This window comes from Limnohabitans sp. TEGF004 (genome assembly GCF_027924965.1).
Classification (GTDB): Bacteria; Pseudomonadota; Gammaproteobacteria; order Burkholderiales; family Burkholderiaceae_C; genus Limnohabitans.
In genome coordinates this window covers 57,672-115,342 of sequence record NZ_AP027057.1, presented here as the reverse complement: position 1 = coordinate 115,342, position 57,671 = coordinate 57,672, and the positions used below count along the sequence as shown (strand labels likewise).

Annotated in this window: 53 protein-coding genes and 7 pseudogenes (2 of these 60 cut by a window edge); 14 read left to right on the top strand and 46 right to left on the bottom strand. The window is 49.9% G+C overall.

The window, feature by feature from the left end:
- The 29 genes from LINBF2_RS13430 to LINBF2_RS13290 form a co-directional block, all read right to left on the bottom strand.
- A protein-coding gene (locus tag LINBF2_RS13430) for a hypothetical protein (protein ID WP_281891382.1) crosses the window boundary here: on the bottom strand, positions 1–886 show its 5' portion. 26 nt of this gene lie to the left of the window's left edge; 886 of the gene's 912 nt are visible here — the first part of the coding sequence; the start codon lies at positions 884–886; its stop codon lies off the left edge, out of view.
- Between the two features lie 20 nt (positions 887–906).
- Positions 907–1,587: a prepilin-type N-terminal cleavage/methylation domain-containing protein gene (locus LINBF2_RS13425; protein WP_281891381.1), complete on the bottom strand. Its 681-nt coding sequence runs from the start codon at positions 1,585–1,587 to the stop codon at positions 907–909.
- A 34-nt stretch (positions 1,588–1,621) separates the two neighbouring features.
- Positions 1,622–2,827 carry a type II secretion system F family protein gene (locus LINBF2_RS13420; RefSeq protein WP_281891380.1) on the bottom strand — a complete coding sequence of 402 codons (1,206 nt, stop codon included), beginning with the start codon at positions 2,825–2,827 and terminating at the stop codon, positions 1,622–1,624.
- A gap of 2 nt (positions 2,828–2,829) precedes the next feature.
- On the bottom strand, positions 2,830–4,839 hold the full coding sequence (locus LINBF2_RS13415) for an ATPase, T2SS/T4P/T4SS family (RefSeq protein WP_281891379.1): 2,010 nt from the start codon (positions 4,837–4,839) through the stop codon (positions 2,830–2,832).
- Complete coding sequence (locus LINBF2_RS13410) at positions 4,839–5,369, bottom strand: hypothetical protein (RefSeq protein ID WP_281891378.1); 531 nt, start codon at positions 5,367–5,369, stop codon at positions 4,839–4,841. Before LINBF2_RS13410 ends, LINBF2_RS13415 begins: the two co-directional genes overlap by 1 nt.
- Entirely contained in the window at positions 5,314–6,744 is a 1,431-nt protein-coding gene (locus LINBF2_RS13405; protein WP_281891377.1) for a hypothetical protein, read from the bottom strand. The genes LINBF2_RS13410 and LINBF2_RS13405 overlap by 56 nt, the downstream gene beginning before the upstream one ends.
- Entirely contained in the window at positions 6,744–8,285 is a 1,542-nt protein-coding gene (locus LINBF2_RS13400) for a hypothetical protein (protein WP_281891376.1), read from the bottom strand. Before LINBF2_RS13400 ends, LINBF2_RS13405 begins: the two co-directional genes overlap by 1 nt.
- A 13-nt stretch (positions 8,286–8,298) precedes the next feature.
- Entirely contained in the window at positions 8,299–8,856 is a 558-nt protein-coding gene (locus tag LINBF2_RS13395; protein ID WP_281891375.1) for a hypothetical protein, read from the bottom strand.
- Between the two features lie 7 nt (positions 8,857–8,863).
- Positions 8,864–9,271, bottom strand: coding sequence for a TcpQ domain-containing protein (locus tag LINBF2_RS13390; RefSeq protein ID WP_281891374.1), 408 nt, complete (start codon positions 9,269–9,271; stop codon positions 8,864–8,866).
- Between the two features lie 8 nt (positions 9,272–9,279).
- A complete protein-coding gene (locus LINBF2_RS13385; RefSeq protein ID WP_281891373.1) occupies positions 9,280–12,666 on the bottom strand; it encodes a zincin-like metallopeptidase domain-containing protein in 3,387 nt (1,128 codons plus the stop codon).
- 2 nt (positions 12,667–12,668) lie between these two features.
- Complete coding sequence (locus LINBF2_RS13380; RefSeq protein WP_281891372.1) at positions 12,669–12,854, bottom strand: hypothetical protein; 186 nt, start codon at positions 12,852–12,854, stop codon at positions 12,669–12,671.
- On the bottom strand, positions 12,841–14,802 hold the full coding sequence (locus LINBF2_RS13375; protein ID WP_281891371.1) for a type IV secretory system conjugative DNA transfer family protein: 1,962 nt from the start codon (positions 14,800–14,802) through the stop codon (positions 12,841–12,843). Before LINBF2_RS13375 ends, LINBF2_RS13380 begins: the two co-directional genes overlap by 14 nt.
- The gene (gene virB11, locus LINBF2_RS13370) at positions 14,795–15,919 is read right to left on the bottom strand and encodes a P-type DNA transfer ATPase VirB11 (protein ID WP_281891370.1); all 1,125 of its coding nucleotides are present in this window, start codon (positions 15,917–15,919) and stop codon (positions 14,795–14,797) included. The genes LINBF2_RS13375 and virB11 overlap by 8 nt, the downstream gene beginning before the upstream one ends.
- Positions 15,888–17,261, bottom strand: a complete 1,374-nt coding sequence (gene virB10, locus LINBF2_RS13365) for a type IV secretion system protein VirB10 (protein ID WP_281891369.1) — start codon at positions 17,259–17,261, stop codon at positions 15,888–15,890. The genes virB11 and virB10 overlap by 32 nt, the downstream gene beginning before the upstream one ends.
- Positions 17,258–18,163, bottom strand: coding sequence for a TrbG/VirB9 family P-type conjugative transfer protein (locus tag LINBF2_RS13360; protein WP_281891368.1), 906 nt, complete (start codon positions 18,161–18,163; stop codon positions 17,258–17,260). The genes virB10 and LINBF2_RS13360 overlap by 4 nt, the downstream gene beginning before the upstream one ends.
- On the bottom strand, positions 18,160–18,840 hold the full coding sequence (locus tag LINBF2_RS13355; RefSeq protein ID WP_281891367.1) for a VirB8/TrbF family protein: 681 nt from the start codon (positions 18,838–18,840) through the stop codon (positions 18,160–18,162). Before LINBF2_RS13355 ends, LINBF2_RS13360 begins: the two co-directional genes overlap by 4 nt.
- A 43-nt stretch (positions 18,841–18,883) precedes the next feature.
- Positions 18,884–19,477 (bottom strand): type IV secretion system protein, encoded by a 594-nt coding sequence (locus LINBF2_RS13350; RefSeq protein WP_281891366.1) that lies wholly within the window; start codon positions 19,475–19,477, stop codon positions 18,884–18,886.
- Between the two features lie 2 nt (positions 19,478–19,479).
- Positions 19,480–20,577, bottom strand: a complete 1,098-nt coding sequence (locus LINBF2_RS13345; RefSeq protein WP_281891365.1) for a type IV secretion system protein — start codon at positions 20,575–20,577, stop codon at positions 19,480–19,482.
- A complete protein-coding gene (locus tag LINBF2_RS13340; protein WP_281891364.1) occupies positions 20,574–23,012 on the bottom strand; it encodes a VirB4 family type IV secretion/conjugal transfer ATPase in 2,439 nt (812 codons plus the stop codon). The genes LINBF2_RS13345 and LINBF2_RS13340 overlap by 4 nt, the downstream gene beginning before the upstream one ends.
- Before the next feature lie 2 nt (positions 23,013–23,014).
- Positions 23,015–23,335 carry a VirB3 family type IV secretion system protein gene (locus LINBF2_RS13335; protein WP_281891363.1) on the bottom strand — a complete coding sequence of 107 codons (321 nt, stop codon included), beginning with the start codon at positions 23,333–23,335 and terminating at the stop codon, positions 23,015–23,017.
- Positions 23,336–23,347: 12 nt separating this feature from the next.
- A complete protein-coding gene (locus LINBF2_RS13330; protein ID WP_281891362.1) occupies positions 23,348–23,668 on the bottom strand; it encodes a TrbC/VirB2 family protein in 321 nt (106 codons plus the stop codon).
- Positions 23,669–23,685: 17 nt separating this feature from the next.
- Positions 23,686–24,048 carry a hypothetical protein gene (locus LINBF2_RS13325; RefSeq protein WP_281891361.1) on the bottom strand — a complete coding sequence of 121 codons (363 nt, stop codon included), beginning with the start codon at positions 24,046–24,048 and terminating at the stop codon, positions 23,686–23,688.
- A 686-nt stretch (positions 24,049–24,734) separates the two neighbouring features.
- Positions 24,735–25,043, bottom strand: coding sequence for a HigA family addiction module antitoxin (locus tag LINBF2_RS13320; protein WP_281891478.1), 309 nt, complete (start codon positions 25,041–25,043; stop codon positions 24,735–24,737).
- Between the two features lie 168 nt (positions 25,044–25,211).
- Positions 25,212–25,520, bottom strand: a complete 309-nt coding sequence (locus tag LINBF2_RS13315; RefSeq protein WP_281891360.1) for an addiction module antidote protein — start codon at positions 25,518–25,520, stop codon at positions 25,212–25,214.
- Between the two features lie 116 nt (positions 25,521–25,636).
- Positions 25,637–25,963 (bottom strand): type II toxin-antitoxin system PemK/MazF family toxin, encoded by a 327-nt coding sequence (locus tag LINBF2_RS13310; protein WP_281891359.1) that lies wholly within the window; start codon positions 25,961–25,963, stop codon positions 25,637–25,639.
- The gene (locus LINBF2_RS13305; protein WP_281891358.1) at positions 25,960–26,217 is read right to left on the bottom strand and encodes an antitoxin; all 258 of its coding nucleotides are present in this window, start codon (positions 26,215–26,217) and stop codon (positions 25,960–25,962) included. The genes LINBF2_RS13310 and LINBF2_RS13305 overlap by 4 nt, the downstream gene beginning before the upstream one ends.
- 114 nt (positions 26,218–26,331) lie before the next feature.
- Entirely contained in the window at positions 26,332–26,730 is a 399-nt protein-coding gene (locus LINBF2_RS13300) for an H-NS histone family protein (protein ID WP_281891357.1), read from the bottom strand.
- 18 nt (positions 26,731–26,748) lie between these two features.
- Complete coding sequence (locus tag LINBF2_RS13295; RefSeq protein ID WP_281891356.1) at positions 26,749–27,867, bottom strand: ATP-binding protein; 1,119 nt, start codon at positions 27,865–27,867, stop codon at positions 26,749–26,751.
- Positions 27,868–28,712: 845 nt separating this feature from the next.
- Positions 28,713–30,032: a homoserine dehydrogenase gene (locus LINBF2_RS13290; protein WP_281891477.1), complete on the bottom strand. Its 1,320-nt coding sequence runs from the start codon at positions 30,030–30,032 to the stop codon at positions 28,713–28,715.
- Positions 30,033–30,964: 932 nt separating this feature from the next.
- Between LINBF2_RS13290 and LINBF2_RS13285 the strand changes: the two genes are divergently transcribed.
- Positions 30,965–32,527 (top strand): DUF5666 domain-containing protein, encoded by a 1,563-nt coding sequence (locus LINBF2_RS13285; protein WP_281891355.1) that lies wholly within the window; start codon positions 30,965–30,967, stop codon positions 32,525–32,527.
- Between the two features lie 176 nt (positions 32,528–32,703).
- Positions 32,704–33,224 (top strand): annotated as a pseudogene (locus LINBF2_RS13280) (MarR family transcriptional regulator).
- Between the two features lie 281 nt (positions 33,225–33,505).
- Here the strand turns inward: LINBF2_RS13280 and LINBF2_RS13275 are convergent.
- The 3 genes and pseudogenes from LINBF2_RS13275 to LINBF2_RS13265 form a co-directional block, all read right to left on the bottom strand.
- Positions 33,506–34,041, bottom strand: a pseudogene (locus LINBF2_RS13275) (transposase).
- Between the two features lie 5 nt (positions 34,042–34,046).
- Entirely contained in the window at positions 34,047–34,337 is a 291-nt protein-coding gene (locus tag LINBF2_RS13270; RefSeq protein ID WP_281891354.1) for a type II toxin-antitoxin system RelE/ParE family toxin, read from the bottom strand.
- Positions 34,325–34,615: a ribbon-helix-helix protein, CopG family gene (locus LINBF2_RS13265; protein ID WP_281891353.1), complete on the bottom strand. Its 291-nt coding sequence runs from the start codon at positions 34,613–34,615 to the stop codon at positions 34,325–34,327. Before LINBF2_RS13265 ends, LINBF2_RS13270 begins: the two co-directional genes overlap by 13 nt.
- A 157-nt stretch (positions 34,616–34,772) precedes the next feature.
- Between LINBF2_RS13265 and LINBF2_RS13260 the strand changes: the two are divergent.
- Positions 34,773–35,255 (top strand): annotated as a pseudogene (locus tag LINBF2_RS13260) (recombinase family protein).
- Between the two features lie 85 nt (positions 35,256–35,340).
- Positions 35,341–36,106, top strand: a pseudogene (locus tag LINBF2_RS13255) (DUF4158 domain-containing protein); the annotation flags it as partial.
- 54 nt (positions 36,107–36,160) lie between these two features.
- On the opposite strand, the gene LINBF2_RS13250 reads toward LINBF2_RS13255, so the two are convergent.
- Positions 36,161–36,538: a hypothetical protein gene (locus tag LINBF2_RS13250; protein ID WP_281891352.1), complete on the bottom strand. Its 378-nt coding sequence runs from the start codon at positions 36,536–36,538 to the stop codon at positions 36,161–36,163.
- Between the two features lie 3 nt (positions 36,539–36,541).
- Here LINBF2_RS13250 and LINBF2_RS13245 point away from each other — a divergent pair.
- A pseudogene (locus LINBF2_RS13245) lies at positions 36,542–37,009 on the top strand (hypothetical protein); the annotation flags it as partial.
- Positions 37,010–37,839: 830 nt separating this feature from the next.
- Here LINBF2_RS13245 and LINBF2_RS13240 read toward each other — a convergent pair.
- Positions 37,840–38,055, bottom strand: a complete 216-nt coding sequence (locus LINBF2_RS13240) for a hypothetical protein (RefSeq protein ID WP_281891351.1) — start codon at positions 38,053–38,055, stop codon at positions 37,840–37,842.
- Positions 38,056–38,427: 372 nt separating this feature from the next.
- Between LINBF2_RS13240 and LINBF2_RS13235 the strand changes: the two genes are divergently transcribed.
- Positions 38,428–38,973 (top strand): porin family protein, encoded by a 546-nt coding sequence (locus tag LINBF2_RS13235; RefSeq protein ID WP_281891350.1) that lies wholly within the window; start codon positions 38,428–38,430, stop codon positions 38,971–38,973.
- Positions 38,974–39,452: 479 nt separating this feature from the next.
- Here LINBF2_RS13235 and LINBF2_RS13230 read toward each other — a convergent pair whose 3' ends face one another.
- The 5 genes from LINBF2_RS13230 to kynB form a co-directional block, all read right to left on the bottom strand.
- Positions 39,453–39,854 (bottom strand): hypothetical protein, encoded by a 402-nt coding sequence (locus tag LINBF2_RS13230; RefSeq protein ID WP_281891349.1) that lies wholly within the window; start codon positions 39,852–39,854, stop codon positions 39,453–39,455.
- A 150-nt stretch (positions 39,855–40,004) separates the two neighbouring features.
- Positions 40,005–40,406, bottom strand: a complete 402-nt coding sequence (locus LINBF2_RS13225) for a hypothetical protein (protein WP_281891348.1) — start codon at positions 40,404–40,406, stop codon at positions 40,005–40,007.
- Positions 40,407–40,533: 127 nt separating this feature from the next.
- On the bottom strand, positions 40,534–41,382 hold the full coding sequence (gene kynA, locus LINBF2_RS13220) for a tryptophan 2,3-dioxygenase (protein ID WP_281891476.1): 849 nt from the start codon (positions 41,380–41,382) through the stop codon (positions 40,534–40,536).
- A gap of 38 nt (positions 41,383–41,420) precedes the next feature.
- Entirely contained in the window at positions 41,421–42,674 is a 1,254-nt protein-coding gene (gene kynU, locus LINBF2_RS13215; protein WP_281891475.1) for a kynureninase, read from the bottom strand.
- 49 nt (positions 42,675–42,723) lie between these two features.
- Positions 42,724–43,350, bottom strand: coding sequence for an arylformamidase (kynB, locus tag LINBF2_RS13210; RefSeq protein ID WP_281891474.1), 627 nt, complete (start codon positions 43,348–43,350; stop codon positions 42,724–42,726).
- Positions 43,351–43,447: 97 nt separating this feature from the next.
- Here kynB and LINBF2_RS13205 point away from each other — a divergent pair, with 97 nt between their 5' ends.
- From LINBF2_RS13205 to LINBF2_RS13190, 4 genes are read left to right on the top strand one after another with little or no spacing between them, the layout of a single operon-like run.
- Entirely contained in the window at positions 43,448–44,662 is a 1,215-nt protein-coding gene (locus tag LINBF2_RS13205; RefSeq protein WP_281891473.1) for an acyl-CoA dehydrogenase, read from the top strand.
- Between the two features lie 3 nt (positions 44,663–44,665).
- Complete coding sequence (locus tag LINBF2_RS13200) at positions 44,666–46,714, top strand: 3-hydroxyacyl-CoA dehydrogenase NAD-binding domain-containing protein (protein ID WP_281891472.1); 2,049 nt, start codon at positions 44,666–44,668, stop codon at positions 46,712–46,714.
- On the top strand, positions 46,711–47,916 hold the full coding sequence (pcaF, locus tag LINBF2_RS13195) for a 3-oxoadipyl-CoA thiolase (RefSeq protein WP_281891471.1): 1,206 nt from the start codon (positions 46,711–46,713) through the stop codon (positions 47,914–47,916). The genes LINBF2_RS13200 and pcaF overlap by 4 nt, the downstream gene beginning before the upstream one ends.
- Before the next feature lie 8 nt (positions 47,917–47,924).
- Positions 47,925–48,365: an acyl-CoA thioesterase gene (locus tag LINBF2_RS13190; RefSeq protein WP_281891470.1), complete on the top strand. Its 441-nt coding sequence runs from the start codon at positions 47,925–47,927 to the stop codon at positions 48,363–48,365.
- 94 nt (positions 48,366–48,459) lie between these two features.
- Here the strand turns inward: LINBF2_RS13190 and LINBF2_RS13185 are convergent, their stop codons facing one another.
- From LINBF2_RS13185 to LINBF2_RS13175, 3 genes are all read right to left on the bottom strand, one after another.
- Complete coding sequence (locus tag LINBF2_RS13185) at positions 48,460–49,755, bottom strand: hypothetical protein (RefSeq protein WP_281891469.1); 1,296 nt, start codon at positions 49,753–49,755, stop codon at positions 48,460–48,462.
- Positions 49,756–50,000: 245 nt separating this feature from the next.
- Positions 50,001–50,399 (bottom strand): helix-turn-helix transcriptional regulator, encoded by a 399-nt coding sequence (locus LINBF2_RS13180; RefSeq protein ID WP_281891468.1) that lies wholly within the window; start codon positions 50,397–50,399, stop codon positions 50,001–50,003.
- 179 nt (positions 50,400–50,578) lie between these two features.
- Complete coding sequence (locus tag LINBF2_RS13175; protein ID WP_281891467.1) at positions 50,579–51,946, bottom strand: tryptophanase; 1,368 nt, start codon at positions 51,944–51,946, stop codon at positions 50,579–50,581.
- 389 nt (positions 51,947–52,335) lie between these two features.
- Between LINBF2_RS13175 and LINBF2_RS13170 the strand changes: the two are divergent.
- A pseudogene (locus LINBF2_RS13170) lies at positions 52,336–52,431 on the top strand (transposase); the annotation flags it as partial.
- On the opposite strand, the pseudogene LINBF2_RS13165 reads toward LINBF2_RS13170, so the two are convergent.
- From LINBF2_RS13165 to LINBF2_RS13155, 3 genes and pseudogenes are all read right to left on the bottom strand, one after another.
- Positions 52,429–52,701, bottom strand: a pseudogene (locus LINBF2_RS13165) (HipA domain-containing protein); the annotation flags it as partial. The pseudogenes LINBF2_RS13170 and LINBF2_RS13165 overlap by 3 nt on opposite strands.
- A gap of 129 nt (positions 52,702–52,830) precedes the next feature.
- Positions 52,831–54,126, bottom strand: a complete 1,296-nt coding sequence (locus LINBF2_RS13160; protein ID WP_281891466.1) for an NCS2 family permease — start codon at positions 54,124–54,126, stop codon at positions 52,831–52,833.
- 137 nt (positions 54,127–54,263) lie between these two features.
- Complete coding sequence (locus LINBF2_RS13155) at positions 54,264–55,751, bottom strand: NADH:flavin oxidoreductase (RefSeq protein ID WP_281891465.1); 1,488 nt, start codon at positions 55,749–55,751, stop codon at positions 54,264–54,266.
- Between the two features lie 115 nt (positions 55,752–55,866).
- Here LINBF2_RS13155 and LINBF2_RS13150 point away from each other — a divergent pair, with 115 nt between their 5' ends.
- Genes LINBF2_RS13150 through LINBF2_RS13140 form a run of 3 tightly spaced genes read left to right on the top strand, consistent with a single transcriptional unit; the run spans position 55,867 to position 56,953 of the window.
- Positions 55,867–56,223, top strand: coding sequence for a hypothetical protein (locus LINBF2_RS13150; RefSeq protein ID WP_281891464.1), 357 nt, complete (start codon positions 55,867–55,869; stop codon positions 56,221–56,223).
- Positions 56,224–56,601: a hypothetical protein gene (locus tag LINBF2_RS13145; protein WP_281891463.1), complete on the top strand. Its 378-nt coding sequence runs from the start codon at positions 56,224–56,226 to the stop codon at positions 56,599–56,601.
- Between the two features lie 31 nt (positions 56,602–56,632).
- Positions 56,633–56,953, top strand: coding sequence for a hypothetical protein (locus tag LINBF2_RS13140; RefSeq protein ID WP_281891462.1), 321 nt, complete (start codon positions 56,633–56,635; stop codon positions 56,951–56,953).
- A gap of 7 nt (positions 56,954–56,960) precedes the next feature.
- Here LINBF2_RS13140 and LINBF2_RS13135 read toward each other — a convergent pair whose 3' ends face one another.
- A protein-coding gene (locus tag LINBF2_RS13135; RefSeq protein ID WP_281891461.1) for an ATP-binding protein crosses the window boundary here: on the bottom strand, positions 56,961–57,671 show its 3' end. The gene runs 1,134 nt beyond the window's last position; the window shows 711 of its 1,845 coding nt (coding positions 1,135–1,845); the start codon falls outside the window, past its right edge; the stop codon is at positions 56,961–56,963.

The window sequence follows — 57,671 nt, the reverse complement described above, 5'->3', positions numbered from 1 at the left end:
AGACCGTTTGGCCCCATGGTGATGAGGCTTTAATTGACAAGCTGAATGGCATTGACGAGTTATTGCTGTCCAAAAGATTGCTAATCTGAACGACGTCGCCCCAAGGAGTCTGAAAGTCGCTGTTGGGCATGCCAAGCATTGATGGAATCGTTGTGCTTGTGATTGGTTGATATGTATCAACACATGGAAAGTGGCCAGATATAGCGCGACCACAGTCGCTGGACCTGAAGTAGTTATCAAATGATGGGGAGCCAATGACGCTTTGTTGTGCGCGAGCAAAGTTCTGCAATCGGAAAGCAGTTGTTTTAAGAAGCTCGCTAATCTGGACCATCAGGCCTTGTTGATAAAGCTTGGTATCGAAAATTCGAGTTGTTCCAGCAGCGGCAACAGCTGGGTCAGGCGTGAGGGTCCCGTTCGCTTGATTGAAGGTCGTGGTATCTGCGGAGCTGATTGGCGGCAACCAAACGGCAATCACGCGGTATGGCACGCAGCTCCCAAAGCTTGCCGTTGGTGAGCATGGCAATCCAAGTCGAGAGCTGATGGCAGCTCTAACACCAAACTTGCGCTCCGGGGCAATTTGCTGAAGCAAATCGGCTTCTGTTGGTGTGTCACCTGTGAGCTCGATGGACAAAGCCACGCGTTGATACCAGTTGTGAGAATTTTTGATAACTGTGTCAAGGTACTGACGTTGGTCTTGCTCAAAAGTCACTTGTGCCTGATGTACAACGCGAGCACGAAATGAGCCCGCCAGCACCAGCATTGCGCCAAGAAGCATCGTCACCACCAGAAGAAATGCCGCGCCGCGTTGACGGTGTGCGGGGTGATCTTTGGGTAGTCCTTCCCAATCGATGGCGAAATGGGCAGATGATTTCTTGTTGCTTTGCATGGTGCTAGTCCGGCTACTGATTAACGTGAATCAGAGACTTTGACGTCAAACGAACCAAATTCCGTTGCACCGGAACCAAGCGTGGCGCGACATTGGCCATTGACGAAGGTGGCATTTGCAACCACGTCTGTATTCGCGCACTTTTTAATTGCTTCGATGATCACAGCGTTTGGCACGTTGGAGGCACGCAGGTAGTAGACCCATGTGTAGTTGCCACCGTTGGTTGCTGCGTTTGCTGCTTCGCGAGCAATCGTGATCGTTGTTGCGTCGCCGATGCTGGACTCTGTAATCGCGTTGTTTGCATCAGTTGGTTGACGGTCGATATACGGCCCGCTCCAGTTGTTCGTCGCGGCGATACCGTTGAACATATTTCCAGCGGTCGCATCCGTACGGTTCCACAACACAGAGAGACGGTTCGGAACGCCGCCCAAGTCGACCACCGCACGTTGCGCGGAATCGCTCAAGGTTTTCATGTCCGAGAATAATTTGACTGCCTTGCTTGAGTCGCCAGAAAACTTCGAGGCCATAAACGTGGCCAAGACCACGATGACGGCTAAAACCACAATCAATTCAACAAGCGTGAAGCCGCGTTGCTTGCGAGCAACAATATTTGCTTGCAAGCGGCGCTCCAAAGAGAGAGGGGCAGCCCCTGTTTCGTTTGATGTGGGGTTGTTGGCAAGTCGTGGAAAGTTGTTTTTCATGGGTTGTTCCTGAGTAAACTGTTAGGTTTGGGATTTAAAGGGACTGAAGCATTGGCCCAGCGATTGGGTAATAGGTGATGTAGAACACAGCCAAGATCAACACGACGGCAATGGCGAGTGATATTTTTTGGAGAACGGCTTGCACCTTCTCTGTTAATACCTGCACATCTTCTTGAAGCATTTGGCAGAACGATTTCAAGCCGTCTGGCAAGTCACCTGAATCTTTGGCGCTTCTATAGCCTGCATTGACAAAACGTGGAAACTGCGCTGCTTCTAATGCGCTGATTTCGTCAGCTCCGGCTGCAAGACGACGACTCATGACGTAAAGGGATTCACCAGTGACCGCCAGTTTGCAAGCGGGGCGAAGAATGGCGCAAATTTCTTGAGGCGCAATGTTGGCCGAGTACATCAGGGCATACACGCTCCAAATCTGCGCGTGTTCACTTTTCAAATCCAAGTCGTGAAACGACTTGATGTGTGATTTGATTTCTTGCCAAAGGGTTGACTTCAACAACATCCATGCGCCAAAACCCATGGCAATCCAAGCCAAAAACCACATTACCGGGTTGTCATTGACTTCGCCAACAAAGCTGTAAAGCGCCTGAATGTCAGGTGGAATATTGACGGTTGAGCCAAGCTTTTTGAAGAAGCTCAGCATTTGTGGGCCGAGAACTCCAAAAAAGAGCGGTAGCGCAAAATAAAACATGATGGTCATGGTCTGTGGCATGTGCATAGCGCCGCGCACAGCGTTTTGGGTCTGGTGACGGAGCTTGGCTTCTTGAGCCAAATCCCAAAACGACTTATCCAGTCCGCCCACCATGTCGAGCGCCTTCACAACCATGACATCACGATGAGCGAATCCCCCCATTTCCATGGCCTTCCATGGGCGAAGGCCGCTTTCTTGGGCTGCCGAGGCAATCGCAACCGCCGACAGTAAACGTCCGTCCTCGATGTACTCTTTGGCGCTGTCTAGAGCGTCTTTAAAAGTGCCCCCTAGCTTGATCCGTTTAGAAATGGTCTCGTAAAACCGGGCCTTCTCTCGCAGATCAAAGTCGTCCGGCTTGAAGAAGCCAAAACCCGTTGCCAGCGTGTGCATGATGTCTAGTGAGACAACCGGATTGATGAATCCCATTTTTTTGACCTTGGCCATGGCAAAAACGTCTGACTCGGCTGTAATCAGTCCCGAGACTGTTTTTGTGCCGACTGGCTGGCGTGCTGAGAATGCGAATGTCAAGTTCATGATTAAGATGCCTCTTTGAGTGGGCCGAGTTTTTTCACTTCATCGATGCTGGTTATTCCATCGGCGACCAAGCGCAGCGCATTACCAACAAGCGTGCGGTCTTCATTGATGCCCTCTCGCGCAATTTGGCTAGGTGATGCACCGTTTTCGATCAGCTCGCGTACACGTGGTGTTACTCGCAACAGTTCATAGACCATGCGACGGCCGCGAAAACCTGTGCCGTGGCAATTTGGACAACCCATGGCACGTTTTGCTTTGATTGGCTTGCCTGTGCGTTGCTCATCCAAGAATGGCAGGTTGCCCAGAACAGTCAAGGTATCTACACGGTGGTCATCGACCGCACACGTACAAAGTGTGCGTACCAACCGTTGAGCCAAAATGCCCAAAAGCAGACTGGCAATGGCCGACATATCAAGGTTGAAGCTGCGAAGACGGCTGATGGCCAAAGCAGCGTCGTTGTTGTGGAGTGTTGAGAAAACCAAGTGACCCGTGTTGCCTGCATCTACCAGCTGTTCGGCAATATCGCCCTTACGAATCTCGCCAAAAAGAATCACATCTGGTGCAGCACGGAGTAGACCCTTGAGTAAGTCGTGAGCGCCTTTTGCCTCATCGCTGCCTCCGTTTTGATCGTTCTTGGCTGCGTTTTGACGCGTTTGAAACTGCATCCAAAGGCCACGTGAATACTCAATCGGATTTTCGATGGATTGAACCCATCGTGAAATTGGGTCAATCTCGTTCAAAGTCGCGTAAAGGGTGGTTGTTTTCCCGCTACCTGTAGGGCCAGTGACCAAGAAAAGACCTGTCGCACGGTCCTTGCTGTCGCGGATGTACTTCAAAGTTTCTGGGTCAAAACCGAGTGTGCTCAATTCGGCGGTGTCTGCCTGTTGGTCCAGAATACGCATCACGATGGTGACAAGGGTGTTATCTGTCTCGTTGCGCTGCATCAAAATGACGCGAAAGCCATAGCGCTGAGCAATTTCGCCAAACTCTTCAGCATCTGACTCTTGAAATACAAAGCGGCGATCCACGGGGCCGAGTGGTAATTTATCTTGGGCACCACACGTAGTGACAAGGTGCGTAATGACCCGGCTCCAAATTTCAGACGGCAAGAATGTAAAGAGCTGGCCAACACCATCAATTTTCAAGCGCACGTCACCGCCGGACTTGGTTGCCGAAGGTGAAAATGAAATGTCAGATGCCCCCGCATAACATGCGTGACGCATCAAAGAGAGCACAAATCTGCGAAGTAGCGATTGAGCTTCTTCCTCTTCAACCTTCACGCTAGACAACTGCTCAAACAACTTCATCGTGTCTGCATCAGAGTTTGAGTAATAACGGCGATACATAGTCGACAAGGTGCGCTCTGAAGCCACCTTATAGACGTGGGGCAAACCGTTGAATAAGCGTGACCCTGCCAAGGTTTTGGATGGCTCACTCAAGGCCAATACGAGCGTTTGAGTACCGTTCTCAGCTGTGATCAAGTTCACGGGCAGCACGCCCTCAAACTTCGACGGCAAAGCAATGCCGTGATCCTTGAGTGCTTTTGAAATTTCCACAGCTGGCACCGCATCAATTTGGCTCGGGGGGAAATAATCCATCTGACTGACCTTGGCCAACACGCGGGCCACACCTTCAGGGGGCAAAAACCCATACTCAGATGAGCGCATGATTTCGGTGATTGGCTCATTCGTAAGAGCTTGTCGGCGGCGCAAGATACCAATATGGGATTCGCTAACCCCTTCGCTCCGAAGAGCCTGCTCCATAGAGTTTTGAAGAGTGCTCTCTGGGTTTGGTGCCTGAACAACAACGGCCGACTCCACAATGGAGTTATTAGAGACAAATGGCTGTATGACATTGGCCATCTTTTGTGTCTCATCAACTTGTGGGGTTGCAACAGCGAGGATTGGTTTCCCAATATTTATTGGCCGTGGGGTTGCCGCAGGAGTCGGTGACTTTCCTTCGTTTTTCGAAGAAGCGCTACGAAGGTTAAAAAAGACAGGACCTGAAGCCATCACACACCTGCCTTCTGGTCTTCTGCACGGCCAAATAGCTGAACTTTGATGTCAAAGCTATAGCCGCGCATCTTTATTGAGCTAATGGAGCCGCCGTGGTCGATGATTTGCGACTGAATGAAGCCTTGAAACTCTTCCAAAGACTCATAAGAGCCTTTGATGCTTATTTCTTGAGACATAAGCCCAGTCGCTGCGTTTTGTCCTTGCAGTGACTGCATAGAAATTACGTTTTGACCACCGACAATATTGCCTGCAGAGACATCAGTCATCACGACACCGAAGTCATGATTTGTATGGTGAAGGCGTGACATAGCCTGAATAGCGACTTTGTCAATGCTCAGGCTAGTTGCTGGTTTCTCAGCAAACTTACCGACAAAAGACAAACCTTTATTCGTGGTGGCCATAGAAATGGACAGCCTTTCGCTTTCGCCGTTTGCCAAGGCCAGTTCACGCAGCTTTGGCTGCATGACTGTCTTAGCGACTACCAGCGAGCAGAGTAGAAATACCGTGGTCAACAGACGTGCATTCATAGGTGATGTAAAGCTCGGAGAGCTGTGTGTTGGTTTCAGGGTTACGACGGGTGCAGCTTTCGGGGGGCGCTATGCTCATTAGGTCTGTCAACGCCGTTGGCGTGTTTGAAGCGTCAACAACTTTGGCGATGACCTTGATCCGCAGAAATTCGCGGTCAGCATCAATTTCTAAGCGCAGGCCATCACGATGCAACTCTTGCGCGAGTTTGAGCGCTTGGGCGATGGGAACTGAGCCTTCTTGCGTGATTGCTCCCCAGCGAGCGATAGTGGCGGTTCTCAATTCATCGTTGGCAATACTGAGCTTTACCGCTTCGCTCGATGAGTGGTGTTTAGACCATTGAATTGAAGCGCCGGCATAAACGCTCGTGAGAACGACTCCAATGAGACTGAGCGCTGTAAGTTGTGTGGAAAGCTTCCACCACTTAGTGACACCAACACCAAAGACCTCAACCTCTGTTGGATATGGGCGCACCACAGTGTTGTTCTGACGACCGCTAAGCTGCTTAACAAACTGGGAGCTGTCAAACAGACAAATCCGTTCCGCAGGGAATTCGCTGGCCGAATCAAGGGCGGCTAAACGAACGTGCTGAAGATAGTTTTGAAGAGCTTGCTCTAAACGAAGTTGATTCGTTGACCCACGCTCTTCATCAGTCCCGGTCGAGGAATTGGTCAAGTTGACCGAAACCATAGACTCAAGTTCTCCGGCTTCTGTTGCCTTGAAGAACACAACTAGCGTCTGATCTACGCCTTGAAACACCACTCCCGTTACGTATGGGCTTTGCGGTTGAGGTTGCTCAGACCAAGCTTGGGCAAGTAAATTGCGAAGAATTGCACGGCCGGGCCAAATGCGAGACTTCGTTGAAGTCGTAGCCATGCGATCTGCGGGAGTTGCATATAACCATTCGCTATTGGAGAGGCCCCGTGCGCGATCTTGAGCGCTTGTTTTGGACTCTTCATCCTTTGGTGCTTTCTCACCGCTTCTAATGGCTTTGGCAAGGCTCTTGGACAGCTTATTGAGTTCACCGCGAAAGTCCATGGTGGGCTCGCGCTTTGATGCTGTCTGGCCAAGCGTTTGTCGAAAAGCGATCAATCGCACGCCCGCTTCTGCCATCAGACGCTTATTTAGGGCGGGTGTTGATTCGCGCTTTTGGGCACGCATCTCCAAGTCTTCTAACGGGGAAAAACTGATGATGTCTGCCAACTCATCCTCGGCAGGGGGTTGTGAGTCGTGGGTGTTGCCAATGAGCGACCCCGCATCGGCTTTTTTAGCGTTGCTCAGTGGCCAGTAAGTGTCTTTCTCACCTTCTCGCACGAACAACCAGAGCCGCACGTCGTTCGGCTCTGTAGAGTTCTTTTTAGTGAACCGTGCGAACATCAGATTGACTCCGAAAAAACGATATTCATTGGAGCTGGCCGAAGGATGCGGGCGTTGATGATCAGAACCGATTCCCGTGCCGCAACATCTTTGGTGTTTCCTGCAAACAAGGCACCAATGCCGGGAATTTCAACCAGACCGGGCACCGCCTGCTTTGATGAGTTATTAGTTGAAGTACGTGTGCCACTAATAACAACAGTCTGGCCAGACTGGATGGAAATGCGTTGCCCACCGTTTTGCACAGACTGCTCGTACATTTGTACTTGGTCGTTCAAAAATTTCTGCAAGGTGCCTAAAGTCACCTTGGAGGGCACGATGGTGAGGCTCGCGTTTGAGTCATCCAAAATGGATGCATGGACAGCCAAGTTCACACCGTCTTGAGCATAGGCACCAGTACCACTTTGTGAGGTAGTTGTGCCTGTCCCGCTTGGTGTTGTGGTGCTTGTCACCTGTGGCATATAGGGCTTTTGCGTGCCACTGAAAAAGACGCCCGATGAATTGTTAGAAACTATTAATTTAGGTGTTGCTGAAACATCCACAGTCGTGAAGTTCTCAAGCGCTTTCACGACGCTAGTAATCGATGCAGTTGTGAAAGACAAGGAGCTGGTCGAGGCTGTGCCTGCTGTTCCGAGAGTGTTTATTCCAACGCTTCTAGTTCCCGCAGCGTTGATCACTTTGTCCCATTGAATGCCGTATTTGAATTCGTTGGTCAATGACACCTCAACCAAGCGAGCGTTGATCTCAATTTGGCGACGCGCATCGTATGAGTATTTGGTTAGAAAATCATTGATGCGCTTGAGGGCCTGTCCGTTACCACGTACTGAAATCAGTCCTAACTCAGCAAAGACTTCTACGGTTGTGTTTGGGCCAGCTTGTTTTTCTACAAATGCTTTAAAGGCAGCTGGAGCATTTACATATTCCCCCTGTACGGCAAACGATGCACCAATTGGGTTGATTGATGCTCCACCATTAGCCGTGCCTGTGCCAGATGAGGTGCTGCTAGTGCTTGTTCCAGAAACCGGGCTGCCTCCATATTTAAACTGCGTAGAGAGCATTTTTTTCAAGTCTTCAGAGGGCACTCGGAAAACTACCGTTGCTTCTGGTGCAACAGTCACGGTTCGGTCAGTTTCGTTAATAACGATTGCGTATCCAGCTTGCCATGCGATTTGACGCATTGCTTGTTGGATAGTTTGGCCACGCAAATCAAGCGTCACTGGGCGTTGTAAGTCCACAGCCGAGAGTGCCGAGGTTCCATAACCAAGGCGATCAGCCAGTTTGACAACCAAATCATAGAAATTCGCATTTTTTACTGAAATAGTGACCGCTTGGCGCTCATCGACATCTTCGACTTCGATACCACGTGGAATAGATCGCTCAACACTTCGAACGGTAGTTGCGCCGTTAATTGGGCCATCAGAATATTTTTTAGCACGATCAGTCACTTCGTCTTGGTATTTGGCGACATTGGCACACCCTGCAAGCAAAGCAACAGCAGCGATTGATGTAAGGACGAGAGGTGAGCGAAGTTTTTTGTTTGTCATGAAGTGCTCCAAATTAAAGGCCGTTGCGCGAATTGCGAACAGTGACGCGCTTGACGGCACCGCTGTTTTTTGCTATTTCAGCCTCAAAGCCAAACGGCTCCAAGACCTCGTTCAATGCGGTTTGAACGTCTGCCGCACTCGCTTGGAAATCGTCTTCTAAGACAACATCACGGACACGACCGGATGTTGTTGCTGACGCTGCCCAGACCAAATCAATTGACTGAGAAGCCAGCCATGCCTTCAGAGTCGGCATGAGTCGATCACCCTGACGAATAACGAGCGGTGGAATGACTGGTGCCGCAGGAATGGCTGTAACGGATTGATTGACGACAACAACGCCAGAAATCGTTGATTGGGCAGAACCCGACCCAATCGTCCCGGAATTGGCCATAGCCTCTTCTGAGGCGGGCTCATCAACCGTCGCAATCAGGGGCTGCGGGCAATATTTGCCCAGAATCACAGCGCCGGGTGGGACCTCAGGACAGTTTGGACTTTTAGCTTCTGTTGCGCTGGCAACTTGAAGAAATGCAATCGCGCTAATGGCAATAAGGTTTTGTTTATTCAATTTCATGTGGACCTCACTTGTTCGGAAAATCTGAAACGACAACCGTCGTCTTGTCTGGAAACTCCACCATGAGTGGGTTGTTTTCATCTTTGAGTAGTACTGCCAGTGCAAGCACGGCAGCACGAATGTCTGGTTCATCAATGCCACCAATGGTTGTGACTTGCGTTTTTGTGTTCCATACCAAGCGCATCTGTGCTTGACGAGTCCAGGTGGCCAAAACACGTCGAACATCGTCACCACGTTCAGCCGTATAGCGCGTTTGGTGCGGCAGGCCTGCGCGGGCAGCTCGGATAAGCTCAGCTAGTGCTTCTTCATCGGTGTTGATCTTTGCTACCGGACCAAAGGCCTGCGGTGGCGGTGGCGGTGGCGAACTGGCGCAAGCAGTGAGCACCAAAAGAATTAGGGGTGTCAGTTTTTTCATGTGGTTTTTCAACGAATCGGGGTAACGCGCTGAGGAGCTGGTGTTGGTGTGATCTTTTGCAACTTCACCGAGTGCTGGCCGTTCATGTTCTGGTTAGATGACTGGAGGCCGTCTGCAACTGCTGCGATCGATGAAGCTGCAATATTTTTGGGAACTTTGTTGATCGCCATGGCACGCGACACAATTTCAAGACCTTTACTCTTTGAAACTTCGTCAACACTTGGTCCAGTTGCGGGGGGTTGTGTCTCTACCTTTGGTGTAACAACACCAACTTGAGCGTCTTCATGTAGTTTTTGGATCGTCTCGGCAAGCCACTCGTTGCGATTCGTCGAAATTTGTTCTTGTCCGACGACAAGGCCTTTGTCGTCTTTAACGTCAACCTTGACAGAGACAGGCTTTGAGCCTTGATAAGCCAATAGGATCGTCTCGCCGATAGGTGGGGTGTTTTCTTGCATGGCTCGCTCGATGTCGACACCCCAAATCACCTCTTCGCCCTTATTCGTTTTCAGTTTGGCGTAATAGTTGTTGCGTTTGTCGTCTTTGTTGAACTTGTATGGAGCAGGGCCATGCTCCAGCAAAACCCCAACGTAGGCTCTTGGTGTTTTCAAAACCGATGACAGTGATGCAATCGTTGTCTCTACGGCCGCTACTTCCGTCACGCCCTTTGCACGCAACTCCGCACGTATTTGAGAAACCATCACGGGTTCTCCGCTTTGATTTTTGGCAACCAATGGGGTTGGTTCGTTGTTGCGGACGGGGTTGGCTTCAGTAGCTTGCTTAAGCGCCACAGTGGGGACTGCTATGCCGTCTTTAACTAGCACCGCAATGCGCTCTTGGAGCTTTGCACGGTCAACGGGTTCTGGTGTGTATCCAGTTACTTTTAAGCCGATCAAAGAAGCCTCAATCCATGCGCGACTCAAAAATTCAGGTGTGCCATTCAGGTGTAGTTGTTTCCAGCCTTTGGCTTGTGCGAGAGCAACGATTGCTTGCACGACTTCGGGACTGCTGTGCTCTGTTTTGAATGTCTTGCCGTCATCAATAAAAGCCAAGGTGGTTTTCTTGTCGCGGAAATAAAACTTACCTTCGGCAAACAGGAATTGTTCTTTGAGGCGTTCCATCACTGTGTCAAACAGCGCAACGCCACCGATTGTTGGAGCAACAACAGGTGTTATTTCTTCGTTCTCAACGGAGTTGATCAACTCAGACTCTGCCTTTTCCTCCGTTGAGGCAGGGGCTGCGTCCTCAGTTGAATCAAGTTCCAACGCAGGTGACTCAATTTTTGGAGATGCTTGCTCGACTTCAGGCGTTAATGGCATGTCGACCGGGGCAATAGCTTCGACGGGTGTGGCCACGCTTTCTTGCTCAGAAGCTGAAACAGGATCAACAACTGGATTTGTCTGCCCAATAAGTGCATTAATCAACTTGTCGCCATTCTCGTGCCCGTACTGGTCATGCAAATCATTGAAGTCTTTGCCCGTAAAGCCATCTGCGGTCGGAAAAACTACGGTAGCGTTTATCGCTGCGCCCGCCTCAATCGCCTTGGCGCGGCCTGCGTTATAGGTGTTTTGTACATCGTCATCCCCACAGATGATCATTGGTTTCTGCGGATAAAAACCACGGAACACTTTCGCGACGCGAACCAAATTGCCGGAGTCGAAAGTTACAACAACAGGGTTACCCGTTGCTTCATAGAGACTCGCGCCAGTGGCATAACCTTCAGCAAACAAAATTGGGCGCTCGTCAGTAATCTCACCAATCAGATGAAATAAGCCGGACTTACGACCGTCTTTGAGATAAAACTTATCTGTGTCTGCGTTTTCTGGTCGTTGAGTCAGAATTCGTTGTACGTTCCATAGCTTGCCCTCTTCGTCCACCAAAGGCACCAAGAGCACTCCATTGGGCATTGCGCGAAGGCCGTAGCTGCCAACGCCTTTGCGGTCAAGATACGGGGTAATCACATCTGGCGAGCCCGCATCCCAAAGCTCTGCAGCTTGTGCGGCCGTTTGCTCTTGCTTTGCAAGCTTGAGCGCGGCTTCTTTGGCAGCAGCCTCGGCACGTTCTGGGCTTGGTGCTGGTGCTGGTCGACTCATACGCTCTTGCGTTTTCTGGTCTGGTTTCCAGCCGCCATCCATGGCTTCTTTGAAAAGCGTGGCAATAGTTACACCACCATCGGCTTTGATGCTTTTCCAAGTGGAGTCTGCTGATGAAGCCTTATAGCTTTCCCCGCTTTGGCTCCAGTTATCAAACAACGAAAAACCATCTTCACCGGGAAATTCACTTTTGATGGCCATGCCTATCTTGGCCCACTCATCGCGCCCGGTGTTGGGTGAGATGAAGCTGAGTGCATCAGCCGTTTGTTCGTACGTGATTTTTTCGAAATCTTGAGTGGCCATGACACGATCCTTCTGAGGTGGAACGCCATAGCCAAGGACTTGAGCCTCGACTACGGGCGTTTCATGCACAACTGCTTCTTGGGCTTGCTCTTGGGTGGGCGACTGACTCAAGCCAATCACAAACTCTGCAATCTTGTGGGCTTGAGACGCTGCTTGATAAATCTCGTTTTTGTCGTCTTTCAAAGCAGCAATCCAACTACCTTGATACGCAGCGTGGCGCTCTGGGTTGAATGGAACACCAAGCTCGGCACTAATGAACAAGCTGGCGAGCTGAGCACGAAGCTCTTCGCGTGCGTAAGAGGCGCTACCGAAACCACCGCTCAAATCACGGTTAAGGCGACTTTCGTGCCCAGACCAGTGACCAATTTCGTGCAACAGAACTTCGTAGTAATCCAAGCTCGAAGAAAACGCTGCGCGTGGTGGCATATGAATGTCATCGGCACTAGGCGAGTAAAAAGCACGGTCTAGTTGGTCGTGAACAATTCGAGCACCGCTTTGCGCGATGATCTTCTCTGCCAGCTCAACGGTTTCCCACTCTTCGCGGGCCACTGTTGGAGCCTCGTACGCCGGAATACCATCAATTTGCGATGCGTGAAATACGGATGCGTAGAAAGCGGACGGGACTTCAAGCTTCACAGAAACGGTTTCTGACTTTCCAGTGACGGGGTTGGGTCGCTTCTCTTCACGATCCCATTTCCAGTATTGAATCGTTTGTGCTTTAGCGCCCTTCTTGACTTGCCAGCCTTCAGCTTGGGCTTGTTTGTACGTACACCAGCGAGGGTCTTCGCCCTGCCCCATTTTTGAGGCAGCAATCAAGAGTTGAATAGAGTTTCCGCCCTTGTAAGGCTTGCCAGTGACTGGATTTTGAGGAAGTTGCAAAGCTGCTGCAGCTGCAGTTGCGTCCCAAGGCTTTTGCCACGGAGCCGTACCTGTCTCAATCAGCTTGATCAGTTCGTCCGTTAACTCTTGGCGAACGTCGCGACGTTGTTGTTCGGTTGCCATATTTACTCTGCCACTTCTTGGATGGCTGGCATCTGTTCGCTGAACTCGCCTAAATCAAAACCAGAATCGCTTACAGATTCACCGCCCGCAAAACTTGGCAAGGGAAGTTGTTCGCGCAGCTCTGTGCGTACAGATGGCAAGCCATCGGTATTAAACGGGAAATTAGTTTTAAGTTCAGATGCGCGCATGGCTGACACCTCCAGATGAAAAAAACATGCTGAAAAATTCTTCTTGAACCACTGCCTTGAAATCGGCGTGTGTATCAAGGGCGGCAAAGTCGGGAAGCTTTGCGGCAAGCGCAACTGCCGCAGCTTCAATTTCTGCTTCTGTCATATTGGCGAACACGTCGTTCTCCTTCTCAGAGTCAAGTTGGTTATCTGGAATGGTTTGTGGCAAAACATTGGGGACAAACGAGGCAAGCTCACCCGCAATGCGAGCAGCATCAAGTTGGTCTCTAGTTGGGGTTTTGCGACCAAGCTCAGCAAGTAATGGGGACACTGACTTGAGGCGGTCAATAAACACTGCGTCTTCGAAGTAACGTACCTTGTCGCACAGCACGGGGGGCGTGCCCTGCTTGTCAATGATTGACTGCGATGAAGGCATTTGCTTCAATTCTTGGGGCATCATCAGTGCGCGGCGCTGATCGCTGATGCTGGTGCCCCCAGATGAGTTGCCGTTCACTGTCAAGAAGTGGCCACTATGGTTTGATGAAACAGATTCAGATTTAGTTGTGTAGTAGCCAAGCATTTCCGACGCATCTTTTGCTTCTTGGTCATCGCCGGGAGGGAAAATAATTCGCACTTCATGGTTCGTGATCATGTTGCGAGCATCGGCTTTTGAATAAAGGCCCTCACCTTCGAGTTGCGATTTGCTTTGGATGATGGTCAGTAATCGCAAGTTGTAACCAGCAATGTATGAAACGGCCTTGGCAACAATGCCAACTCGACCAAATGCTGTGAACTCATCGAGCAACACCAAACATTGATATTTCAAGCTCTTGTCAGCTTCGGGCAACACGCCTGTATTCAAACTGATTGTTTGAGTGAAGAACAAATTGATTAGGCGTGCAGCCGTTTCTAGGCGGTTGGGTGAAATACCGAAATAGATTGAAATTTTCTTGCGGCGAATATCAGCAAGGCTAAAGTCGCTGGCACTTGTTGCAGCATCCACCATTGGATTTGCAAACATCAAAAGCGGCGCATCAAAGCTTGACTTGATATTTCCAAATGTTTCCTCTGGGGCTGACAAAGCACGGCTCAGGGCGTCGCGACATTGGCGGCTCAAATTTGGGGTCTTTTCTAGAATGTCGTGGATGTGCTTTGGCAGCGACTTGTCATAGCCAGAGCCTTGACGAAACACTTCTCCCAACGTGCAACGGGGATGATTTGTTTCGATGAGGTACAGCGTCAAACCAAGGAAAAGGTTTTGCGCTTGATCGTTGAAAAAACGATTCTTGTCAGACTCTTTGCTTGGGTAAAAAATCTGAGCAATTTGCAACACATCACCGGGAGTGATAAACGGGTCTCGACTGACGCTGTCTAGCGGATTCCAGCGATGAGTTTTGCGGTCTGCCGCAAAGGGGTTGAAAAGGTAGGTCTCTTGCCCAAGTATTTTTTGACGGAACTTGCTGGTCAATTGCCAGTTTTCAAGTTTGACGTCGAGGCCAACAACTGATCCTTGCCAGTTGAGCAAGTTTGGAATCACACAACCAACGCCTTTCCCGGAGCGCGTGGGGGCGGCAAGCAACACAAACTGCTGACCATCAAAGACTAAATATTTGCCCTTGAATTTTCCAAGGATGAGGCCGCGCTTACCCAAAAGTCCGGCTTCTTCAACTTCCTTGAGTGTTGCGAAACGTGCATCACCGTGAAGGGCGCGACGGTCTTTGTAAATCGAAATCAGGGTCAGAAGACCGATAACAAAAATCACAGCAAACGCCAGCTCAATCGCTAGATTAAATCGGCGATTGGAAAATCCGTAACTGATGAAGTATTCAAGGATGGTGAGAGGTGACTTTGGAAACTCCATGGAACCAAAGAGATTGAATCCCCACACCGTAAAGTAAGGCCAAACGATCACAAGTGCGACTACGACGATAGTCGCCAAGACGTGCTGGTGTTGTTTGAAATCACGCATGATGGAGCGTCCCTTCGCCAACTTGCAACGCAAGTTTTCTGGCTGGATCAAAGTCCACTTCAGTCACGAAGCGTTCAACGCCTTTAACCTCGCCTTTGTCGTCATATACCTTCTTGCAGGTGATATGAATAACGACATCAATCGTGAGAGACACCAAGCGCTTCAAGGAAACATCTGTAAAGATTGCAGCATCTGGGTGCTCCTTCGCCATGAACACGTAACGTTCATAGGAAAGCGCACAGCTTTCAGCGTGATAACTCGTGATTGACCCTGAGTGTCCGGTGGTCAAAAGCTTCAAGAAGTCAAATGCCTCACCGCCGCGCAGCTCTGCAAGCAAAACACGGTCCGGCTTCATTCGCATCGTGGATGCGATCAAGTCGGCAGGAGTGACGTTGGCAACGCCCTGCCCGCCTTTGCTGTAAATCAAGTGAACCTTGTTGTCGTGCTTCGGTAAGAACAATTCGCGCACGTCTTCAATGGTGATCAATCGTTCTGTCGATGGAATGTGTTCGCACATCGACTTCATCAGCGTTGTCTTCCCTGAGCCTGTGTCACCAACTACTGCAATGTTCTTTTTGGCAATGACTGCTGCGATCAGAAACTCTTTGAGCTTCCGGTCTGACAAAAGAGCGCAAAGGTGCTTGTCTGTCATATTGAGTCCTTCTGGCTTGTTTTGCAACGCTTGAGACTCCACCCAGACAAAGCGCTCAAATGCTCCGTCTGCCTCGTACTGCTCAAGTGAGCGAATATCGGTTGACGGGATACGTATTGAAAAACTAATAGTCCCGGGCTCAACAGCAGGTGGGACCACAATTTGCATGCGTTCACCGTTGGGCAAAGTTGCAGAAAGCAATGGTGTCCGTGACCCAATTACCTGATCTGATCGATATCCCACGCTCTCAGCAACGGCCAAACATTGTTTGTAATTCATGCTTGGAAGATAGTGACGTTCCCATTGCCCATGAATGGACAAAAAGAACTCTCCGGGCTTATACATAGTTACTTCTGTCACACCCGGATTGGCTGCAATTAGCTCTGTAATCGGGCGCATCAGCTCAATGACTGACGCGTCGCGACTCAACGTGTCACTGTTCGCGTTTGGATTTAACAACGTCATAGACTTCCTTGAATTCCAAATCACGAGCGACATAAATAGCGACGCGGTCGCCTTGATTCGCATACAGAGTCGGTTTGATGTTGATCGACTGAGACAACACTTTCTCGGCCAAGCTTGATGAAGTTTGGGTGGTGTTTTGAAGGACCGTGGCACCACCAGAAGTGTTGGTGTTCGTGTTCTTGGCAATCTCGTACGCCATGATGTCTTTGTAAAAAGACAGCATGTACGCGGAACCAATACGCTCCCACCAGCGGTTATCAATGAGGCCGTCCATGCCTGCTGCGCCCAATGAGTCTGTTGAGGGGCTGTTCAAGTCAATGGTGACGCCCCCGGGCATCCGAATACGTGTCCAAAGAACAAAAACACGGCGCTGACCGGGCTGGCCAGAGGCTCCGTATTCCCCTTGAACTTCGCTCATGCGCTCAATCAGCAAAGTTCGACCATTCGCTGAATACACGTTAGAAGTGACGATGCATGAGGCGAATCCGCTTATGTCTGTCACCACGCGAGTCGTCAAAGCGCAATCAATTTGAGCGCCCTTAGAAATGACGCGGTTCTCATCAATCGTCTTTGCGGCAATAGCTTTTGGAGTATTCGCCCCACTGAGGTTATTGCCAACTGGCCCCTGTGCATTTGCAGACGCACCTTGCTGTTGTCCACCTCCTTGCAAAGCCGCCCCGTTCGCTTGTGATGGGTTTTGTAGACGTTGCAGATGGTCCATGATGGTTTTGGTGGAATCTGTGGGAGGCGCAGGAAAGCCACCGGGCAAGCCGAATCCGCCTAAACCTTTGACACCCATGGCTTGGGCCGGACCATTTGAAGAGCCGCTAGAAAGAGAAATGTCCCCGCTATAACGATCAAGTGGCTTTGTTTGACCGTTGTCGAATTTTGGTTGTGTTGCGTTGCCTGTGTTCTGAGGGGCTGGAATCTTCGCTCCAATCACAACGCCTTGGCAATTCACCAGAATCGATGTGCCGTTTGCGTCCTTAACTGGTCTTCCGGTGTTTTTGTCTATCAACACCGAGTCTTCGCACTTCTTCCCATTTGATGCAGATGTGCCGCCTTGAGGTCCAACATCAGCACCTTGAGCTGTAAATGGCTCTGCGGCGAAACTAGCTGCGCCTTTGGGTGGAGGTGGTGCCACAACCTCTTTCTTCTGCGGCTCGACCAATGAAACTGCTTTATGGCCAAGCATTCGCAAAGCAAAAACTATTGCAATAACAAAAAGCACGATACAAAAAACGGCGAAGCCAATCACTTTCCAAGACACCTTGCGCGGCTGTGCGCCAATCGAATTGATGTCTGGATTTGGGCCTTCAACCATGCGGTCTATTTCGTTCATTTCGGCTCCACTGCCTTGTTTTTACGAACCAAGTTAGGCGTAGTCGTGCCGTTCCATGTTTCGATACCGTTTGCATCAAACTCTTCGTTGAGGATGTTCACCACAGCTGAGCCGAGTCGAAGGATGAACTTTTTAGACAAGCGCTGAACAACCAAATAGTCGTTGGTTACGCGAGCTTTTGGGTTCTCAGGGTCAGCGCTCAAACGGGCTGAATGGGTATTCACGCGTATTTCTTCGCCTGCTGGACCAATAGCAAAAATTGCAGGAATTTCGCGGTTCTTGGGATAACGAAAATACGTAAAACGTCCGTCATCAAACACGACACTTGGGGCAATTTCTTCAGAATCTGCTGCTGTCTGCTTTGAGTAATTTGCGTTACGGACAATTGGTTCCGAGAAATCTTGCGACTGGACATCAGGCGCAGCCTCTTCTGCCGCAGGCATGTCTGGTGCGCCTTTCGCTGCAACTTTCATTGGAACGGGCGGCAAGGCATATCTGAAGATCACCCGGTAGTAAACAGTAGGTGCGTTTTCTTGGCCCGGCATCACCACGAATTTGAGGCTGTAATCCCGCTTGTTGGTGCTAATTTCTAGATTGTTTTTGGTTGCACGGCTGCGTGGATTCACCCAGATTTGATTAGTGCCCGGCTCTGCCTTGATGCACCATTCGTCGCCCGCTCTCTCGCAGTTACTCGGGAAGCCGGGCTCAGCCTTCACAATGGTTTCGTCTGAATTCAGAACCACGCGTGTCATTACGCCCAAGGCAACTGCGACAACAACAACATCGTCTGGCTTGTAATCGGCATAGCGGACCCGCAAATCTGACTGCCCTTTAACGGGAACCAAATCAGCCTGCGCAACAAGTGCGAACAAGGTAAGAAAAAGTATGGTTGCGCGTTTCATCGTGCTGCTGCCATCTCAGGTGTTGCGCGATATGCAGTGACCGCAAAACCCAATGGGTTTTTGAGCAAGTCATTTACGCCCCAACCCGTAATTGGCTTCCATTCAAAGGCAACGTCAGCTTGATACGTCTCTGTCTTCTCTGCTTGACGAAGACCAACGCGCCACGTTGTCTTTTCAAACCGCACGGTGCCGCGACCTGAAACACCGGGTGTTGGTTCGGCACTGATGATGTGAATACGCTCTTCTACAGCATCAACTAAGCGCGTTGATTTGTTATTTGGGCCTTCGTAGATAGAAGAGTAGTCACCACCTACAGTTGGCGAACTGAGCGCCATGGTGAGGTCGTAATCCTCTTGCAAAAGCTTATAGAGATAGCTTTCGCGAGCCTTCACATAGCGGGCCAGCCAGTAACGTGCATTGATGTCGTCGTTGCCAACCGTGCGACTATCAACGACGCTAACAACTTGCGTTGCGCCAGTTTCCTTATCCACATACACCAAATGTGGGACGACTTGCTTCAGAGGAACCATGACGGCGACGGCGGTAACTGCTATTACCGCTGTGGCTGATGCAACACCAGCAACAAGCCATGCACGGCGCTCACTTTTGTAAGCACGATGTGCAATTACTGCTTCAAATGCCATGCCGGGGGTTTTAGTCAGTTGATCTTTGCTCATATAACTCATTCAAATAATCACAGGCACATCAACGAACGCACATTTAGTCAAATGCGCTACGGGTTCGTCGGAGAACTTTTCGGCTTTCTTCTTTGAAGTCTTCGTCGCGTTGTTCGTGCTGCAAGACCTTTAGCTGATTGAGAAGCTGTGCTTCTTTTTCTTCGTTCGCAGTCATGACTTGTTCAGCTTGGATACGCGCTGTCAGTTCTGCAATTCCTTTGGCGTCGTTTGTCTGGTTGATGGCCCCCATCAATCCTTGGATTTGCGCGGATCGTGCCTGGCTGGCTTGCATAAGGTTCCTTAACTGCTGGCCTGTCGTATTGATAAGCGCTTGTTTTGATTTGGCTTGGCTCATTTGCTGCTGAATGTCACCGCTCAGAATTGGATTTGTGATCCCGTTGTTTGCCATGCCCAACATTCGCGTTCCGCTCATGTTTGCAATTTGCTGTTGCTGCTGCTGGATTTGCTGGAGCTGATTCATGTATTGCTGATACATCTGCTGATACTGTTTTTCCCAAGCAAGCAGCTGTTGAATAGCTGTTAAGACAGATGTGTTGTCATAAACGGGTATGCCCTGCCCAAATGAAGTCATCGAAACAACGAACAACAGTGAACAAGTAATGCGTTTGAGTTCCATTTCTATCTCCCTCTTCTTTTCTCAAGTGCGTTCAAGATATTTCCAACGGCTTTGCCCGTGGTGTATGGCGCTCTGCCAACGGCTTGCCCTGCTAAGTAGGCTTTACTTGGTGTAAGTGAGGCAGAGTTTTCACCGCCTGAAGACTCTGACTTTCCGTCACCTGGTGCGCCACCACCTGAAGGGCCTTGAATAAGCCGATTCATGACTGCTTGCGTAACCATGCCGCCAAGACCTTTGGAGTCCATACTCATGCCACCACCTGCAAGCTGTGCGCCTTTTTGAGAGGCATGCAGCGCACTAAATCCCAAGCCGATGGCCACGATAAGCACGGCTAGCGAATCCGCAAGCACGGTTGCGTCACCAACTGCGCCCTGTTGGACGGCTTTGTCGAGAAAGTTTTTAAATATCTCTGGCACAACGCTGCATATCCCAGCTACAAGAACTTGTGTCATAACAAATCCGATCAACGCAGCAAGCCATGCTTCAAAGTATTTGGTAGTGATTGGGAAGAGTGCCAACAGAACAAAAATAGGCCCAAGAGCCAACATCAATGCCATCCCTGTTTTTGCCAGAATGATTGGCAAAATGCAAAGAACTGAAACCACCAATTGAGCAAGCGCGATGATGAGAAAAACAACCGTATAGAGTGGATCTGGAATGCCTGCCCAGGTTTTTTTCGCAATTGCCATCTCAAGAAACACACTGTCATACGAAATGCATTCAGCCCCTGTGGGTAGCGTGACGCATCCTGAATTCGCGTAATCAATGGCACCACCAACAGTCTTTGCCGCACCGTGAGTTAGTGCAAATGTCAGGTCACTGGTAATCCCATTCGCAAAGCCTATTACGTATTCTTGGTATGCGCCGCCGCCAAGTGCAACAGTTAAAACCAGAGCGATTTTCATAAGGTCTTTTATGATCTTTGAAAGTGGCTCCGATAAGTCACCACGCGCTGATGCGTAGCCCATGTAGACCAAATAAATTGTGAGACCTACGACAGCAATTCCACCCGCATAACCAGCAACTGCGGCGCTGGTGCCATTCACATAACCGCTCAGGACGCCATCGATCTTTGACTCTAAAAGGGCTGCGATTCTCATGCGGCTGCTTTCTCTGATCTACGCTCTTCACGACGTTCGTTGACTTTCTCAATCAACAGCGGAACCCATGCTTCTGGAGCATCGCCAACCGACTTTCGAATTTCATCCAGCAATTCAATGTTGTCTTGGCTACCACTCAAGATCGTGATCACGTCATCAAGTCCACCAAGATCAAATCGCACTACCGCACTTTTGCCGTCTTGTTTCACAAGAAATGCACGCGAGGCAGTTGGCAGTGAACGAATAATGTCGAACTCTTGTGGCGTTACTTTGAAGCCCTCGACATAGTCCTTCTTGATCGCATTAGGGTTAGGCAAGTAAATGCCCGTAACCGATTGCTGAACGGCCGTCTTAGCTAGTTCGTGATCAAGAACGTCATCGGGCTGTTGGGTTGTCAAACATACGAAGCCGGACTGCTTACGAATGGTCTTGAGCTTGTCGCGCACAAACTCCGAAAAGGCCGGGTTTTGTAATGGCTTCCAGAACTCTTCCATGAACAACGCGAACGGCGTGCCATCAATCAATGTTTCACTGATGTGCAGCAGGCACATAACGAACGGTGGGCAAATTTCTTTGTCGTCAATGAAAGTCGAATAGTCGAACCCAAATTTGGTATTCGAGTCCAACTTCAATGTGTCTTGGGGGCTGTCTAGCACCCAAGCCAAATCACCGTCGTTGACCCATCGACGCAATTTCGCTTGGAGAGAGCTGCGACCATGCAACTCTGTCGGAGGAAGTTGCTGTGCCACCAGCGCTAGACGGCGCATTGGATGGCCCATACCAAATACACGCTCAATCGCAGTAGAGACCAAAACCTCTTCTTCGGCGGTTAGCTGCTCTTTGCCCTGCGTGAGAATTTGAGTCACGAGCTTGCGACAGAAATCACGAGTGTGTTGTGTGTCGGCCCATTGGAATGGGTTAATGCCAGTTGGAATGCCTCGCTCAAATGACTTGTACGTTGCCCCCATTGCGCGAAGCGCAATTTCAGCGCCGCGATCCATATCCAAGAAAACGATCTTGGTTTTGTATTTGTTCAACATACAAGCTAAGAAAAGTTCAAGCGTTGTTTTACCAACGCCCGTTGCACCAAAAATTGTGGTATTGCCGGGCAATTTCGCGTCTGTGCTGTCGTGGTCTTCAGGGGAGCAATGAAAGTTAAAGTGAAATGGCTGACCAGAGGGGCTATCAAAGATGCAAAGCGCCTCGCCCCAGGGATTGCCCGCTTTCTTGCCAGCCATGAAGCTATGAAACGGGGAAAGACATACAAAGTTCCAACTCGTTAAGGTGGCTTTGCGTGTCATGTGTCGCCAGTTGCCCGGTAGTTGGAAAAACCACGACGACTCAGGCACATCAGTTTGAACGGCCCCCTTAAAACCAGCGTGGCCAAGCATGGTGAGAATTTCACTTTGGTCTTTTCTGATCTTGTCTGGGGTGTCAGAAAAAACTGTCATGCTGTAGTGGTACTGGCCCGCAACAAGTTCATTTTTCCGCAAGGATTCGACAACCTCGTCAAACTGACGCAACTCGTCAACGCTTGCTTGGTTGCCTGCAAACATTTGACCGCGTTGTGTCCTGTACCACTTGATGGCATCTGCGTCGTTCATGATTGAAAACGCCTGCGTTTCAACAAACTCTTGGTCTGCGTACAGAAGCTGGCTGAGCGCTAGTGCCCCTGCTCTGTCTGCATAATTGGCTAGCTCAATTGCTGAGGCATAGCGCTTGCCTTCTTGCCCTGTGATTTGGATCACGCCGCTGGTGTCACCAAATGTTTTACGAGTTGTGCAAAGGTACTCATCAAGACGAACACGTGAGGTCGGAATTTCTTGCCATTCACCGTTCACCAAAAAAGCTAAAAACGCCTGTAGTTCTGAATACTGAACGCCGTCACGTTCGTACTCACCTAGCAAGCGTGGTTTGTATTTTTTAAGGGTTGATTTAACCTGCTCGCAAGCTTGATTGATTTGTTCAACACATTCATTTTCAAAGGCAATGAACGCCTCCAGCGAGCCAAAGCCGAGGCCTTTTAATGCAGACTGCTCAAACGGTCTATAAATGACAGTCATAAATAGCGCGGTACGCATCATGACCGTCTTAGCTAATTTCTCTTGGTAGGCGTTAGCAACCTCTAAGCAGAATTGATTGTCAAACTGAGCGTTTTGTGTCTCGGTGATTCGATGGCGAATCTTGTGTGTCCAAAGTGCGTATTGACCGCCGCCAAATGCGATGAGCACCTGATGGAGCTGGTTTTTGTAAATCTCGATTTGCTCGGGGCCGCACGTTTCAAAGTCGACGCCTTCAATCTCAAACGTGGCCAAGTAACCATTGCCATCTTTAAGCTTGATCACGCTGTCTGATACAGCAGAGGAGTACGGCACATGCTCTGCAACTGCGCGGGAGCTGTCCATGGCATGTTGAATTTCTTGGATAGTTCGCATGGTTATTTTTTGCGGTTCATATTTGTTGGGCCGTAACTCACACCACCCCACCGAGCGACATCACCTTTGCGACGACGCAACATCAGTCTTTTTCGTTTTGCCTCTAGCAACCATGGGTCTTTTTTTGTGACATGACGCATGTAGAAAAACAGAACGAAAAAGATGACAGCAAGGACAAGCGGCAAAAAGAATTTTTGGAACACGATGATCAAAATTCCAATTGGCAAGAGACAACTCAAGCCAAGAAGAATGAGAGGGATCATTGGCACCCCCATCAAAAGCGGGGGGCGCGTAGCGCCTTTGAAAATCGTGTGTTCTTCCATGCCGCTTACCTGTTAAGCGCCTGTAACCAAGAAGCCAGCAATAGCACCAGCTGCGCCGAACAAAACGCCGCCAATCAACACGCCCTTGAGGTCGCTGAACTTCGTACCTTCAACGAACGCAAATTTGTAACCAATCAACACAAGCGCGGCAGTAAAAAGCGCAATACCAACACTCATGACCACATAGAGGAATCCGTTGAGCGTCTGGTTGACCTTTGAGGCCGCAGAGGTTGCGACCTGCGCCATAGCAAGATCGCTAAAAAGCAAGGCCATCAATGGGATAGCAACGGCAAAAATTGCCGATTTGGTAAATGTCTTAGTAGCTTTTTTCATAGCTGATTCCTTTGGTTTTAAGTGGGTTGGGTTGCGGGAGTTGTTGGCTTCAACTTGAGAGTGATTTCGTCTAAAAGTAAGTTTTGTTTTTCCAAATACTTCAGCATCCGATCCACCGACTTAAAGGTCCGTGGTCGACCACTTCTGACCGTGAACAGCGTGAACACGCCGGGCTTCCACGACAAGGTGAACGTCAAAACAAACCCCTCGTCAGTACAAAGAATGGTTTCTTGTTTGATGGTGGATGCCGCTGCGTATTCACGCAGCTGCGCCTCGGTCACTTTCAGCAATTTCGTCTCCAGTTGAGTCAACAAATGGATTTTCGTGGCTCTCATTACCGCGCCTCCATTTTTTAACTCTTTTTGGTTTGTTTTGATCATTTGTTCTGACAATAGTGATTGTTATTACGTATGAGATACTATATATCGTGCATTTTCGTATGTAAATTAAAAGTAAACAAAGATATAAGAAAATTCCTTTAAAGGTTGTATTTATGAAGATTTCAGAGTCTGATTTGGTGCAAGCAATGCGATGGCACGAGAAAAATGCTCACGCACAAGGCAATGTTTCTGGGGTGTTTTGCCTGCGGCCTTCGCGGTCTTTTAGACCCGCTCTACGAGGTGTGGGAAACTGGCAAAAGCGTTGAACCATCGAGCCTTTTAAAGAAAGCTATAGAAAGTCTCAACGCTCACTGGACTGGCGTTGGTAGCCCGTCAAGAATTAAAGGCGCAGCTTGACCTACGGCCATCAGCGGCAAATCACTAACTAGGAAATGTGTACGAGAAATAAAAAGCGGCGGCTTAAAGCAGCTCAAAGCTTTTGATGAAGTTATAAATCTTCTCTTTTTGGAGAAAGGCCATTAGCTTGTCCAATGACTTCCAGGTTCGCGGTCTGTTGTGCCTTGTCGTGAACAAGGTGTTCCTTTTAAATTTCGGTTGTTGTACGCGGTCGCCCTAACAATTTTTGCGGGTGAGTATTTAGCAATGAACAGTATGCCGAAAAGGCGATCCCATAAATTCAACAAGATCGATTCCCGTTTCCCGCGCCATCTATGCTAGCGATACGGTCAAGCAGCAACCAAGTCAAATGTGGCAATCTCACGCGTGATGATTTTTGCGCTCTTCTTCTCTGCGATTCGCGAATCATATGCGGCTTGTAAAGAAAGACACCTTTGTGCCTCGCTGCCAAAGTAGCGCTCAAGCCGCAAGGCCGTGTCTGCCGACACGCCACGATTGCCATCCACAATTTCGCGCAAACGTGAATACGGGACATGCAAGGCGATTGACAAAGCACGAACACTGATACCAATTGGCTTGATGTAGTCCTGTAGAAAAATCTCGCCTGGGTGGATTGAGCGCATTCCATTTTTTAAAATGATGGTTTTTCATTTGGGGAGGGTGTTCCTTCAGCGATAGACGATCAACTCTACCCCCGCTTCACGAGCTGCCGCTTGTAATTGGCCAAATTTGCCTAGTCCCCGAAAAATCAAAGTTTGGTCAAATCTTCGACAATCACTGGGAATGAGCCCAAACCGGCGTAAATCTCAGGTGGCGGCATGCGGCCCTGCAGGTTGTATGGCTAGGCGTAGACCCAACGCTTTGAGTACTGCAAAAAGGCTGCGCAGCTCAGGGTTACCTTGGGGTGACAGTGTGCGATAAAATTGGTTAGCGTTCAGCTCTGTTTCCTTGGCAACCGAACGCACACCGCCGTGTGCTTGTGCAATTTGCCGCAACGCGACCAACAGGTCCGCGGGCTCACCGTCTTGCAGTAAATCATTTAGATATTCGGCTGCGAACTGTGAGTCATCCCGAAACAGTTCGGCCATCGCCTCGTCATGGTTTCGGTCTTTCACTTGTCAGCCCTCCGTTTTCAGTCTTTCCAATACGAGGTTGTAAGCCGAAAGCTGTTGCATGTCCTGGTCGATCTTCGCGGCCAGTCGACGAATTTCATTCATGCTCACTGCTGTCTTCACTCGAAGACCGTGGCGACCTTTGCCAGCACTTCATCCATGAGTAGCGCCGGCAACGTATCCACCTTACGGGCATGACGGGCGGCCAGATCGATTACGCGCGGCTGGTCACAGCGCACGACGCCGGTCGTCTTGATGCCGGTTACGGGCACGGCGAAGCCAAGCCGGCGCGCGAACTCACCGCCGTTGGTGATGGGCAAGATCACTGGTAATTTCGTGGCATCGTTGAACTCGGCAGGCGATACGACCAGGACGGGGAGGCTGCCGCTTTGTTCGTGACCGGCGGTCGGATCGAGCGATACAAGATAGATGTCTCCTCGCTTCATAACAGTTCACCACCCATGGCAGGCGCATCGATCCATTCGCGTTCCTCGGTCGGTTGCGGCTGCGAATAGTCCGACGTGGCCAGCAACTCTGCGAGCGTGTAGCGTGGCCGTGGACGGGGATTGACCACCAAGCAGCCGTGATCGACTGCGAGACCGACTGTCGCACCAGCTTGCAGGTGCAGTTGGTCAAGGAACGCCGGCGGAACGGCCAACATGATTGAGCCGCCGACCTTCCGAAGATTGGTTGTATGCATGAGAGCCTCCAATGGATAATATTATATCAAAGTATAACTATAATTGACCTGGTGTGCAAACCATCTTTGTCGTAAAACAAATGTTTTGCGACATGCCTGCAACAGTCGCCTGCGTTAACCTCTGCACGGCCTCAAAATTGTGTGGAAAAGCAGGCGTTTGAACTGCAGCCGTGAGTTGGGTATCAAGGCTGATTCCAAAGTACCAGCAGCCTTCAATGACTGCACCCACGTTGGTGCCACACCACGCCCCGTCCAGCTTTGCTCTGGATTAGCGGGGTTACGGTATTTAGCAGGGACTTTTTTACCTGCCAAACTGTTCTTTTTGGCTGCACGCACAGCCTTGGCAGTCTTACCACCCTTGCCAGCGTCCATCGCCTTAGAAATATCGCTTGCTGTCAAACCTGCGTCTTTAGCCATTTGAACAATTTTGCTCAAGATCTTGTCATGCGACTTGGCTTTGAGCGCTTGCTCTTCCTTCTCGAGTGCTTCGCGTTGTTTTTGAAGCGCTGCCAACTGATCAAACTTCGTATGCTAGGACTTAACCAACGACGTTTCTAAGGACTTGCGACTTAGCCATACTTTTCGGATGAAGGGATCTGCAACAACATAGACCCCATGACCGCTTCTTGTGATGAGGTTGGCAGCAATCATCTTTTCGACCAAGTTTTGAATCTGATTTGCTTCAACCAAGGCATGCACCGTTTGTGTAAATGCTTCTAACGAATCTACGCCATATAAGCCAGTGACACCAGTTTCAGGCCCTGTTGCAATGCGTTCAAACAAGGCCTCTCCCAAAGCCCCAAACTCATCCAGCGTTTGCAGCTCAACATCGGCAGCAGCAGATGCTAGCGTTGCACAAATGATCGGAAATGCTTGATCGGGATCGACTTTTGTTGTTTGTAGTTGTACCAGTGCTTTGAGCAATTCTTCAGGGCGATTGCCCATTGCCTTGAAACCCTCATACGTCACTGACTGGCTCGCAAGAATCAGCTCATGGGCAGATGAGAGTTGCTTTAACTTCCATACAACAAAATCTCCAGCCAGTGGCTCGTACGTGGTTGTCACAGCCCCCATAAATGGTTGTGACCGGCGCGTTGCCATATCTGTCACCAATGACTTGTGTGACCCTGTGCCTAAGAATAATAAATGGCCTCGCCCATCCGGTTTTGAGTTGACCGCATCCCGAGCTGCTTTGAGTGCATGCATGAGGTTGTAGCCATCATCTGTTACCAAGGCTTGTTGTACTTCGTCAACAATTAAGACAACACTGATGCCTGCTTTGTCTATCAGCTCGCTTAACGCTTGGGCGATGGAAGCGCCATGAGGGGTTCCAATGCGCTCAAGCTGGAAACCAAAGGTCATTCCTGCGGCCCCAAAGTTCATGCTTTTGAATCGCTCCAACAAATCCGATCCGGGCGTTTTGAATTGCGTGAGTGTTTGTTGGATGGCCTCGTTGACCAAAGCTGATGGCAAGCGCGAACGATCAGCCCAAAGATCTACATAGATAACCACAGCACCTTGTGCCTCAAGTGCGGGAATCAGGTCTTGCTTGAGAAAGGTCGTTTTACCAATGCGGCGAATGCCAGAGAGAAAGACGCCTGAACGCACATTGAGCTGAAAGGCTGTTGGGTACAGAAGCTGCTGAGCCATGTCATGCGCATACTTAGGTCGGTGAAAGACATCACTTGTCATGGCAAGTTACCCTTCTATATCCAAAAGAAATAAATATCAATATTTAATATTAACGCATAATCTGTTGTTTTGCAGCACAAACAGCAAATTAATACAGAGATGGGCAAGGGATGGTGGCATCAAGGCATGCCGAAAAGGCTTGGGGAGGCTCGATTTCAATGCGTCTTGCTGATGGTAGAAGATGTAGGTAGAAATGAAAAATGCCCCATTGAGGGGCGTCTTTACTTACTAACTGGCGGAAGCGGCAGAGTACCACCACCACCATCGTCATCATCAGATGACGATGGTGGGCAGGCTTCCTTTGGAGCAGCAACAGGAGTTGGCTTGACTGCCCCCCTTCCCTCTAGCAGGTTTGTCAGCTTGAGCTTTTTCTGCCTGCGCCTTCGTTGCAGCTTCCATGATCGCCACAGCTGCATCGGCAGTCTCTGAAAGAGTCTGGCGAGCGCCAAGAATGCGGTCAAGAATAGACGGTCGACTCTTAACGGACTTAGGACTTTTGTAGCCCCGCACAGCTTGTATTTTGTGACTGCGCATGAGCCGCTCTACGCGATCCTTGCCGCATGTCTCGCCAGCTTCTCGTAAATCGACAAACACGCGCGGCGAACCGTAGACGCCGCCAGTATGCGCCCTGAGGCTGCCCTATTTTTTGCCTTACGGTTTCCATTAAGCCTTCATGAAAATCGAGCCAACTGGGCGCACCAAACGGTTGATATTTAGAACGCATTTCGACGTGCATCGCTAGAGAGTATTTGCAAAGTGTTCGATTTTTGGGAGATGAGGGCATTCAACCTGATTGATTTCAATTAATCCAATGTCTCTATGCGGATGCTCCGCACGTGCCCCTTCACCGCAGGCAATTCCCCGAGTTTGGAAATCGCACCATGTATAACGCTGTTCCGCACTGGCTTTGTCAATGCGAGCATGGTACAAAACTCTTGTTCAATAGGGTGCTTCACAACCTCGAGTCGCCAGATGCGTATTCCAGCCTGCAACAAAACGTCCATTACATCTTGCTCAAATTTTGCAGAGTTGATCAGATCTAGCCGCAGGTAATAACAAGTCATCACGTCAGCTATTTCTCTCACATGAATAGCCGTGATGGCACTTTGCTGAAAAGCGAGCGATGGCACTCTATGTTGGTGTTTAGTTTCAAAAGATCGACACAAGTCAACCAAATCGGCAATCACTGCTGAAGCTGTTTGCTCGGAGCCAGCACCCGCGCCGTAGTGCATCGTGAGCCCGGCAGCATCGCTCTTCACCATTACTGCATTCATGGAATCATGAACGTTGGCCAACAGGTGGTTGGTAGGGATCAATGTTGGATGAACGCGAAGCTCCAAGCCTGAGGAGTTTCGTTTGGCAATCCCCAAGAGCTTGACGCAGAAGCCCAAACGCTCCGCGAAGGTGACGTCGGCCAATTCGAGGTCGTTAATGCCCTCGGTATGGACCTTGTCAAACTGGATGGGGACACCAAACGCGTTGGATGCCAGAAGTGTGAGCTTGTGTGCGGCGTCAATTCCCTTTACATCAAACGTCGGATCTGCCTCGGCATAGCCAAGACGTTGTGCTTCTGCAAGCGCCTGGCCAAAGCTCAAGCTTTGCGTTTTCATTCTGGAAAGGATGTAATTGGTGGTGCCATTGATGATCCCGGCGACCCATTCGATGCGGTTGGCTGATAAGCCTTCGCGCAAGACCTTGATGATGGGGATACTGACTGCGACTGCCCCCTCATATGCAACCACCACGCCTTGGGCGTGCGCGGCTGCAAAGATTTCACTACCGTGTTCGGCTAGCAGTGCCTTATTGGCAGTGACCACGTGCTTGCCATTGGCGATTGCCTGCAGCACTAAGTCTTTGGCGATGGTGGTTCCACCAATGACCTCGACAACCACATCAACATTCGGATGGTTAACGACCAAGAGCGGATCATCAACCACGACCACATCATTGGTCAGTATGCTGGCTGCACGCGCCAGATTGCGAACAAAAACCATGACGATTTCGATTCGCCGTCCGGTTCTGGCTGAAATAATATCGGCGTTGCGAGCCAAGACTTGGTAGGTGCCAGTGCCTACGGTGCCAAGTCCGAGCAAACCGACACGTAGTGGGGCTGGGGCAGGCATGAAAGCGCCAAAGTGCTGAGGGGTAGCAGAAAAACTTGCTTGACGATCTTGGTACATACATTCTCCGAACAGTTATGAATCCAGATGCCAGTGCTGGATTTGTTCAGAGAAATTACCAGTAGGCAGCCGGAATGGCCACCTGCACGTCGCTCAGGCGGCCGTGTGCGTAATGGTGGTAATTATGTGCGCTTCCGTAGCCCAAAACAGAACAAACAACCAAACAAATACCATGTCAGTGGTATCTTTCTGGGTTGAGCTAAGGTGACGCGACATAATTTCAGCATATCACAGCAGGCAGTTTGCTCTGTCGTTGAGGTGCGGATTTGCTCGTTTTACCTTTTCGAGGGCATGGACTCATTTAGCCATATCACCCATTGCACTGCGGTTCGCAGAGATCTTGGGGAAAGTTAGAGTGAAATTTTTCCTGTTATTCGCGGGAAATCTCCAACATTTGCAGAACTTCCCCATTTTTTTACAGGCCACTCACAAGAACTGTGGTGGCAACCTCAAGGCTATGCAAATAGTTTTTTATGGCACGCTAGACCGCTATTGCGTGACGAGCTTGCCGCACTCTTGGGTGTGCACCGCCGGTAGCGTTGGGCCTTTGTAGCTGTCCGCCCACGAAGTGGTGATGCTAAAAAAAGGCTGTGGCAACAAAGGTGCGCACTAAAGATGAAGAAGCGAAATGCATGACAACCCCCAATCAACGCAGGATGGTGAACCGAGCCAACAACTCGGCGGGCGTGGCAGCCCACGCGTTGAGCGAAATAAATAACAGCGCTATGAAAAACTTGGGAAGCATGGTTGTGCACCTTCCAAAACCCAATGTTATTGAGCACTTCTTTGGGTTTTTAAGAGCTGCGCTGCTGCCCTTAAGACTGTCTTAATCTGAGGATTGCAAACTTTCTCCATTCGTTGTTGATGGAGTTGGCATGTCACGTTCTGTTTTAAAACCAAAAGCCCTTGCCTTTTTGCTAGTCGCCGCCGGTTTTCTAAGCGCATGTGGTGGAGGCGGTGGCGGAGGTGACAGCGATCACAGCGATGCCGATTGGTCCACCAACCCAGCGGGTGCGGCAACATTCAATGGCGCAGCTGCCGCCTATCAGGGCTCCATCAGCGGTTTAGGCTCCATCGTGGTCAATGGCGTTCGCTTTGAAACCACTGACTCTGTGGTGTACGACAGCGATGACTTCAGCACAAACTACGACAGCAACACATCGACCTTCAGCAGCCCACTGTCACTGGGCATGACCGTCGCATTGTTTGGCGATGTCGACGATACGCAAAGCCTAGGACGCGCGGCTCGCATTCGTGTGGTCGGCGGCGTGCGGGGCACGATGAGCGCCATCACCTCTTCCGCCATTACCCTGCCAACGCAAGTCATTCAAATCAACTCTGCCACGACCTACGGCGGCACTTCCGATGGCACCTTGATTGCCGCAGCAGCGGTGACAACTTATGCCGACTTGGCAGCGCTCGTCAACACCCATCCATTGCTGACTGTGTATGGCCTTGCCCAGCCAGACGGCAGCTTTTGGGCTACCCGCGTTGTAGTTACAAATGCGGCAACACATGCGTTAGATGTGGCCGTGCGCGGCACCATCACATCCATCACAGGGAGCACCTACACAGTTCAAACAGGCCCAGCTTCGAGCATCACGGTGGACTGCAGTGCTTGCACGATTCAGCCCACAGGCAATACGCCCGTAGTAGGCGATGCGATTCGTGCATTGGCTCCACTCAGCACAGACTGGGATGGCACGACCCTGACAGCCACACGTTTGCAATTGGTCAACGCCGCTTATCTCACCCTTTTCAATGGCGCCCCCAGTGCCTCGACTTACGTCAAGATCAAAGGCGTTGCCACTCAAACGAATGGCAATTGGTATGTGGGAGGTGTTCAGGTCAGTGGCGCCACATTGACGGCCAACACGCTTTACGAAATCAAAGGCACATGGTCAGGCTCGACATTGGTCGCGTCTCGGGTAGAAATCGAAGGCCAACGTAGCTTTACCAACGGCTACAACCAGGCTGTTACTTATTCCAACGAGTTTTATGGCGCTGTCAGCAACTTGAGTGGCAACACCTTCACTGTTCAAGGGGTGAATGTGAACGCAAGCTCTGCCTACTTTCCCACTGGCTCCATTGCCAACCTCAGCAATGGCACTTTTGTGGAAGTCAAAGGCGTCTATCAGAGCGGCACCTTGAACGCGACAAAAGTCGAGATCAAATACGCATCCAACAGCAACGCCAGCTCGGGCCGTGTGTTTGAAATGTATGGTCAAGTCGGTGGCTGGTCTGGCATTAACAGCACCTTCAACTTGACGCGTTTGGGTGTGACCTACACCGCACAAACTTCAGCCAACACCCGATTCAAGTATGGCACGCCCAGCAACGGCAGCTATGTGGAAGTCAAAGGCTATATGGACGCCAACAATGTCTTCCAAGTCATCAAGCTAGAGCTGAAAAACGGCTATCACGACTACGATGATTGACGCTTTATCCATGTCCCTACCTCAAAGGGGGCTCTCAAGGACGTGGGGCCAATAACCTCGCGTGCGTCCGTCATGTGCTGTACGGCGGGTGCTGAAAGTCATTCAAGTTTGTATATTTTGAACACCCTTAATCGACCTGCAACCCAATGGCCATGCGGATTTAGTAAGGAAATGTATTGAATTCGACACCTCATCAAGACTGGCGACAGGCACATTTAGGACGTTTGCTTGGTCACGCCATGCGTCGCTTTGGCGAGCGCGTGTTGCACTCATGGCGCACAACGTCGATGTGCCTGGCACTATCAAACCTCGCCGCCTGCGCCCAAGTAAGCGCCGCACACATTCACATCACACGCCACTCGGCCTTGAAGGCTCGCGCTTAATCGACCTCGGCCAAAGTGCCGGCATGACCAAACAAGCCATGGGCGACTTGGTGACTCAATGTGAAGCATGGGGCTTGGTTCAGCGCGCACCAGACCCAAGTGACGCCCGCGCGCGGCGCATTGTGTTCACCGACACGGGCCTTGCTTGGCTGCGCGCTTTTGAGCAAGCCGTGGCGCAAACCGAGGCGGAGTTTCGTCAAGAAGTGGGAAACGACGTGGCCACGGTGATTTCTTTGGGGTTGGAGGCCTATGCGGGGGCTTACACAGACACAAAATTTGCCCTTACTTCTCGGGCTGCTGCGGAACGTCACTGAACATCCCGCACCAGTTTCCATAATTTGTTGATTTTCATAGGACCTCTAAGACTAGCGTCAAAGTTTTGCCATTCATACGTTATTTGCATCACTAGAGAAGCAAGTTTTCTAGGGCATCAAAATTAGCCCGATTGCTGCAACGACCAGTATGCAGCGGTTGCTGCCCCTCAGTTTTGGAGATGCAAAGCACCCTTTGGGACAGCCCTGTCATTGGTGAATGACTGCTTTTTAGTGGGGGTTGAACCACAAACCGCCGAAATTTCCGTCGGCTGCCTTGACTATCACCCAGCAAGCTGTTTGATGCGCTCGACCAGGCGGCCGAAAGCCTCTTCACGTATTCCAGCACCTTGGGTTCTGCTCCCTGCGTGCGCAGCGAGTCTTTGAATGCGTCCAGGTCGGACAGCCATTGCCGATGCAGGTGGCCCAGTTCGTCGAGCTGGGGCCGAAACACTTGCAAATCACCGCTCGCACGAAACGCCTGGTAGCCGCGCTCAAGCGTGGCCGCCGTGGTCAGTAGTTGCGCGCCCATTTGCTTGTGCTGTTCGGGGAACTCGGCCATGCCGTCATAGGGTCGCGAAGCCTTGCGGAGCTCGGCTTCGGATGCCTCTTCCATGATGCGGGCATAATTATAGAACCCTGGGAACTCACGGGACAATGCCATGAGCTGCTGGTCGGATGTCCCGACCCAAATCCTGTGCAGGTCAGGCCCGTACCAGATCATGCGATTGATGATGGCATGGGTCTCGCTGACACCCTGGGCGTCAAGCTGCTGCATGTGCTGGTCGATCTTCGCGGCCAGTCGTCGGAATTCGTTCATGCTCATCAGTAGCCCACCTCTTTCTGGTGCCGAACCGCGAGGATCGTGACGGCATCCGAGTCGATGCGGTAGCGGGCCACGTAGCCGCTATCGCCGAAGTCAATGATCCACTCCCGAAACTCGTCTGGCATGTCCTCGACGGGGCGGCCGACGCCGGGCTGCTGCCCCAGCACCTTCACGCCGTGGCGGATGGCCTTCACCGCGCGCTTTGCAGCGTCAAGGTTCTTTGCCGCCAGGAATCGATAGAGGCGCTGCACATTGAGCAGCGCCGGTTGTGACCAGATCAGACGTGACATGCCGGAGGTTCTATATCCTTGCCCTGTTCGAGCTGGGCAAGCCAAGCATCGGCCTCATCGACGGTCACATGCAGTCCGGTGGTGCGGTACTCTTCCCATGCCTTGAGCGTGTCCTGGCGGAAGGCCTCGCGCTTTTCCTCGCGAAAAACGTACTGGGTGATCGCCTCGCGCATCAACCAGTGCGACGTGCGGTGACGTGCGTCAGCCAGGCGCTTCACTCGCACCTTGATGTCCTCGTCGATCTTGATCGCCACAGGGCGAACGGCAGCAGTGGTCATGGCAACCTCCGGTAAAGTACTCAAGGTATTACCTTATCATACTTGGTGCTGCTGCGCCACCTGGAGTTCGACAAACGATCGTTATTCGGCCATGTCAGACACTGTCCGGCAAATTGCTTGCATAACGGGTTTTCGGACATTAAGATAAGCGGACGAGATGGTGGACAAGAGGCGGCAAATGGCACTGATCGGCTATGCGCGGGTATCGACAGCGGATCAGGATACCGCTTTGCAAACGGATGCGTTGCGCAAGGCGGACTGCGAGCGCATTTTCGAGGACACGGCCTCCGGGGCCAAGGCTGACCGGCCCGGCTTGGCTGACGCGCTGGCCTACATGCGCGACGGCGACGTGCTTGGCGACTGGATCGACTCGGGCGCTCCATGCCGCACCTGATCGAGACGATAGGCGCGATGGACGACGCGAGGCGTCGGCTTCCGTTCGCTCACGGAAGCAATCGACACCACCACGCCAGGCGGGCGGCTCATTTTTCATGTTTTTGGCGCGCTGGGCCAGTTCGAGCGCGATCTGATCCGCGAGCGCACCAAGGCTGGGTTGACAGCTGCTGCCGCTCGCGGGCGCAAGCCGGTATTACCGCTGACAAATTGCAGCAGGCGCGTAAACACATCGCCAACGGGCTAAACGTTCGGGAAGCCGCTACACGGCTCAAGGTGAGCAAAACGGCGCTGTACACCGCACTGCAATCTGCCCACGCGGCGTCACCGCAATGACCGCCAAGAGCGAGCGCTTGAGCGTCTTGTCGGACGCCGTGCAAGAGGCCCTGTACGGTGTACCCAACTTCGACGAGGGCCAGCAACTGGAATACCTCGCTCTGTCAGAGACTGAGCTGGCGTTGGTCAATAGCCGCCCCAGCCTGCATGCCCAGGTGCATTGCATTCTGCAAATTGGCTACTTCAAAGCCAAGCGCGCCTTCTTCGCGTTCGACTGGGATGAGGTGGCTGAGGACTGCGCCTTCGTCACCAGCCGGTATTTCCAAGACCAGGCGGTGGCGCTGCTGCCCATCTCCAAGCACGAACGCTATGCCCAGCGTGACGGTATCACAGCACTGGCCGGGTACCAATCCTGGTCTTCGGCCAGTCTGCTCTGGCTCGCATCGCTGGCCGAGCAACTGGTGCGCCGTGATGTGACACCCAGCTTCGTGGCCATGGAATTGGTCGCCGCGCTGGGCGAGCGCAAGATCATCCGGCCGGGCTACACCACCCTGCAGGAGATTGTCAGTGGCGCATTGACCGCCGAGCACCGCCGCTTGGGCGGCTTGCTCGATGGCCTGTTGGACGAACCCGCTCAAGGCGGCATTGGCGCAGTTGCTGGTGCATGAAGACACCCTCTCCGAGCTGGCTGTCCTCAAGCAGGATGCCAAGAACTTTGGCCACCAGCACATGAACCGCGAGCGCGACAAACGCGAAATGCTGGCACCGCTGCACCACACCGCCAAAGAGTTACTGCAGCGCCTAGAAATCTCCCGGCAAAACGGCGTTGTTGCATGGATATACTTCAAGACGAAGTGGCCCCAGCCCCAAACGAGGCTATGAGGCCATGGCCGATTTGCGCACGGAGTTTGGCCGCCCAGCACTCAACATCCTGTTGAGAACGGCTACACCAGCTATCGCTTCAGCGCGCTGACCACCAGCACTGCGTGCGCGCAACTTGGGCCCAATGATCCCCTTGTAGCGGCCCATCGCCGTCTCCACCAACGCCCTCTGTCCATAGCCCGTTTCCGCTTGCCAAGCCAGTCTCCCCCTCTCGGCAATCACGGCAATGAGCTTGTCTCTCTGCGTTGGGTTGCACTCTGCATCTGCGCTGAGCACGGCCGTCACAGGAGGCGGGATGACCACTTCAATATCCGCCTCCCCGTGGCTGGCCACCGCCGCATACGTAGGGGCGCCGTCATAGGCGCCGTCCATGGTGCGCTTCCACAAGAAGGTCTCGAGGAATCCGCGCAGGCGCTCTCCCAGGCGCTTGAAGGCGCAGTCGATCAACGTGAGGACTACTGGATGAACCGAGCCCTGCCGTTCTGGCAAAAGATCTGGCCAAAGTCCCGCGATTTGGCTACACCTCGAATAGCCGAGTCTTTGACTCGCCTGGTGATTGCCGCCCAAGGTGAATTTCCGGCGGCCCTGGCTGCAGTGCAGAATTGGTTGCAACCGATTGAACACCCCCACTACGTTGTGCATCTGCTCAACGAATCTGGTCTGTGCAAACGATTCCCAGAGGAAGCACTGCTACTGCTGAATGCAGTGATTGCCGACCGGCAGTGGGCGCCTCAGGAGTTGGGGCAATGCTTGGACGAGATCGCTCATGCTGCACCAAACCTTGCGCAAGATAGCCGGCATTCGAAGTTACCCGAGTATTTTCGGAGGCGAGGCGTGGCATAAGGTCTAAAGGTCGGCTATGCGGTACTCAAACCGCGATGGCAATAGTCTGCTTTGGATCGGTTGTGGCCTGTGGGACGCAAACGCACACCGACCGCTGCCAGCCTGTAGCGCCCCTCGAACAAATACTAACAACCAGAGCGCAATTTCTCAAAAGTCAGAAGCACTTAGTTGACGATTGATTAAAAATATTGCCTTGAATTCTGCGAATGATTAAAGTGGCTTACCCCATCGTTCACGACTTATTTCAGATGATCCAGATTTTTTCAAAGGTTATCTGCGATGGCAATGGCGGTACCGCAACTTCACGCATTGCAGAAAACATAGCACCCCGCTGTTAGATAGCTGCTTGACTTGTGGCGCTAAATATCGAAATCATCGATCATTGTTGTTGACCGATTCCATGAGCGCGCATATGGACAACTTGGGTTGTTGCCAAGGGTGCAGCACCCCTTTAGGAAATAAGCGACGAACAGAGTACAACAGCCTATTCGGACGTGGCACATCGTTTCGCCACACGTGGCCCGATGCTTCGTATGACGAAGATATTGACTTTGATTTGTTAGTCCAACGACATCCTGAGCCTGTACGCTCACCAGCTTTTGCGTTGTTTGGGCTTTCTAAAGACCTGCCGAAACGGGATGTAGGCTCAGATTGGTGCAAAGCTTTAGCGTGCGCCAATGCGCGTTCCAAATCTGACTCGTACAAATAAATTCCAGAGCCCAACCAGTCATACCTATTGGTCGAGTGTTTCAGCTTAATCCGACCGCTTACTAAATCATCACGAACCGTAATGTCACAGCCGTGGTAAGCAAGAACAAGATTACGGTGACTCAACTGTATGCAAGGGCCAATTTGCCACTAGGAGTGACGATACCCATAGCCCTGAGAAGATCCAATGCTTCTGGCCCTTTGAGAGGCTTTGTCGCAACCAACGAGTGAGCATCCATCGCCCCTTTTACACTGGCTGCGGCGCGAGCTTTCTTCGCACGAACTGCAATTCGTTTGTGTGAAACCTTCTTAGCAGAATTGGTAGATGCTTTGGGCATGTGGATAAGTATGGCATATCTCCGTTTAAGGTTCAACAACTGCTCCGACGTGGACGACTAGCGGAACCACAGCCCCGTGCAAAGCTGACAGTCTAAAACTTACTGAAACTGGCTGCTTGATATAAATCGAGGATGGAGTGGCAAGTTTCTTCAAATTACAAACCTGAATGACTTTCAGCAGCTGGGTACCAGTCTCGGCGCAGCCTTAACGTACCTTTAATTTGGGGTTTTGAGACGGCCCCTTTTTATGACATCACTAGAAACAGAATTGAATGGATCAAATGCAAGTGTTGTTTTTTAGATGAAAAGCAATAGATAGTATACAAATAATGTATCATCCACTCGGCTCTAAAGAGAGCTTAAATACTAACTATGAAAGAAAGAAAAATGAAAACTACCAAGATTGCATTAGCCACGCTCTTCTCACTGTGTGTTGCTGGCTCAGCGCTCGCTGACTCCTACAAGAATGATTCTGGTTACTATGCCGAGCTCGGTTATACCCCTTTGTCGTTGGGTGACTCCACTGCAACAGTTAAACCAAAACTGGCACGTTTTGGTGTTGGCAAGAATGTTCATGAGAACCTCGCTGTAGAAGCTATGTATGCAACCACTGTGTCCAAGGACACGTATCAAGGCGCGGATGTCACATCTAGTGGATATGGTCTCTTTCTTAAGCCCAAAATGGAAATTGCCAAGAACACTGAACTCTTTGGCCGCCTTGGCTGGTTCAAAACAAACCTTAAGGTTAGCGCATCTGGTCTTTCCGCAGCGGATTCAGGATCTGACTTCAGTTACGGTTTAGGTGTTCAAACTAAGTTGACAGATACTTTGTATGGTCAGGTGGACTATATGAATTTCTATCACAAAGATGGCATCACCTCCAAAGCTTTGAGCTTCTCAATCGGTGCGCGTTTCTAAATTCTGAGAACCGATCACGATTACCAGCACATGTAGCCTTGAGGCAATGAGCTGGAAGGAAAATCCTATCGGGAAAACAGCTTGGGATATCTACAGGCTTTTCTAACGCACCGGTAATGAAAAGCATGAAGTCTCGTGTTCTCGATATTTGCTCCTCTCAAGTCATGGCTTGAGGGGCGCTTCAAAATGTCGAATGGCCCATCAACATAGCCATGACGCATAGGTCACCAAACAAAACTCCTTCGTCCAGAACATGCCGATGGCGGTAGTCGTATGGAAACCTTTTTCCTGCATGCTTGAGATGTGAAGCGAGAGGTTTCACACCATGCGCATTGTCGAAACCAATGAGTCGAGTGTTGTCCAACACATGAAGTGTCAGGCTGTGCCTGATGCCGTGCGGACGTTCCGCTGTCACACTCACCACTCGACACGTCCATTTTGGACCTCAATATTTCCATCCTCAATGGACCAGTGTCAACTCAACTATGAACGATTGCCGTAGGCTTGCGATGTATCTTGATATCTTCTATCAAGCTCAAAAGTCTTGCAGGGGTAACTTGCTCGACCACGGCCTCATATATTTCAACAACCGTGAGAATTCCCGCTCTTTGCTCCATCTCTAGATTCACGCATATACCCTCATTTATTAACTGCTCATAAACAGTAAAGAGGTATGCGCGTGCATTCAGACAACATTGATGCAATGTGTCCTCAACTCGGAGGATCTTCAATCCTAAACATGCTGCCGTGTAGAGATTGCCTACATCATCATCTGTATAGGTACCGCTTGCGAGTGCCTCAAACGCAATCCTCAATGGCAAAATAACGTCAACTTTTTCATCTGGCTCAAATCGACGAGAGCTAGATAATGCGGAGTACATAGCCAACGGATTTGCACCACGTCGTTGCCGGCTGGGGACTTTTCTATGCTTCATGTAGTTTCAATGAGAAGTAACAATGCACGCAGATGACCGTTGCGACACCGAGCTCAGCAAACAACCAAAAGCAATCTGCACCGATCAAAAAGCATTTCAACCATCTATATTACGAGTCTTGTTTTGATGGAAAACAGCCATCACTTCTTGCCAAGTGCGCAACGTGACCCTTTGATCCCCTTTTACTGAAACACCTTCAGCCACCAACGCAAGTGTTTGTGCATACTTATTTGCTTCACGCGAGGCCTCCTCTGCTTGCAAAAACCCCCGCTCACCGAACGCTTCGAGACGTCGTTCAGATGTTTTGTAAAAGAACGCCCTCGTCGCTCTAGATTTGGCCATCCTCTGAGCAATGGGCAACAGCGAAATAGCCACCGCTTGCATTTCTTCGGTAACTACCAATACGTTGACCGTACCTGCACTGGGAAGACGCAATGCTTCAACTTCGTAAATACTGCCATCGTCAGTCGTGACTTGTTTTCTGTCACCATGACTCATCATGGTCTCCATTATGTTCAAGTGAGTGTTCCTTAACAGCATAGAGACCTCGCATTTACTAGAGTCAACGCTGTTAAGACCGCGTGTATTCACTCCACAACGAATACAGCGTCTTAGAGAGAAAGGCTTAAAGATGTGTTCGTACTGACCAAACCTCAGGGAACAGCACAACATCCAGCATTTTTCTCAAATAACTAATGCCCCCAGTTCCCCCAGTACCGCGCTTAAATCCTATAACACGTTCTACCGTGGTCACATGACGGAATCGCCATAAACGGAAAGCATCTTCAACATCCACCAACTTCTCACCTAACTGGTACAGAGCCCAGTATTTCGTTGGGTCCTTATAAACAACAAGCCACGCTTGTTCCACTTCCTCGTTTCGACTGTATGCACCACGCCAATCACGATTCAGGTGCGTCTCTGGAATGTGTAACCCCTGCCTAGCCATTAAGCGCAAACTCTCGTCATACAGAGACGGGGCTTCATAAGCCTGAGTCACCCAATCAAGTAGGTTCTCTTTATGGGCATGGGGCTGCAACATAGCCGCATTCTTGTTGCCCAAGCTAAACTCAATGCATCGATATTGCCAACTCTGAAAACCACTCGATTGCATCAAATGTGGGCGAAACGCGGTGTACTCAGAGGGTGTCATCGTACTCAGTACATCCCAGGCGTGAACAAGTTGTTCCATGATCCTAGAAACGCGAGCAAGTTTCTTAAAAGCTGGCGATAAGTTTTCATTCCGTACATCACTTATTGCCTCACGAAGTTCAGCAAGCAGCAATTTCATCCAGAGCTCACTCACTTGATGCATCACGATAAACAGCATCTCATCGTGTTCTTCGGATTGTGGATTCTGCGCGGATAACACTTTGTCCAGCTGAAGATAGTCCCCGTAGCTCATCTTTCCACTGAAATCTAATTGGGCGGCCTCTTCTAAAACGATGCGCTCTCCATTAGAAGTTGCATGCATTGGGCATCCTGTCATGGTTAGTCTCCTTGAATTTAAAGTTAAGTTACTGCGTTCTTATGTGCAAATCGAGGGTCGCGCCACTCTTCGGTTTGCATCACCTTGTGAAGCTGATTTACAGCCTTCCATACGTCTGAGAAACCAAGGTAAAGAGGCGTAAATCCGAATCGCAAAATATCTGGGTACTTCCCACCATCACCAGCTCGGTAATCTCCTAAAACACCTCGGGCAATAAGAGCCTGAACAATTTCGTAGGCCCCTTCTTTGGCAATAAGGCTGACCTGAGACCCCCTCTCTTCAGGTTTGCGAGGTGTCACAATCGAAATACCGTATGTTGATAGGCGTTCGTCCACCAAACGCATAAACAACTCAGTCAAAGCGAGTGATTTTTTTCGTAGTGCATGCATCCCCCCCAATTCCTGAGCAGCTAGAAAACCATCGACTCCACACTCCAATGCAACCAAACTTAAGATCGGTTGAGTTCCACATTGGAATCGGACAATGCTGGGTGAAGGTATGTAGTTAGGAGAGAAATCAAACGGCCTTTCATGCCCCCACCATCCGGCAAGCGGCTGCCAGAATCTACCCACATGTTTGGGGTGTACCCAAACAAATGCTGGAGCTCCGGGACCTCCATTGAGATATTTGTAGCCACACCCAACCGCAAAGTCTGCCTTATCTGAATGGAGGTCCACTGGAACTGCTCCCGCACTATGTGCCAAATCCCAAATTGTCAATATTCCTCGGTCGTGGGCTAACTCACTCACCTTTAGCATGTCGTGCATCGCCCCCGTTCTGTAGTTGACATGCGTGAGCATCAACACGGCGACATCTTCCAAAAGCACAGAATCAAGCGCTTGCTCATGCAGATCAAAGAGTACGAGCTCGTATCCTCGTTCTTTGCATATTGCTTGCGCGATGTACAAGTCTGTCGGGAAGTTACTTCGTTCGCTGACGATTTTCTTTTTCGTCGGGGAATCCGACGCAGCAATACTCAGAGCAGCCGCCAGCACTTTGAATAAATTAATTGATGTTGTATCGGTTGCAACAACCTCTCCAGGATATGCACCAATCAATTGCGCAATCTTGTCACCGACTTTTCTTGGAAGCTCAAACCAACCCGAAGTATTCCAACTGCGAATGAGCTCATTTCCCCATTCATGCTGAATGGCCTGAGTGACTCTGCTCTGTGCCATCTTTGGTAATGCGCCCAAAGAATTTCCATCTAAATAAACTAGGCCTTGCGGCAACTGAAACATATCCTTCAACACACACAATGGATCTTGTCGATCCATTGTTTGGCAGTCTTCGTAACTTAGCGGCTTCATAAAACTCCTCTTAAATTCACAGTTCACGCAATACAGCTCTTACTGGACTTGCATCCGCTGTCATCAGCTTCAGCGGTAATGCAATCAATTCATACTCCCCCTCTGGGACCTCATCCAAATACAAGTTCTCTAGCACTCGCATACCTTTCAGACGCAACACTTCATGACTGGGTAGGTCTTTGCTATCGCTTGGATCTACGCTTGCGCTGTCTGTTCCAATCAAACACACGCCCAAGCTTGCAAGGGCAATTAGCGTCTGCGGTGCAAACGCTTTACTCTTCGGATCAAACTCATTCAGTGGGAATCTTTCATATCCCCTGACAAGAACACGGGGAGCGAGATTTTCAAATGCATGCTCTAAGTCCGTGGGTTGAATCAAAGCACCTGCATTTCTGGCATCAATCACGCTACATCTGCCTAAAAAAGGCATGAGCGCTAATTCACCTGCCGTTTTCCCATCAACGTCGTAATGCAGTGGCGCATCTGCGTGTGCACCAATGTGCGGTGAAAACGTTAGTCGACAAACATTTACTGGGCAGGAATTCCCAATTTGAGCAACCCAGCCCTGCTCATACGCTGTGTCCCCCGGGAAAACGGGACTGAACTCGGTCACCGGCGGAGAGATATCCCAAAGTTTCTTCATGGCCATAATGTAACCCCATATAATTCTTTTAACACCACTATGTTAATACCTTAGTGAAAATAATGTGTTTGATAATCAACACTCAAAGGAGTCCGAAATGCACACCCCCACCTTTCACTGGAACGACCCATTCTTGTTGGATCAACAACTGAGCGAAGAAGAACGAATGGTGCGCGATGCCGCTTTTGCTTACTGCCAAGACAAATTAGCGCCTCGTGTCCTCAACTCATTTCGGCACGAACAAACCGATGTAGAAATCTTTCGGGAAATGGGTGAGTTGGGCCTGCTTGGACCAACCATCCCCACCGAATACGGCGGTCCTGGTCTGAACTATGTTGCGTATGGCCTCATCGCTCGCGAAGTCGAACGGGTAGATAGCGGTTACCGCTCGATGATGAGCGTGCAATCTTCATTGGTTATGGTCCCAATTCATGAATTCGGCACCGAAACCCAACGCCAAAAATACTTACCAAGACTTGCTAAAGGCGAATGGATTGGGTGCTTCGGACTCACAGAGCCGGATCATGGCTCTGATCCCTCGAGCATGGCTAGCCGAGCAAAAAAGGTAGACGGTGGCTACATGCTCAAGGGCAACAAAATGTGGATCACCAATAGTCCAATTGCCGATGTATTTGTTGTTTGGGCTAAAACCGACGACGGTGCTATTCGTGGCTTTATCTTGGAAAAAGGATGGGAAGGTTTAAGTGCGCCCGCCATACATGGCAAAGTTGGCTTACGAACATCAATCACCGGAGAGATCGTGATGAACGATGTATTTGTTCCAGAAGAAAACATGTTCCCGAAAGTGCGCGGCCTTAAAGGCCCCTTTACTTGCTTGAATAGCGCCCGCTATGGCATTGCTTGGGGGGCGTTAGGCGCGGCAGAAGATTGTTTTAATAGATCACGTCAGTACGTCTTAGACCGCAAACAATTTGGTCGCCCATTAGCTGCGAATCAGCTGATACAAAAGAAATTGGCAGATATGCTGACTGAGATCAGTTTAGGAATGCAAGCATGTTTGCGATTAGGCCGAATGAAAGATGACGGTCTAGCTGCCACAGGAATTACCTCCATTCTCAAGCGCAACAGCTGCGGGAAATCCTTGGACATCGCGCGAATGGCTAGGGACATGATGGGAGGTAATGGCATCTCCGACGAGTTTGGCGTTGCACGTCACTTGGTAAATCTAGAAGTGGTCAATACCTATGAAGGTACTCATGACATTCATGCACTCATCCTCGGCAGGGCAATCACGGGGATTGCCTCTTTTGGCAATGAACCGCATCTACCTCAAGGCACACAAGAGTCCTGAATTATGGTACTTATCTCGCCCGTTCAAGGCCAAGTTAAACAAGGCGTCTACGTGATCACGTTAGACAACCCGCCGGTTAATGCAATCTCTATCTCAGTTCGGCGCGGGCTCATTTCCGCAGTTAATGATTTCGAACAATCGAATGCGCGAGTAGCTGTCTTGGTTGGCTCCAATGGCACATTTATCGCAGGGGCAGATATCCATGAGTTCGCAAGGACCTCTGACGGACCTGTTTTATTAGATGTCATTCGCGTTATAGAGAACTGCAAGAAACCCATTGTTGCCGCCCTCCAAGGTGCCGTTCTAGGGGGAGGTCTAGAAGTGGCTTTGGCATGTGATGCTCGTATCGCACATCTAGATACTGTCATAGGTCTACCAGAGGTGTCTCTTGGGATTATTCCCGGTGCGGGTGGTACTCAATTGCTTCCCAGAAGAATCGGCATTTCTCGCGCTATTGACTTAATCTGTGGCACGCAACGACTTTCCGCAGAAGAAGCAAAGAATCTTAGGTTAGTTGATTCGGTGGTTTGTTCAGATATCTTAGAAGCGGCCACCCTGTTCGCGAAAAATATCGAGCATAAATCTAGAGTTCGTGATGAGCAGGTTCCAAACGAAGATCCTGCCCTTATAGATCAGGCCATCAACCGATACACAAAACTAGGTAGATGTCGTCCTGCTATTGCAAAGGCGATTGATCTCATTCAAACAGCTGCAAGACTTCCTATCGAAGGGGGGCTCGTACTCGAAAGCGCAGCTTTTCTTGAGCTAAGAAAGTCTCAAGAGGCCCAAGCACTCCGGCATTTGTTCTTTGCAGAGAAAACATGCAAAAGGCCCTTGCAGACAAAAGAAGTTGCCCCCATCCCCATCAATACGGTATGCGTAATTGGCGCTGGGACGATGGGAACGGGAATTGCAATTTGTTTACTAGATGCTGAGTTTTCGGTTGTGTTGTTAGAGCAAAACAAGAAAGCTTTAGATACCGGAGAAGAACGTATCTTCAGTCACTACCAAAAACAAGTCGAGACTGGTAAATTGTCACCTGTTGAGGCAAGCAAATGTCTATCTCATTTGTTGTGCTCATTGAATTGGGAAGAACTTGCTAAAGCAGACCTAGTCATTGAAGCCGTCTATGAAGACATGCTTGTCAAGCAAGACGTTTTCAAAAAGATCGATCAATTCGCAAACCCAAATGCAATTCTGGCCACCAACACCTCCTACCTCAGTGTCGATAAAATTGCATTAGCTACTACTCGTCCAAAGCGGGTCATAGGGCTTCATTTCTTCAGTCCAGCTAACGTGATGAAGTTATTGGAGATCGTGAATGCAAAACAAACTTGTCTAGAAACTCTGCATGCTGTCATAGCCTTTGGAAACCGGCTCAACAAGTACCCAGTGGTCACGAAAGACAGTTTCGGATTCATTGGCAATAGAATTTACAACGCATATCGCACACAATGCGAATTCATGCTGGAAGACGGCGCTTGGCCTGAAGAAGTAGATGCAGCGCTTGTTGACTTTGGTATGGCTATGGGGCCATTCACGGTGGCCGATCTCTCGGGTTTAGATATCGCATGGCGTATGCGAAAAACACAACGCAAAAACCAAGAAACACGCTACGTTGATATCTTAGACACCCTATGCGAACTAGGACGTTTCGGACGTAAAACAAGCGCCGGCTATTACGACTACACCAACGGCAAAAAACAAGCCAACACCAGTGAACTCGTTCGCCAGATTATTGAGAATGCATCTCAACGCCGCAGGATCAAAAGGCGAACGTTGAATTCTAAGCACATCCAGAACCGCGCACTGCTGAGTATGGTCAACGAAGCTGCATTGCTTATGCGTGAAGGAGTTGCACAACGTGCCTCTGATATTGATGTGGTCTTTGTTCACGGTTACGGATTTCCTCGTTGGCAAGGTGGCCCAGTCTTTTGGGCCCGGCAACAAGATCGCCAACAACTTCAAAACGACGTTGCGGGGCTTGCACAGCACTGCGGCAACAGTTTCGTGCCAGCAGATGTATCCATTCTTTTTGAGAGTTCACCATGAATCCTGAAGCCTTTGTCTGCGACGCTATTCGCACTCCTATTGGGCGTTATGGTGGCGCCTTGGCCAGAGTGAGAACCGATGATCTTGCCGCAATACCTATCCGCACACTGATGCAAAGAAACCCCAACATCGATTGGGAACAGATGTCTGATGTGATTCTTGGCTGTGCTAATCAAGCAGGTGAGGATAACCGCAACGTAGCACGTATGGCCAGTCTTCTTGCTGGCATGCCATCTAGCGTTGCCGGCGTAACAATCAATCGTTTATGTGGCTCAGGACTTGATGCAATAGGCACAGCTGCACGCGCTATTAAATCTGGGGAAGCGCAATTAATCATTGCAGGCGGCGTTGAGAGCATGACACGGGCCCCGTATGTGATGCTTAAATCTGAGGCCCCATTTGCACGTAGCAATTCTTTTTTCGATTCAACAATCGGTTGGCGATTTGTTAATCACGACATGAAGGACAAATACGGCATTGACTCGATGCCAGAGACTGCCGAAAACCTCGCTGTTCAATTCAAAATTACTCGAGAAGAACAAGATCGTTGGGCTTTGCGCAGTCAACTGTGTGCGCTTGCAGCTAAAGCCGATGGTCATCATGCTCGAGAAATCACACCAGTTCAAATTCCACAAAAAGGAGCGAATCCAATTTCTGTGGACGCGGATGAGCATCCAAGGCACACAAGTTTAGAAATTTTGTCGTCTCTTGGCCCCATTACGCATAGCCAAGGAACGATAACTGCAGGAAACGCCAGCGGAATCAACGATGGTGCTTGTGCCCTACTCGTAACGAATGAGAAGAGTGCCATCAACAATGGACTAACCCCAAGAGCTCGTATTGTTGCCATGGCCGTTGCAGGCGTGGAGCCGCGTCTCATGGGCATTGGTCCCGTTCCTGCAAGCGAGAAGGTTCTTGCACTCACTGGTTTGAAAATGTCCCAAATGGATGTGGTCGAGATTAATGAAGCTTTTGCTGCTCAAACACTCGCCGTCATGCGTGGACTCGGACTGAAAAATGATGACCCGAAAATCAATTCTTGGGGTGGTGGCATTGCACTGGGACATCCACTTGGAGCGTCGGGTGCTCGTCTAGTTACAACGGCAATCAATCGACTCCATTACTCACAAAAGAGATTCGCTTTGTGTACCATGTGCATAGGCGTTGGGCAAGGCATCTCGGTTATCTTAGAACGTGTTTGACAAACAGCATGTCCATCGTTGTTACCTACAATAAGCTAGTCGAATTTGGTGATTGCGATCCCGCTCGTATCGTGTGGTTTCCAAACTACTTTAAATGGATTGATGCAGCATCGAGAAACTACTTCACCCAACGTGGTGTTCCCCCATGGCATATAACAGAACGCGAGTTCGGAATTCTAGGGACCCCAGTCATTGATACTCACGCACGATTTACCAACACAGCGAGCTACGGCGACGATCTGTCGATCCACACGCGGATCACAAAATGGCGAAAAACGAGTTTTGTAATGCACTATGAGGTGATGCGCGATCAATGTTCAATCATGACCTGCATCGAAACAAGAGTCTTTGCTAAGCACGTTGGCAACACTCCTGGCAGCTCACACCATCAGATTAAGGCCATTCCAGTCCCTGAATTCATCAAGCAACTCTGTGGCTTTTCACAATGAAGTACCGCTCACAATGAAAAGAGGCACTTAGCTTGCTGCTCAGACTGCCTCTAGATGATTCGTGGCTACCTGCGTAACCACTGTTAACCCATATTCACGGCGAAATAGGAGAAATCTTGCTAACTTTACGCCCGTAATACTCGGTCACGTACAACACCCCATTCGCATCTGTTGTGATTCCTGTGGGCGCGTTGAAAGTTGCTGCAGCACCAGAACTCAGTGTAGGAGCCAGCGTAGTGACAACTCCTGCCGCTGTGATCTTACGGATCTTGTTATTTCCTTGATCCGCCACATACAAATTACCACTCGTGTCTTTGGTGATGCCGTATGGACTGTTGAATTTCGCATTTGTTGTCGTGCCATCTGCAAAGCCCTGCGATGAGCCCACGAATGTCGTCACGTTGTTTGAGGTGTCTATCTTCAGGATCAGACTGTTCGTGTAATCACTGGCATAAATGTTGCCACTCGCATCAACTACAACTCCTAATACAGATGGGGAGTTAGGTAACGCAATAGATCTACTCAATGCACCTGCCGACGTGATGACTGAGATGTAGCCGTACTGGTCTGATACATAAAACTTGTCGGTTTGACTGTCAAAATAAATCGCTGCAGGCGTAGTGATGTTCGAATCAATCGCGTTTATATCAATAAACGTAGATACAACCCCGGCACTTGTGACTTTCTTGATCACTGTAGAGCTTGTCTCAATCACATACAGATTTCCGCTTGCATCAAATGTCAATCCAACAGGATCATTAAGCCCTGGCACAAACGTTGTTTGTTGATTGCTTGTATTGATCTTAGATACCGTGCCCCATACGCTAGAACTAAGCGCAATGACATTAGGGTCGCTATTGGAATCATCTCTCCATTGGGCAACATACACATTACCTTGCGTATCCACGGCAACACCTGTAGGAGCTGGATTGGCAGATGCCGTGCTGACCAGCGTACTTGCTCTTGCAGCAGATGCGGCGCATAAGACTGTTACGTTTGACACGTCACTTGTTACTGAACTACTGCTTCCATTTGCCGAGACAGAACACCACAAAAAACTCTTTGGTTGCCTCAGAACCGTAACTGCATATGCTGTGTTGTAGGACACAGGTGTAGTAAATGAGAACGCGCCATTCGCGCTAACAATAAGATCATCCCCAGTATTGTTTTGAAGTGTTATTTGCTGACCCGTTGCCAGCCCCGAAACAGTGCCAGCGATGTTGTAAGTCGCCGAATTGTTACCGGAGCCACCGCCTCCTCCAGAGCTATTATTTCCATCGCCGCCACCGCCGCCGCCACATGAAATTAGGGTGACACCAACAATAAAGGCCACAAGCGCGCGCGTAACATCCCGCAAGCCAATAGAAGCACCAGTTTTCAGAGAAGTCATGAGAATTTCCCAAGTCCGTTGAGTTACGTTTATCGTAACTTGGAAGCTGGGCAATTTCCACTACATTTTCGACTTCTTGAATAGAAAAAAACAACGTCTTTTGATCTACCGCATCATCTCATATCTAAATACATGTTAAAGGCTGATGTGGCATCGGCATGCCCTACATTGGCGATTAGCCCATCGTTCTGGGTGAAATATGCACGCAGCAGCTCGCTCTAAAAGAAAGAAGTAGTTACTTCCTTTTACTCCGGCAGTTGAGTATTAAGCTGTTTACACACCGGACATTGCTTCACATTTCCTTCCGTTATGGAAATCAGAATCTTCTTCGCAGATTCGAGCAACATTTGCTTGCCCGTAAGATCCAAACGATCCGTTAACAAAATTATTTCTGCTGTTATTTCATCACCGCAGAACAAATAAGGTAATGGAACACTCAGCGCTTCCGCCAATTGCTTAGACGTTTGAAGAGGCGGCTCATGAACACCCCCCTCATAGCGGCTTATGCGTGTCTTTCCACATGATTCATCGAGCCCAATCGCGACACCAAGTTGTTCTTGTGTCAAGCCAAGTACCTCACGCCTAGCACGTAGCCTAGGTCCAAGAACTGTTTGTTGTAATTGTTTTCCCCAAGGCACGCTCATTGTGAGATCCTGCGCAATGTAACGAGTCTTGTCGTTACGCAAACCGTAACCTCAAGGCGCCCCAATGTACTGAGCCTTCAAGCAGAAACTATAAGTGGTCATCCCTGCAATCGGCCCTTTTACCGCCCTTCCAAAGATGCCCAAATGTCAGCATTTTTTGACCTGTTGGCGATCACGCCCTAAGAAAGACGTTCGAATTTGCACGTGAAATGTCGCATCAACCGTGGCTCCCTCGTGATCTTGTAGCCACGAAGATGTTCTTTGACTTTGCTAATCTCCTCAAACACTTCAACAACGTAATCGGCGTGCGATTGCGTGTATGTCCTTCTAGGGAAAGCAAGTCGCACCAGATCCATACTCCCTGGGATCTCTGTTCCGTCAGGCTGACGTCCAAACATTACTGTCCCAATCTCGCAACCTCGAATACCACCCTCCTCGTATAACGCAACGGCTAACGACTGCCCTGGGTACTCGAGAGGTGGGATATGTGAAAGCCAATTACGCGCATCAACAAAGACTGCGTGCCCCCCTGCAGGCTTGACGACAGGCACTCCTAGCTTGGATAAGCGCTCAACAATGTAACTGTTAGTTCGAATCCGATACCGCAAATAATCCTCATCAACAATTTCACTCAAGCCTTGCGCTAGAGCTTCAAGATCCCTCCCCGCCAATCCACCATATGTGGGGAAACCTTCGGACCGGATCAGTTGGTTACGTGCCTGCTCGGCTAAGTCATCATCATTCAATGCCAGCCAGCCTCCAATGTTGCCAAATGCATCCTTTTTGGCGCTCATCGTCATCACATCAGCTTCTACAAAACAGTCTCTCACAATGTCCGGAATACTCCGATCTTTTTGTCCTTGTTCGCGCTCTTTGATAAACCATGCATTCTCGGCAAACCGGCATCCATCAATCACAAAAGGCTTGCCGTACTTTCTAGCCAGGGCCGCCGTTCCTCGGATGTTGGCCAAGCTAACGGGCTGTCCACCTCCAGCATTGTTTGTGATTGTGATCATCACACACGGCACAGTTTTTCCGTACTGCTCCAAGTACTTGTCTAGGCGATACAGGTCCATATTGCCTTTGAATGGATGCTCGTTCGATGGATCTAATCCCTCTGCAATCACTAGATCATGACCTACCGCACCCGAAGCCTCTATATTGCCCCTAGTCGTGTCAAAGTGAGTGTTGTTAGGAATATTTTTTCCTGAGCCACCAAAAATCGAAAACAGAATTGCCTCCGCTGCTCGACCTTGATGCGTGGGGATTACATGTTTAAAAGGCATTAGATTTTTAACCGCTTTCTCGAAGCGATAAAAAGACGGTGACCCAGCATAACTTTCATCCCCCCTCATGACAGCCGCCCACTGCGCAGCACTCATAGCACCAGTACCACTATCCGTCAACAAATCTATCAATACATCTTCTGAATGCAAGCCGAACAAGTTGTAATGCGCGCAAGCCAGCTTCTCTTTACGCTCTTGGCGCGACAACATGCGAATGGGCTCAATAGACTTGATACGAAATGGCTCAATAATCGTTTTCATGGGAATAACTCCTCTCAAGCCCCCCATCTGATCGCAGCAACGTAATGCGAAGGAGGCCAGCGTCGCGGTTGCCCAAAAGACCGCGCCCGACGCACATTCGTTGCATTACAATTATAAGTAACTATTTATTTACTTATAATAGGGACTTTTGTATTTATTTTAACCGTTAATGAGATAACTGAAAATTCGCACCCTACCTTATGTGGATCGGCTATTGGTTAAAAATTCTGCATTCACCAGTTCTGACAGCCCACGAGCCCATTCCACATTGAGCCCGAACGTGCCTACGTTCCAACTTGGGCCGTACTCGTGTCAGCTTATGCGCCCCTTTGGACTTCCCACGGTGCAGTAGACAGCTCGGACCTATGATTTCTTCATAGGAGCAGACCATGTCACCACCACGCTTTACCCCTGAATTTAAAGACGAAGCAGTTCGTCAAATCACCGAACGAGGCTATTCAGTCGCTGAAGTATCAGCAAGGCTTAACGATACGAATCGCATCCTCTTTTTCGATCAAAAACGAGGGTGCTGCGGCAATGCAAGTAGCTAACTGACTGCTGCGATCACGCTTGTGTATGAGCATGGCTTGCGAAGCCTGCTGACCTGCGCGTAATTGCCGGCATATGTCATAGGCGGGCGTCAAAGTCAACTGATTGCCATCCCGAAACGCTGCGTGATTTCGTGCATGATCATCGGTATTGCCACACAGTACGTTGAGGACCATACGAGAGAACAGCTCGCGCAATGTGGCCTTTGAATTAGCAAAACATCTTCCCCATCGCCGAGCGCAAATGCACAGTTGCAGCGTCCAGACCTTCTTTGGTAAACAAACCTGCGACAACGGGTTCTGCTGCATCAGGCAACCTTTTCTGACAGGGTCGCTTCAATGACCGCCCAAGAAAATGAATCGTGTCATAAACAAGATTGCTATCAACCATGCTGCCGGATGAACATCTCTCCATTGCCCTGTAAATAGCTTCAATGTTGTGTAAGAAATAAACCCGAAGGCCAAACCATTCGCGATCGAAAACGTAAAAGGCATCGCAAATACGGTCAAAGCGGCAGGTATCGCCTCAGTAACGTCCTCCCATTTCACATGAGATAACTCAGACAACATCAACCCAGCAACATAGACCAATGCGGGCGCCGTTGCATACGCGGGCACTACCGTAATCACCGGGGCGAAGAACAAAGCACACAAGAAAAGAACACCAATCGTTAACGCAGTCAATCCTGTTCTTCCACCCGCTTGAATGCCTGCGAGACTCTCTATGTATGCAGTTGTGCTGCTTGTCCCCAATGCAGAACCACCCAAAATAGCGACACTATCTGCACTCAAGGCCCTGTTAATACCATTGGTTCTACTTAGAAGCCCAGCGCGTCTGGCCACCCCAGTTAAAACACCAGTGGCATCAAATATCTCTACCAGAACGAACACCAAAACCACATTGAAGATACCTTTACTCCATGCTTGGGCGACATCCAATTGCATAAAGGTAGGAGCAATACTTGGCGGCAGCGAGGTGAACTCGTAAGGCATCTGCACATTAGGATCGAAACCCACACCTAAAGCAGTTACCGCCAGAATGCCAAGCAAGATCGAGCCCCGAATCTTGAAGTAATCCAAAGAAACGATCGTAAAAAATCCAATCACGGCAAATAGTACAGACTTATCGTGCAAATCACCCATCGCCACGAACGTTGCGTCATTTTTGACAACAACACCTGCGCTTTTGAGTGCAATCAGTCCGAGAAATAAGCCAATGCCCGCTGGAATTGCAACCTGTAAAGATTCCGGAATCGCCTCGACAATCCAACGCCGTACCCCCGTCAACGTTAGCAAGACAAAAATACAACCAGATATAAAGACTGCGCCTAAAGCTGCCTGCCAAGTCCAGCCCATCCCCTGCACCACGGTGAACGCGAAAAAGGCATTAAGTCCCATTCCTGGCGCCATCCCAACAGGCCAATTCGCCCAAAAGGCCATTACGAAACAGCCAAAAGCCGCTGCTAAACATGTACTGACAATCACGGCCCCTTTATCCATCCCCGTCGTACTCAGAATGTTTGGATTGACGAACACTATGTACGCCATCGCCAGAAACGTTGTTAACCCCGCAACTACCTCCGTTTGTACGGTTGTGTTGTGCTCCCTCAATGAGAAGAGTTTTTGAAACATCTTGAGCCTTGGTAAGTTTAAAAAAATAGAAGAACGTTTTTGGCGGCCCCGCACTACATACAAAAGCAGATCCGAGACAGCCGCAAATAAAATCTACCACCTTAGGATTTTATATAGACGTTATAGATTACAAATATCTATTTCATTAAGTGTTTACCATTATCTTCAGACTTGTTGCACGCTTCGCTTTCTGGCACTAGGCGACGTCTCCCGTCCGGAGTTTTCGCAACCCCTGGCAAATGCAAATCTTCACGGTCCCACAGCTCACATGTCACCATTTCATGCCTAGCATCTAATGCTTCGCAGTAATTTGAATAACGGCACAAACGGACCTGCTCACCCCTACCCATTCGTACTTTTTCCGGCCAATCTGGATCTGCAAGGCTTTGTCTCGCCATGCCAATAAGATCTGCGCTGCCATTGCGAAGTAGCTCCTCGGCAACGGAAAAATCGTAAATCCCACCTGCAACCACCACTGGCACTTGCAGATTCTCTGCACGCAACCGTTGCCTGATTCTTTTTGTCGGCGCAACGTTCCTGCCAAAAGGGCCTTGTTCGTCCGAGATGTACTGAGGCATGCACTCGTATCCAGATGGTCCTGTATACGGGTAAGCGGCATGCTTAACTTTCGGCTGCTGTGCGTCTTCGAATTTTCCACCTCGGGAAAAAGACAAAAAATCCATTCCAGCTCGCGACAATTCAAGTGCATAAAACTCTGCATCTTCTTGCCCTGCACCACCAGCAATGATTTCTTCCGTCAACAGACGACACCCGACCGCAAAGCTCGGTTCAACACACGCTCTTACCGCACGAAATACATCCAACGGCAATCTGACTCTGTCCTCCCGTGATCCGCCCCACTTATCTTGCCGAGTATTCAAGGTCGATAGGAAAGATGCCATGGTGTACGCATGCGCGTAATGCAATTCGACACCATCAAACCCAGCGTCTTGGGCCCTCTTCGCTGCTTGAGCAAAAAGCGATGGCAACTGCTCTGGTAATTCTCGAATGTGTTGAAGATGCACGTCCGTGACACGCTCCCTAAATCCCATCTTCAAATTTTCCAACTCGCGCGCTTCTAACACCTGCGTCAACTGATCTTCTGTTAGCTTTGAAAGCGCAGTTCTCACCTGTAAATCATCTGTCCCAGGTAGATTCAACTTCTCCCGATGTCGTTCAGTAATCGCTAAATATCGGAAGAAGAAATCTTTGGGATCCGGGCGACGCTTCATCGCCAGAAAATCAATGAGTTGAATAATTGCCCGCGTTCGTCCCCCACTGGCCTCATGTATCACACGAGCGATTTCACCCAGCCCTTGCACGAATTTGTCATCGCTGATACGCAATAAAGCACCAGACGGAACATCACGTATCCCCGTTGCCTCCACCACGATTACGCCCGGGGCTCCTTGCGCAAATCTTCGATACCAGTCGATGTTCGCGGAAGTAACTGAACCGTCTAATGCCGCTCGCCATGGAACCATGGCAGGCACCCAGACTCTTGAGTCCAGATGTAATGGACCAACACGCATGGGCTCGAAAAGCATTGCGGCCTTCGCTTGCGCCTCATTTGGCCACCCCCCCGGCTCTGTCTTCCACCTGATGCGTTGCACTGGCTTCCACATTTCTCACTCCTTTAAATACATACCAATGTACGTATAGTTAATCCGAAATTAGTTTTATGCCTACTTTAGAATCATTATGTTATGATTTTGTGTACTCAGGTGTTACAATTTATAGATGAAAACCAGAGCAGTTCTGATCAGACTAGATGAACGAACCCATGCCGCCCTAAGCCAGGTAGCAAAACAGCTTGGCATTTCGCGCGCAGAAATGCTGCGAACCTTTTTAAATCAAGGTTTAGCTGGCTACGACCGTAGGCATGAAGAAGTCGTAGACCGAATCAACTCACTAGAAAAAACTGTTTTCCACTCAAATGAGCTTGCTGAAGTCACTGCTGCCATGGTTGCGGCTCTTGATCACAAGCGCAGTGTCGAAACAAAAGTGATCTCTTTCAATCTAGAACAAGGAATTTCACTTGTAGCAACGGGCCTCTTTGCCCAAAGACAACGCATTAATTGTCAAGGAGTTAAGTAAATGTTTATTTATAACCATCCGTCAGTTGCCGCTCAGAAAGCAGCTCTCGCACCCGGTTTGTATCAAGGATGTGCCGCCCTCTATGCGGATGAATCTTCAAATCGCACTGTGCTCATGGCCGAATACCGAGCATCAAGTGAGCGTTCCATTTGCGCTGTCGAGCTCATCCTTTACAACAGCGTGGGCGATATTGAGTATCGGAACTTCGTCAGACTTACCAATGGCTATTGGCGTAATAACCATGGCGAGATTAATCAAGAGCTGTCCGACTTCCTACCAGAGGACATAGAGAATTTCCGTGTTTTTAAGAACATGAAGCTCATTCCACAATTGATCGGCACACCAATCCATCCTCAGAAATCAGCCTACCTTCATTAGGCCCGCGCGAAACATGCCTAAACAATCCGCCATGACTAATGCTGTCATTATTACGAATGAAATGCGCAAGAAGGCTATTGAATTAATGCCCGCCGCCCAATCTTCTGCAGAAGCAGAAGAAATTCGCTATTCCTTTTTCAAAGCCTCCCAAGCTTGGCTAAGAGTACAAGGCTGCAAATCATTTTCTGAAGCTAAGATGACTGCAAAAAAAGCACAGAAAAGGCTAAAGTCTTTATTTATGATTGCCCAGGGAGTGGTCGCAGAAGACGGCCACATAATCACCGTCGATTGCTGGGAAGAAATCTTGGAACACTTCAACCAAGACTTCACATGCAAGAGTCCACATCATTAGAACTACATCAGTGAATTTCTTTCAGATCTTTGGGCATTCCAAACTGTGTAATCGTCTGCACAAGTAAACCAAGATCTATAGGCTTAGGCAAGACGCCTTGCATGTGAACACGATTACACTCATGCAACGCTTCATTAGCCAAATTAGCAGTTAAAGCAACGACATTGACATCTGAATAAGGAGCGGCCTCCTTACGAATGATCTCAACAACTTCCGTCCCTGTTAAATCAGGCATGATCAGGTCCATTAGTACTAAATCGAAGAGTTCTGAGCGCATCTTCGTCAACGCTTCTGTTCCATTTTTTGCTTCTGTAATAGTTGCATTAGGGAAGAACTTTTTAACTAGGTTGCTTACTACCATTCGGTTCATTTGGTGATCATCCACAACCAGAAGATTTATTTCAATTGGATTCGCGCTGGGCTCAGACTTATCACGCAGAGAGTTTGGCGCCTGCTCAACATGAACCGGCAAACACACACGAAACGCCGAACCCTCTCCCTTCTTACTTTGGACGTCTATCACCCCACCTTGCAATAGAACAAGACTTCTTGTAATCGAGAGACCAAGTCCGTTACCCCTTAATGAATAATCGGACTCAATATGGTCCTGTTCTTTGATTTGAACAAATGGTTCAAATACTTTTCCGATCTGATGCTCAGAGATCCCGATTCCAGTATCCGAGACCACGATCTCAAACGTAACGTCATTGCTGTGCTT

Bases quoted from the DNA above. Each gene is read 5' to 3' on its own strand.
- LINBF2_RS13425 (WP_281891381.1), bottom strand. From the start codon at position 1,587: ATGAAAAACAACTTTCCACGACTTGCCAACAACCCCACATCAAACGAA.
- LINBF2_RS13420 (WP_281891380.1), bottom strand. From the start codon at position 2,827: ATGAACTTGACATTCGCATTCTCAGCACGCCAGCCAGTCGGCACAAAA.
- LINBF2_RS13415 (WP_281891379.1), bottom strand. From the start codon at position 4,839: ATGGCTTCAGGTCCTGTCTTTTTTAACCTTCGTAGCGCTTCTTCGAAA.
- LINBF2_RS13410 (WP_281891378.1), bottom strand. From the start codon at position 5,369: ATGAATGCACGTCTGTTGACCACGGTATTTCTACTCTGCTCGCTGGTA.
- LINBF2_RS13405 (WP_281891377.1), bottom strand. From the start codon at position 6,744: ATGTTCGCACGGTTCACTAAAAAGAACTCTACAGAGCCGAACGACGTG.
- LINBF2_RS13400 (WP_281891376.1), bottom strand. From the start codon at position 8,285: ATGACAAACAAAAAACTTCGCTCACCTCTCGTCCTTACATCAATCGCT.
- LINBF2_RS13395 (WP_281891375.1), bottom strand. From the start codon at position 8,856: ATGAAATTGAATAAACAAAACCTTATTGCCATTAGCGCGATTGCATTT.
- LINBF2_RS13390 (WP_281891374.1), bottom strand. From the start codon at position 9,271: ATGAAAAAACTGACACCCCTAATTCTTTTGGTGCTCACTGCTTGCGCC.
- LINBF2_RS13385 (WP_281891373.1), bottom strand. From the start codon at position 12,666: ATGGCAACCGAACAACAACGTCGCGACGTTCGCCAAGAGTTAACGGAC.
- LINBF2_RS13380 (WP_281891372.1), bottom strand. From the start codon at position 12,854: ATGCGCGCATCTGAACTTAAAACTAATTTCCCGTTTAATACCGATGGC.
- LINBF2_RS13375 (WP_281891371.1), bottom strand. From the start codon at position 14,802: ATGCGTGATTTCAAACAACACCAGCACGTCTTGGCGACTATCGTCGTA.
- virB11 (WP_281891370.1), bottom strand. From the start codon at position 15,919: ATGACGTTGTTAAATCCAAACGCGAACAGTGACACGTTGAGTCGCGAC.
- virB10 (WP_281891369.1), bottom strand. From the start codon at position 17,261: ATGAACGAAATAGACCGCATGGTTGAAGGCCCAAATCCAGACATCAAT.
- LINBF2_RS13360 (WP_281891368.1), bottom strand. From the start codon at position 18,163: ATGAAACGCGCAACCATACTTTTTCTTACCTTGTTCGCACTTGTTGCG.
- LINBF2_RS13355 (WP_281891367.1), bottom strand. From the start codon at position 18,840: ATGAGCAAAGATCAACTGACTAAAACCCCCGGCATGGCATTTGAAGCA.
- LINBF2_RS13350 (WP_281891366.1), bottom strand. From the start codon at position 19,477: ATGGAACTCAAACGCATTACTTGTTCACTGTTGTTCGTTGTTTCGATG.
- LINBF2_RS13345 (WP_281891365.1), bottom strand. From the start codon at position 20,577: ATGAGAATCGCAGCCCTTTTAGAGTCAAAGATCGATGGCGTCCTGAGC.
- LINBF2_RS13340 (WP_281891364.1), bottom strand. From the start codon at position 23,012: ATGCGAACTATCCAAGAAATTCAACATGCCATGGACAGCTCCCGCGCA.
- LINBF2_RS13335 (WP_281891363.1), bottom strand. From the start codon at position 23,335: ATGGAAGAACACACGATTTTCAAAGGCGCTACGCGCCCCCCGCTTTTG.
- LINBF2_RS13330 (WP_281891362.1), bottom strand. From the start codon at position 23,668: ATGAAAAAAGCTACTAAGACATTTACCAAATCGGCAATTTTTGCCGTT.
- LINBF2_RS13325 (WP_281891361.1), bottom strand. From the start codon at position 24,048: ATGATCAAAACAAACCAAAAAGAGTTAAAAAATGGAGGCGCGGTAATG.
- LINBF2_RS13310 (WP_281891359.1), bottom strand. From the start codon at position 25,963: ATGAAGCGAGGAGACATCTATCTTGTATCGCTCGATCCGACCGCCGGT.
- LINBF2_RS13305 (WP_281891358.1), bottom strand. From the start codon at position 26,217: ATGCATACAACCAATCTTCGGAAGGTCGGCGGCTCAATCATGTTGGCC.
- LINBF2_RS13295 (WP_281891356.1), bottom strand. From the start codon at position 27,867: ATGGCTCAGCAGCTTCTGTACCCAACAGCCTTTCAGCTCAATGTGCGT.
- LINBF2_RS13290 (WP_281891477.1), bottom strand. From the start codon at position 30,032: ATGCCTGCCCCAGCCCCACTACGTGTCGGTTTGCTCGGACTTGGCACC.
- LINBF2_RS13285 (WP_281891355.1), top strand. From the start codon at position 30,965: ATGTCACGTTCTGTTTTAAAACCAAAAGCCCTTGCCTTTTTGCTAGTC.
- LINBF2_RS13270 (WP_281891354.1), bottom strand. From the start codon at position 34,337: ATGTCACGTCTGATCTGGTCACAACCGGCGCTGCTCAATGTGCAGCGC.
- LINBF2_RS13265 (WP_281891353.1), bottom strand. From the start codon at position 34,615: ATGACCACTGCTGCCGTTCGCCCTGTGGCGATCAAGATCGACGAGGAC.
- LINBF2_RS13250 (WP_281891352.1), bottom strand. From the start codon at position 36,538: ATGGACGGCGCCTATGACGGCGCCCCTACGTATGCGGCGGTGGCCAGC.
- LINBF2_RS13240 (WP_281891351.1), bottom strand. From the start codon at position 38,055: ATGCCCAAAGCATCTACCAATTCTGCTAAGAAGGTTTCACACAAACGA.
- LINBF2_RS13235 (WP_281891350.1), top strand. From the start codon at position 38,428: ATGAAAGAAAGAAAAATGAAAACTACCAAGATTGCATTAGCCACGCTC.
- LINBF2_RS13230 (WP_281891349.1), bottom strand. From the start codon at position 39,854: ATGTACTCCGCATTATCTAGCTCTCGTCGATTTGAGCCAGATGAAAAA.
- LINBF2_RS13225 (WP_281891348.1), bottom strand. From the start codon at position 40,406: ATGAGTCATGGTGACAGAAAACAAGTCACGACTGACGATGGCAGTATT.
- kynA (WP_281891476.1), bottom strand. From the start codon at position 41,382: ATGCATGCAACTTCTAATGGAGAGCGCATCGTTTTAGAAGAGGCCGCC.
- kynU (WP_281891475.1), bottom strand. From the start codon at position 42,674: ATGGATCGACAAGATCCATTGTGTGTGTTGAAGGATATGTTTCAGTTG.
- kynB (WP_281891474.1), bottom strand. From the start codon at position 43,350: ATGAAGAAACTTTGGGATATCTCTCCGCCGGTGACCGAGTTCAGTCCC.
- LINBF2_RS13205 (WP_281891473.1), top strand. From the start codon at position 43,448: ATGCACACCCCCACCTTTCACTGGAACGACCCATTCTTGTTGGATCAA.
- LINBF2_RS13200 (WP_281891472.1), top strand. From the start codon at position 44,666: ATGGTACTTATCTCGCCCGTTCAAGGCCAAGTTAAACAAGGCGTCTAC.
- pcaF (WP_281891471.1), top strand. From the start codon at position 46,711: ATGAATCCTGAAGCCTTTGTCTGCGACGCTATTCGCACTCCTATTGGG.
- LINBF2_RS13190 (WP_281891470.1), top strand. From the start codon at position 47,925: ATGTCCATCGTTGTTACCTACAATAAGCTAGTCGAATTTGGTGATTGC.
- LINBF2_RS13185 (WP_281891469.1), bottom strand. From the start codon at position 49,755: ATGACTTCTCTGAAAACTGGTGCTTCTATTGGCTTGCGGGATGTTACG.
- LINBF2_RS13180 (WP_281891468.1), bottom strand. From the start codon at position 50,399: ATGAGCGTGCCTTGGGGAAAACAATTACAACAAACAGTTCTTGGACCT.
- LINBF2_RS13175 (WP_281891467.1), bottom strand. From the start codon at position 51,946: ATGAAAACGATTATTGAGCCATTTCGTATCAAGTCTATTGAGCCCATT.
- LINBF2_RS13160 (WP_281891466.1), bottom strand. From the start codon at position 54,126: ATGTTTCAAAAACTCTTCTCATTGAGGGAGCACAACACAACCGTACAA.
- LINBF2_RS13155 (WP_281891465.1), bottom strand. From the start codon at position 55,751: ATGTGGAAGCCAGTGCAACGCATCAGGTGGAAGACAGAGCCGGGGGGG.
- LINBF2_RS13150 (WP_281891464.1), top strand. From the start codon at position 55,867: ATGAAAACCAGAGCAGTTCTGATCAGACTAGATGAACGAACCCATGCC.
- LINBF2_RS13145 (WP_281891463.1), top strand. From the start codon at position 56,224: ATGTTTATTTATAACCATCCGTCAGTTGCCGCTCAGAAAGCAGCTCTC.
- LINBF2_RS13140 (WP_281891462.1), top strand. From the start codon at position 56,633: ATGACTAATGCTGTCATTATTACGAATGAAATGCGCAAGAAGGCTATT.